At 46.9% G+C, this 57,671-nt stretch carries 53 protein-coding genes, 3 tRNA genes and 1 pseudogene (2 of these 57 cut by a window edge); 41 read left to right on the top strand and 16 right to left on the bottom strand.

From position 1 onward, the window contains the following. On the top strand, nucleotides 1-224 hold the 3' portion of the coding sequence (locus tag PPRES148_RS05965) for a group II intron maturase-specific domain-containing protein (protein WP_187820708.1). Its footprint begins 115 nt before the window's first position; only the last 224 of its 339 coding nucleotides appear in the window; the start codon falls outside the window, past its left edge; its stop codon occupies nucleotides 222-224. Between the two features lie 267 nt (nucleotides 225-491). Here PPRES148_RS05965 and PPRES148_RS05960 read toward each other — a convergent pair whose 3' ends face one another. Then, complete coding sequence (locus PPRES148_RS05960) at nucleotides 492-1,250, bottom strand: superoxide dismutase (RefSeq protein WP_223127979.1); 759 nt, start codon at nucleotides 1,248-1,250, stop codon at nucleotides 492-494. 741 nt (nucleotides 1,251-1,991) lie between these two features. Between PPRES148_RS05960 and PPRES148_RS12910 the strand changes: the two genes are divergently transcribed. The 3 genes from PPRES148_RS12910 to PPRES148_RS05955 all read left to right on the top strand — a co-directional run bounded on the left by PPRES148_RS12910 (nucleotide 1,992) and on the right by PPRES148_RS05955 (nucleotide 3,673). Next, complete coding sequence (locus tag PPRES148_RS12910; RefSeq protein WP_281289901.1) at nucleotides 1,992-2,126, top strand: hypothetical protein; 135 nt, start codon at nucleotides 1,992-1,994, stop codon at nucleotides 2,124-2,126. 733 nt (nucleotides 2,127-2,859) lie between these two features. Continuing rightward, nucleotides 2,860-3,033 (top strand): hypothetical protein, encoded by a 174-nt coding sequence (locus PPRES148_RS11345; RefSeq protein WP_187820525.1) that lies wholly within the window; start codon nucleotides 2,860-2,862, stop codon nucleotides 3,031-3,033. Nucleotides 3,034-3,382: 349 nt separating this feature from the next. Continuing rightward, on the top strand, nucleotides 3,383-3,673 hold the full coding sequence (locus PPRES148_RS05955; protein ID WP_149453666.1) for a hypothetical protein: 291 nt from the start codon (nucleotides 3,383-3,385) through the stop codon (nucleotides 3,671-3,673). A 1,509-nt stretch (nucleotides 3,674-5,182) separates the two neighbouring features. Here the strand turns inward: PPRES148_RS05955 and PPRES148_RS05950 are convergent. Next, nucleotides 5,183-5,446, bottom strand: coding sequence for a DUF2627 family protein (locus tag PPRES148_RS05950; protein ID WP_246142958.1), 264 nt, complete (start codon nucleotides 5,444-5,446; stop codon nucleotides 5,183-5,185). Nucleotides 5,447-5,642: 196 nt separating this feature from the next. Between PPRES148_RS05950 and PPRES148_RS05945 the strand changes: the two genes are divergently transcribed. Genes PPRES148_RS05945 through PPRES148_RS05930 form a run of 4 tightly spaced genes read left to right on the top strand, consistent with a single transcriptional unit; the run spans nucleotide 5,643 to nucleotide 10,461 of the window. Then, nucleotides 5,643-6,746 (top strand): Glu/Leu/Phe/Val family dehydrogenase, encoded by a 1,104-nt coding sequence (locus PPRES148_RS05945; protein ID WP_149454259.1) that lies wholly within the window; start codon nucleotides 5,643-5,645, stop codon nucleotides 6,744-6,746. A 27-nt stretch (nucleotides 6,747-6,773) separates the two neighbouring features. Then, on the top strand, nucleotides 6,774-7,808 hold the full coding sequence (locus PPRES148_RS05940) for a thiamine pyrophosphate-dependent dehydrogenase E1 component subunit alpha (protein ID WP_149453664.1): 1,035 nt from the start codon (nucleotides 6,774-6,776) through the stop codon (nucleotides 7,806-7,808). Continuing rightward, nucleotides 7,786-8,775: an alpha-ketoacid dehydrogenase subunit beta gene (locus tag PPRES148_RS05935; protein WP_149453663.1), complete on the top strand. Its 990-nt coding sequence runs from the start codon at nucleotides 7,786-7,788 to the stop codon at nucleotides 8,773-8,775. Before PPRES148_RS05940 ends, PPRES148_RS05935 begins: the two co-directional genes overlap by 23 nt. Before the next feature lie 30 nt (nucleotides 8,776-8,805). After that, nucleotides 8,806-10,461, top strand: coding sequence for a dihydrolipoamide acetyltransferase family protein (locus PPRES148_RS05930; protein WP_149453662.1), 1,656 nt, complete (start codon nucleotides 8,806-8,808; stop codon nucleotides 10,459-10,461). A 971-nt stretch (nucleotides 10,462-11,432) separates the two neighbouring features. On the opposite strand, the gene PPRES148_RS05925 is transcribed toward PPRES148_RS05930, so the two are convergent. After that, entirely contained in the window at nucleotides 11,433-11,642 is a 210-nt protein-coding gene (locus PPRES148_RS05925; RefSeq protein WP_149453661.1) for a hypothetical protein, read from the bottom strand. 447 nt (nucleotides 11,643-12,089) lie between these two features. Between PPRES148_RS05925 and PPRES148_RS05920 the strand changes: the two genes are divergently transcribed. The 3 genes from PPRES148_RS05920 to PPRES148_RS05915 all read left to right on the top strand — a co-directional run bounded on the left by PPRES148_RS05920 (nucleotide 12,090) and on the right by PPRES148_RS05915 (nucleotide 15,148). Next, nucleotides 12,090-13,208, top strand: coding sequence for a M20/M25/M40 family metallo-hydrolase (locus PPRES148_RS05920; RefSeq protein ID WP_149453660.1), 1,119 nt, complete (start codon nucleotides 12,090-12,092; stop codon nucleotides 13,206-13,208). A gap of 79 nt (nucleotides 13,209-13,287) precedes the next feature. Then, nucleotides 13,288-13,584 carry a hypothetical protein gene (locus PPRES148_RS12550; protein ID WP_246142913.1) on the top strand — a complete coding sequence of 99 codons (297 nt, stop codon included), beginning with the start codon at nucleotides 13,288-13,290 and terminating at the stop codon, nucleotides 13,582-13,584. A 7-nt stretch (nucleotides 13,585-13,591) separates the two neighbouring features. Further along, nucleotides 13,592-15,148: an APC family permease gene (locus tag PPRES148_RS05915; RefSeq protein WP_246142912.1), complete on the top strand. Its 1,557-nt coding sequence runs from the start codon at nucleotides 13,592-13,594 to the stop codon at nucleotides 15,146-15,148. 1,806 nt (nucleotides 15,149-16,954) lie between these two features. On the opposite strand, the gene PPRES148_RS05910 is transcribed toward PPRES148_RS05915, so the two are convergent. Continuing rightward, nucleotides 16,955-17,578 carry a hypothetical protein gene (locus PPRES148_RS05910; protein WP_149453659.1) on the bottom strand — a complete coding sequence of 208 codons (624 nt, stop codon included), beginning with the start codon at nucleotides 17,576-17,578 and terminating at the stop codon, nucleotides 16,955-16,957. 158 nt (nucleotides 17,579-17,736) lie between these two features. Here PPRES148_RS05910 and PPRES148_RS05905 point away from each other — a divergent pair, with 158 nt between their 5' ends. From PPRES148_RS05905 to PPRES148_RS05880, 6 genes are all read left to right on the top strand, one after another. After that, complete coding sequence (locus PPRES148_RS05905) at nucleotides 17,737-18,318, top strand: hypothetical protein (RefSeq protein ID WP_149453658.1); 582 nt, start codon at nucleotides 17,737-17,739, stop codon at nucleotides 18,316-18,318. A 487-nt stretch (nucleotides 18,319-18,805) separates the two neighbouring features. Next, entirely contained in the window at nucleotides 18,806-20,515 is a 1,710-nt protein-coding gene (locus PPRES148_RS05900) for a transposase (RefSeq protein WP_149453657.1), read from the top strand. Between the two features lie 1,101 nt (nucleotides 20,516-21,616). Then, nucleotides 21,617-22,888, top strand: coding sequence for a group II intron reverse transcriptase/maturase (gene ltrA / locus PPRES148_RS05895; protein WP_223127978.1), 1,272 nt, complete (start codon nucleotides 21,617-21,619; stop codon nucleotides 22,886-22,888). 44 nt (nucleotides 22,889-22,932) lie between these two features. After that, nucleotides 22,933-23,223: a hypothetical protein gene (locus PPRES148_RS05890; protein WP_149453656.1), complete on the top strand. Its 291-nt coding sequence runs from the start codon at nucleotides 22,933-22,935 to the stop codon at nucleotides 23,221-23,223. Between the two features lie 148 nt (nucleotides 23,224-23,371). Continuing rightward, nucleotides 23,372-23,566 (top strand): hypothetical protein, encoded by a 195-nt coding sequence (locus PPRES148_RS05885; RefSeq protein WP_149453655.1) that lies wholly within the window; start codon nucleotides 23,372-23,374, stop codon nucleotides 23,564-23,566. A gap of 169 nt (nucleotides 23,567-23,735) precedes the next feature. After that, entirely contained in the window at nucleotides 23,736-24,572 is an 837-nt protein-coding gene (locus PPRES148_RS05880; RefSeq protein ID WP_149453654.1) for a hypothetical protein, read from the top strand. Between the two features lie 159 nt (nucleotides 24,573-24,731). Here PPRES148_RS05880 and PPRES148_RS13310 read toward each other — a convergent pair whose 3' ends face one another. Further along, nucleotides 24,732-24,899 (bottom strand): RNA-dependent RNA polymerase family protein, encoded by a 168-nt coding sequence (locus PPRES148_RS13310; protein WP_425468240.1) that lies wholly within the window; start codon nucleotides 24,897-24,899, stop codon nucleotides 24,732-24,734. A 579-nt stretch (nucleotides 24,900-25,478) separates the two neighbouring features. Here PPRES148_RS13310 and PPRES148_RS05870 point away from each other — a divergent pair. The 3 genes from PPRES148_RS05870 (at nucleotide 25,479) to PPRES148_RS05860 (ending at nucleotide 29,400) form a co-directional block, all read left to right on the top strand. Further along, a complete protein-coding gene (locus PPRES148_RS05870) occupies nucleotides 25,479-26,231 on the top strand; it encodes a hypothetical protein (RefSeq protein ID WP_149453653.1) in 753 nt (250 codons plus the stop codon). A 924-nt stretch (nucleotides 26,232-27,155) separates the two neighbouring features. Then, nucleotides 27,156-28,277, top strand: a complete 1,122-nt coding sequence (locus tag PPRES148_RS05865; RefSeq protein WP_149453652.1) for a hypothetical protein — start codon at nucleotides 27,156-27,158, stop codon at nucleotides 28,275-28,277. Further along, nucleotides 28,252-29,400: an IS256 family transposase gene (locus PPRES148_RS05860; RefSeq protein ID WP_187820701.1), complete on the top strand. Its 1,149-nt coding sequence runs from the start codon at nucleotides 28,252-28,254 to the stop codon at nucleotides 29,398-29,400. The genes PPRES148_RS05865 and PPRES148_RS05860 overlap by 26 nt, the downstream gene beginning before the upstream one ends. On the opposite strand, the gene PPRES148_RS05855 is transcribed toward PPRES148_RS05860, so the two are convergent. Then, complete coding sequence (locus PPRES148_RS05855; RefSeq protein WP_149452698.1) at nucleotides 29,397-29,594, bottom strand: hypothetical protein; 198 nt, start codon at nucleotides 29,592-29,594, stop codon at nucleotides 29,397-29,399. The two genes, PPRES148_RS05860 and PPRES148_RS05855, sit on opposite strands and share 4 nt — an antisense overlap. 434 nt (nucleotides 29,595-30,028) lie before the next feature. Between PPRES148_RS05855 and PPRES148_RS11330 the strand changes: the two genes are divergently transcribed. The 17 genes from PPRES148_RS11330 to PPRES148_RS05770 all read left to right on the top strand — a co-directional run bounded on the left by PPRES148_RS11330 (nucleotide 30,029) and on the right by PPRES148_RS05770 (nucleotide 45,384). Beyond that, nucleotides 30,029-30,169, top strand: coding sequence for a hypothetical protein (locus tag PPRES148_RS11330; RefSeq protein WP_187820700.1), 141 nt, complete (start codon nucleotides 30,029-30,031; stop codon nucleotides 30,167-30,169). An 83-nt stretch (nucleotides 30,170-30,252) separates the two neighbouring features. Further along, nucleotides 30,253-31,002: a TerC family protein gene (locus tag PPRES148_RS05850; RefSeq protein ID WP_223127977.1), complete on the top strand. Its 750-nt coding sequence runs from the start codon at nucleotides 30,253-30,255 to the stop codon at nucleotides 31,000-31,002. 331 nt (nucleotides 31,003-31,333) lie between these two features. Further along, on the top strand, nucleotides 31,334-32,422 hold the full coding sequence (locus PPRES148_RS05845) for a GspE/PulE family protein (RefSeq protein WP_246142957.1): 1,089 nt from the start codon (nucleotides 31,334-31,336) through the stop codon (nucleotides 32,420-32,422). Then, a complete protein-coding gene (locus tag PPRES148_RS05840; RefSeq protein WP_149453648.1) occupies nucleotides 32,403-33,404 on the top strand; it encodes a type II secretion system F family protein in 1,002 nt (333 codons plus the stop codon). Before PPRES148_RS05845 ends, PPRES148_RS05840 begins: the two co-directional genes overlap by 20 nt. Before the next feature lie 21 nt (nucleotides 33,405-33,425). Further along, the gene (locus PPRES148_RS05835; RefSeq protein WP_149453647.1) at nucleotides 33,426-33,788 is read left to right on the top strand and encodes a competence type IV pilus major pilin ComGC; all 363 of its coding nucleotides are present in this window, start codon (nucleotides 33,426-33,428) and stop codon (nucleotides 33,786-33,788) included. 23 nt (nucleotides 33,789-33,811) lie between these two features. Then, entirely contained in the window at nucleotides 33,812-34,228 is a 417-nt protein-coding gene (locus PPRES148_RS05830) for a hypothetical protein (RefSeq protein WP_149453646.1), read from the top strand. A 283-nt stretch (nucleotides 34,229-34,511) separates the two neighbouring features. Then, nucleotides 34,512-35,081, top strand: coding sequence for a hypothetical protein (locus PPRES148_RS05820; protein WP_223127976.1), 570 nt, complete (start codon nucleotides 34,512-34,514; stop codon nucleotides 35,079-35,081). Beyond that, on the top strand, nucleotides 35,047-35,523 hold the full coding sequence (locus PPRES148_RS05815) for a hypothetical protein (RefSeq protein WP_149453643.1): 477 nt from the start codon (nucleotides 35,047-35,049) through the stop codon (nucleotides 35,521-35,523). The genes PPRES148_RS05820 and PPRES148_RS05815 overlap by 35 nt, the downstream gene beginning before the upstream one ends. After that, on the top strand, nucleotides 35,450-36,010 hold the full coding sequence (locus PPRES148_RS05810) for a shikimate kinase (protein WP_149453642.1): 561 nt from the start codon (nucleotides 35,450-35,452) through the stop codon (nucleotides 36,008-36,010). The genes PPRES148_RS05815 and PPRES148_RS05810 overlap by 74 nt, the downstream gene beginning before the upstream one ends. Nucleotides 36,011-37,405: 1,395 nt before the next feature. Continuing rightward, the gene (locus PPRES148_RS05805; RefSeq protein WP_149453641.1) at nucleotides 37,406-37,585 is read left to right on the top strand and encodes a hypothetical protein; all 180 of its coding nucleotides are present in this window, start codon (nucleotides 37,406-37,408) and stop codon (nucleotides 37,583-37,585) included. A 176-nt stretch (nucleotides 37,586-37,761) separates the two neighbouring features. After that, the gene (gene ispG / locus PPRES148_RS05800) at nucleotides 37,762-38,889 is read left to right on the top strand and encodes a flavodoxin-dependent (E)-4-hydroxy-3-methylbut-2-enyl-diphosphate synthase (RefSeq protein WP_149453640.1); all 1,128 of its coding nucleotides are present in this window, start codon (nucleotides 37,762-37,764) and stop codon (nucleotides 38,887-38,889) included. 437 nt (nucleotides 38,890-39,326) lie between these two features. Then, complete coding sequence (locus PPRES148_RS05795) at nucleotides 39,327-39,545, top strand: DUF378 domain-containing protein (RefSeq protein WP_149453639.1); 219 nt, start codon at nucleotides 39,327-39,329, stop codon at nucleotides 39,543-39,545. Nucleotides 39,546-41,076: 1,531 nt separating this feature from the next. Next, nucleotides 41,077-42,675: a 3D domain-containing protein gene (locus PPRES148_RS05790; protein ID WP_149453638.1), complete on the top strand. Its 1,599-nt coding sequence runs from the start codon at nucleotides 41,077-41,079 to the stop codon at nucleotides 42,673-42,675. 168 nt (nucleotides 42,676-42,843) lie between these two features. Then, the gene (locus PPRES148_RS05785; RefSeq protein ID WP_149453637.1) at nucleotides 42,844-43,077 is read left to right on the top strand and encodes a hypothetical protein; all 234 of its coding nucleotides are present in this window, start codon (nucleotides 42,844-42,846) and stop codon (nucleotides 43,075-43,077) included. 113 nt (nucleotides 43,078-43,190) lie between these two features. Further along, nucleotides 43,191-44,033 carry a PHP domain-containing protein gene (locus PPRES148_RS05780; RefSeq protein WP_149453636.1) on the top strand — a complete coding sequence of 281 codons (843 nt, stop codon included), beginning with the start codon at nucleotides 43,191-43,193 and terminating at the stop codon, nucleotides 44,031-44,033. A 317-nt stretch (nucleotides 44,034-44,350) separates the two neighbouring features. Then, nucleotides 44,351-45,199, top strand: coding sequence for a PHP domain-containing protein (locus PPRES148_RS05775; RefSeq protein WP_149453635.1), 849 nt, complete (start codon nucleotides 44,351-44,353; stop codon nucleotides 45,197-45,199). Next, on the top strand, nucleotides 45,190-45,384 hold the full coding sequence (locus PPRES148_RS05770) for a hypothetical protein (protein ID WP_149453634.1): 195 nt from the start codon (nucleotides 45,190-45,192) through the stop codon (nucleotides 45,382-45,384). Before PPRES148_RS05775 ends, PPRES148_RS05770 begins: the two co-directional genes overlap by 10 nt. Before the next feature lie 533 nt (nucleotides 45,385-45,917). Here PPRES148_RS05770 and PPRES148_RS05765 read toward each other — a convergent pair. The 4 genes from PPRES148_RS05765 to PPRES148_RS05750 all read right to left on the bottom strand — a co-directional run bounded on the left by PPRES148_RS05765 (nucleotide 45,918) and on the right by PPRES148_RS05750 (nucleotide 49,852). Then, nucleotides 45,918-46,100 carry a hypothetical protein gene (locus tag PPRES148_RS05765; RefSeq protein ID WP_149453633.1) on the bottom strand — a complete coding sequence of 61 codons (183 nt, stop codon included), beginning with the start codon at nucleotides 46,098-46,100 and terminating at the stop codon, nucleotides 45,918-45,920. Between the two features lie 91 nt (nucleotides 46,101-46,191). Further along, on the bottom strand, nucleotides 46,192-47,166 hold the full coding sequence (locus tag PPRES148_RS05760) for a transposase (protein WP_223127975.1): 975 nt from the start codon (nucleotides 47,164-47,166) through the stop codon (nucleotides 46,192-46,194). A 182-nt stretch (nucleotides 47,167-47,348) separates the two neighbouring features. Then, on the bottom strand, nucleotides 47,349-48,686 hold the full coding sequence (locus tag PPRES148_RS05755) for an IS256 family transposase (protein WP_149453264.1): 1,338 nt from the start codon (nucleotides 48,684-48,686) through the stop codon (nucleotides 47,349-47,351). Nucleotides 48,687-49,513: 827 nt separating this feature from the next. Further along, nucleotides 49,514-49,852, bottom strand: coding sequence for a transposase (locus PPRES148_RS05750; protein ID WP_149453631.1), 339 nt, complete (start codon nucleotides 49,850-49,852; stop codon nucleotides 49,514-49,516). Nucleotides 49,853-50,089: 237 nt separating this feature from the next. Between PPRES148_RS05750 and PPRES148_RS05745 the strand changes: the two genes are divergently transcribed. Beyond that, the gene (locus PPRES148_RS05745) at nucleotides 50,090-51,028 is read left to right on the top strand and encodes a hypothetical protein (RefSeq protein ID WP_149453630.1); all 939 of its coding nucleotides are present in this window, start codon (nucleotides 50,090-50,092) and stop codon (nucleotides 51,026-51,028) included. Between the two features lie 516 nt (nucleotides 51,029-51,544). Here PPRES148_RS05745 and PPRES148_RS11320 read toward each other — a convergent pair. Continuing rightward, nucleotides 51,545-51,709, bottom strand: a complete 165-nt coding sequence (locus PPRES148_RS11320) for a hypothetical protein (RefSeq protein WP_187820694.1) — start codon at nucleotides 51,707-51,709, stop codon at nucleotides 51,545-51,547. Nucleotides 51,710-51,860: 151 nt separating this feature from the next. On the opposite strand from PPRES148_RS11320, the pseudogene PPRES148_RS13305 reads away from it, so the two are divergent. Beyond that, nucleotides 51,861-52,747, top strand: a pseudogene (locus PPRES148_RS13305) (transposase); the annotation flags it as partial. A 136-nt stretch (nucleotides 52,748-52,883) separates the two neighbouring features. Here PPRES148_RS13305 and PPRES148_RS05720 read toward each other — a convergent pair. Continuing rightward, the gene (locus PPRES148_RS05720; protein WP_149453625.1) at nucleotides 52,884-53,558 is read right to left on the bottom strand and encodes a hypothetical protein; all 675 of its coding nucleotides are present in this window, start codon (nucleotides 53,556-53,558) and stop codon (nucleotides 52,884-52,886) included. Nucleotides 53,559-54,086: 528 nt separating this feature from the next. On the opposite strand from PPRES148_RS05720, the gene PPRES148_RS05715 reads away from it, so the two are divergent. After that, nucleotides 54,087-54,902, top strand: a complete 816-nt coding sequence (locus PPRES148_RS05715) for a L,D-transpeptidase (RefSeq protein ID WP_149453624.1) — start codon at nucleotides 54,087-54,089, stop codon at nucleotides 54,900-54,902. A 572-nt stretch (nucleotides 54,903-55,474) separates the two neighbouring features. Beyond that, nucleotides 55,475-57,022, top strand: a complete 1,548-nt coding sequence (locus PPRES148_RS05710; protein WP_149453623.1) for a hypothetical protein — start codon at nucleotides 55,475-55,477, stop codon at nucleotides 57,020-57,022. A 308-nt stretch (nucleotides 57,023-57,330) separates the two neighbouring features. Here the strand turns inward: PPRES148_RS05710 and PPRES148_RS05705 are convergent. The 4 genes from PPRES148_RS05705 to PPRES148_RS05690 form a co-directional block, all read right to left on the bottom strand. Further along, nucleotides 57,331-57,402 (bottom strand) — tRNA-Val (locus PPRES148_RS05705). A gap of 86 nt (nucleotides 57,403-57,488) precedes the next feature. Then, nucleotides 57,489-57,561: transfer RNA gene (locus tag PPRES148_RS05700), tRNA-Ile, on the bottom strand. 29 nt (nucleotides 57,562-57,590) lie between these two features. Beyond that, nucleotides 57,591-57,667, bottom strand: a tRNA-Asp gene (locus tag PPRES148_RS05695). Then, a protein-coding gene (locus PPRES148_RS05690) for a hypothetical protein (protein ID WP_149453622.1) crosses the window boundary here: on the bottom strand, nucleotides 57,645-57,671 show its final stretch. Its footprint extends 264 nt past the window's final position; only the last 27 of its 291 coding nucleotides appear in the window; the start codon falls outside the window, past its right edge; the stop codon is at nucleotides 57,645-57,647. The genes PPRES148_RS05695 and PPRES148_RS05690 overlap by 23 nt, the downstream gene beginning before the upstream one ends.

Genomic DNA, 57,671 nt, shown 5'->3' with positions numbered 1-57,671 from the left:
TCCATGCCAAACTCATGGGATGGCTTACCTATTATGGCGCCTTCTACCCTTCGGCCATTAGGAGTTTCTTGCGTGACCACATCGACCAAGTTCTGGCTCGATGGGCCACGAAGAAATACAAAAAGCTGAACAATTGGAAAAAGGCCCTGAGATGGGTTCGATATATACGGGGAAAGTACCGAAGGCTGTTTGTACACTGGCATCTGAATAGGACAAGATCCTAATGGGGCAATAAGAGCCGTATAATGGGAGACTATTAAGTACGGTTCTGTGAGAGGGTTGGCTGAAATGCCAGCCCTACTCGACTCAGACAGGATCCGAAAACATTTAGGGATTAGGTCTTTCCCACTTTTTACCTATTGAAATCCATAGGATTGATTGGGGAAATAGGAGGGCGGATCATTTTTGTAATGATCTGCCCCTACCCTTCCTCCAGGGGACAGGGGTTCATCATTCCCTATCCCCGGATGTTTTTTTCTTCGTATTTCATGCTAACAGGGTTCCCAGCGTACCTGGCGGGCGATGAGCCAGCGTCTCTCTACTTCTGTCCAGTTCACAACCGCCCACCAGTTCCTGATATAGTTCTGTTTTCGGTACGTATATTGCAAAAAGTAGGCGTGTTCTGCCATATCCAATGGGAGAAGGGGGATGGACTCCCATTGTGTTAGATTAGGATGTTTGTCTGTCATTAGGATCGCAGTGCGTTGGGAACGAGGGCACCAGGTCAGAATAGCCCACCCCGACATCTCCACTGCCAGGGCTGCCTCTTCAAACTGTTTTTTGAAGGCTGCGAGGCTACCGTAGTCGTCCTCCAATTGTTTTCTTAATCTGGCGGGGGGTATGGAGACCGCAAAAGGTCTCATCGTTTCCCAGAACAGGGTATGTAGATAATGTGCTGCGCCATAGTAGGCGGCATCACGTTCCAGACAACGAATGGATTCGTAATTGTTACTCTCACGGGCTTTCTTTAGGGCTAATTCCGTCTTATTGAGGGTTTTTACATAACCACAATGGAGTACCCTGTGGTGAATGATCATAATTCGCTCCACAATGTAGGGTTCTAGGGCATCATAGCGGTAGGCGAGGCGGGGTAGCTCGTGGCCCCCGATGGGGACGGGTTGCAGTGATTCCCTGTCCCTAGGTGGTGATGGATTTTCGTTTTGTGTGGGAGTTGGAATAGTAGGGTAGCTTGCCATCCAAGGATAAATATAAGGGGGAGGCATAAGGTAAAGTGGCCTTGGATTGTACATGGTGCTTTGGCTCCTCATCTGAAATGGTTGGGGGGAAAGTGTAGGGAATCGTGTGTCAAGGAGTCGTCCAAGGGAGGGAGATTGTTTGTCCTTTTATAATCGGTTGATAGGTAGAGAGGATTAAGAACCGTTTGGTGCCGATGGGGTTAAAGTTATTTTGGTTGTGAGCGATTGTAGGAAAAGGCAGGACTGGACCTTGTCAGGTAGGAATCAGGGGAGTCATCGACCAGCATCAGGATAGATCAAGGGGGATGATAGGACCCTATCTACTTACCATCCTGGCGGCATGATGTTAGGGGGGCATAATAGGTTGCGAGCGACTAAGGAAAAGGAGGACATGATCCCGCCTCATCAGGCCAGTGTTGATGAGAGGATTAGCGTGGGCGAACCGACCGATAGCGCATCATGTGTCAAGAAGTCGTTCAGGAGTTGAAGGTTGCTCGGCCCTTCGTAATCGGATGGTAGGTAGAAGGTTACAAACCGCCTAGTGCTGTGTGTCAAGAAGTCGTTCAAGAGATGAAGGTTGCTCGGCCCTTCGTAACCGGCTGGTAGGTAGCAGGTTACAAACCGCCTAGTGCTGCTGGGGTAAAGCGCCCTGGTAGTGAGCGATCTAGGAAAAGGCAGGGCATGACCCTGTCAGGTGGGAATCGGGGAGATCAGCGAAAGCGAACCGTTCGAAGACGCATCGAAAGGCGTAGTCCATGTCAAAACCGAGGTGGGGCACTAACGTCGGGATAAACCGTGGGGGACGACCTATCTTCTGCCCCGGTGGCATGCGGTGTACAGGCGGGATGTGTGTCAAGAAGTCGTTCAAGAGATGAAGGTTGCTCGGCCCTTCGTAACCGGCTGATAGGTAGCAGGTTACAAACCGCCTAGTGCTGTGTGTCAAGAAGTCGTTCAAGAGATGAAGGTTGCTCGGCCCTTCGTAACCGGCTGGTAGGTAGCAGGTTACAAACTGCCTAGTGCTGCTGGGGTAAAGTGCCCTGGTTGTGAGCGATCTAGGAAAAGGCAGGGCATGACCCTGTCAGGTGGGAATCGGGGAGATCAGCGAAAGCGAACCGTTCGAAGACGCATCGAAAGGCGTAGTCCATGTCAAAACCGAGGTGGGGCACTAACGTCGGGATAAACCGTGGGGGACGACCTATCTTCTGCCCCGGTGGCATGCGGTGTACAGGCGGGATGAACCCGATTTAGGCTCTTGGTCGGAACTTGAGAGATCGTCGTACGGCGTCCGGCTGTCGCCAGATGGAAAGACCGAGGATAAACCGAGGTTCCGTGCACGAAGTCGGATCAGCTCATAGTAGTGTGGAAGCTTCTGTAATGGGAGTGGAGCGAAGGGGCTGACTCATCCTGAGGAGGACAGTAAAATGAAACTTTAGTGGGAGATCCGCTGGAGGAGATCACTGGAACCTCGGAGCAACATCCCTATAATCGAAGTATGACCTAAAGGGTCTGAAGATTGGGATGGGATGAGAAGAGCTGGATGATGCGAGAGTATCACGTCCAGTTCTGTGAGGGACTCGGCTGAAATGCCGGGTCTACTCGACGCTGGTGTGGAAACACCCCGGTGGTGAGCGATCTAGGAAAAGGCAGGGCATGACCCTGTCAGGTGGGAATCGGGGAGATCAGCGAAAGCGAACCAGCCGAAGACGCATCGAAAGGTATAGTCCATGTCAAAACCGATGTGGGTCCCGAACGTCGGGATGAACCGTGGGGGATGACCTATCTACTGCCCCGGTGGCATGCGGTGTTCAGGCGGGATGAACCCGATGTAGGCTCTTGATCGGAACTTGAGAGATCGTCGTACGGCGTCTGGCTGTCGCCAGATGTATAAAGACCGAGGACAAACCGAGGTTCCGTGCACGAAGTCGGATCAGCTCATAGTAGTGAGGAAGCTTCTGTAATGGAAGTGGAGCGAAGGGGCTGACTCATCCTGCGGAGGACAGTTAGATGAGAACTTTAGCGGGAGATCCGCTGGAGGAGATCAAACGACAACTTTAGTGGAGATCCACTATAGGAGGTCACTGGAACCTCGGAGCAACATCCCCATAATCGAAGTAGGACCTAAAGGGTCTGAAGATTGGGATGGGATGAGAAGAGCCGGATGATGCGAGAGTATCATGTCCGGATCTGTGAGGGACTCGGCTGAAATGCCGGGTCTACTCGACGAAAGGGGCCGTTCATGTCAGAATCGGGGTATGGATCCCTTTATCCTTAGGACTAAAGCTATGGATATAGAGACCTATCATCCTAGCATTGTGCGGTGTACAGGCGGAATGAACCTTCAACACGTACTTTTCTGGGAATTGTTGTGCGGGTGCCTAGCGGCCGATCGTCGCCAGGTTGTAAAGATCAGGGGATATCGAGGGTCGTTCCTACATACAGATGCGGATTGGTTCGTAGTAGCGTATGAATCCATGTAATGGGAGGAGCAAAGGAACTGGGTTTCCCTGACTGGTTCCAGAAAGATCAAGTGGAAAAACGATGGATCATACCGGTCCTGTAGTCAACACAATAATCATATGGACATATATGTTGTGCGCCGTTGATTTGTATGGGGTGGGAGGGACCAGATAACGCGGAGGGTGTTGGAGTTCGTTTCCATGAAGGTCTCTGATGGAAATACCGGGCTTATTCGACGTTGTATGGTGAACCTGGTTGCTGTCCGATGTAAAATACCCTAGGTTGGATCGGGAGTCCGGTGTACAGGGTTGGACCAGCCTATGGTAGTGAGTAGGAGCTTTCTCAATCGAGGGGTAGGATCTGAATGGTTTGAAGATTGGGATGGAACGAAAGAGGACGGATCACGCGGGAGTGTTGGGTTCATTTTTGTGAGGGGATACTGATATGGAATACCGTGTTTATTTTTTTGCCCCCTTTCTTGGTGTTCCAGCAGGGGTAATCCTCCGTGTGGATGGGGTTTTCAGATGGATGAATGTGGGACTGTGGAATGGAAACGCCCCTTATTGGATTTATTTTATTTTTTATAAATAGTAAAAATTCACAAAGTTAACAATTTGTATTTTGTTTATGGGTTTTCCTTCCCCTGTATTTTATATGTGATGGATAAGAATTCATTTTTTATGGGGTAATAAAAGCTGCATAATGCGAGAGCATTACGCGTGGTGCTGTGAGAGGGTTGGCTGAGATGCCGGCCTCTACTCAATGATGTTCTGGGTAGGGTGGGAATTGTTGGATTGTTTCTTTCCGCGATAGAACCGGATTAAAAATTCCCCTGGAAGAATGGACACACCTGCTCGGATGTTGCCATCGAGTGTGTCCATTGGATGTAGCTTGGGGGATAAGTGAAAATAATTGGTTTGTGTTGGGATTGGTTTCCACTGTATATATTTTTCTATTTTGCGGCTCGGTTTTTCCGGTATGCCTTATCATTGTGAGGGGGGATTGTGGGCAGGATAGTATGATCCCGTGTATCGATAATCCTCTAATTTTCTGCAATCTATGGATTGGGGGGGTGTGTTACGGATCGGTTATCTCCGTTGGGGATCATCCATTCGTTCCCCATTTGCCATCGGACTGAAGGGGGTGGTTGGGCTGGATATGGCTCTTCCTTTCCCCACTTTATCGTTTTTTTGTTCATAATGTGATGATAGATATGCTTTATGAAGAAGAGCATGTCGTAGACAGATTTCCGTACCTGTTGTCTCTTTACCCCATTTTGTGGTACGCATAGGAACGGGTGGGGGGATACTATTTTTTCCGTTTTTTGCGTAATGTGGACGTAATGATGATCCCTTAGGGAAAATGATTTCCCCATGTGTGCTTCTATCGCATGGAGGGAATGAGGTTTTTATTCGATAGGGTTCCGCGCCCGATTCCCCACGTGGTATGCTTAGGGGGGAGAAGGAGCGTTTTTCCGCTATGATGGTGGTAATCGATTTGATAGATGATGGGTATGCAGTAACCGTTCTCTACGTGGCCCCCCTCTTCTGTCGACGTGCCCGGGTGGCCTTTCGCAGGCGAGCTGTAGTTTGGTAACGATAATAAAAGAGGCCAGAAATGGGGGCAAACCCGGCGAGGAAGGATAAGAGGTAGATTATGGTCTCTATCCATGAAAATTCCTGTCCACTGAGGATGGAGAAACAGAGGTCACGTAGTTGTGTCCATGCCCACACGGAGAAGATGACGGGCAAAGCTAGAATACAAAGTATCACAATCCGATAAAAACGATGCATGGTCACTGGCACCCCTTTTGTTTTTAGCGCCATTGTATCGCAGGGGAAATCTTATTCACAACAGATGGATCACCCCGTTGCATTTGGGGGCATCGCAATTTTATGATTTACGCTATTTCATATTTTCATCGGTTTGACTAGATTTGCGGTGGAGGGTGGTCCTAGAAGAAGAGCAAAAAGAGGGGTGTTGTTTCTCATGGTGCCGTTTCGTGAGATGGAGGACCATGGTTGTGAACAACTGGTATTTTGCCACGATCCCGCGACGCAGTTGCGGGCCATTATCGCTATCCATGATACCACCCTGGGTCCTGCCCTAGGGGGGTTGCGTATGCTGCCCTATGCCACTTCAGCGGAGGCGGTAAGGGATGTCGTTCGTCTTGCCCAGGGTATGACTTATAAGTCGGCTTTGGCAGGCCTTCCCTTGGGCGGGGGAAAGGCTGTTATCATTGGTGATTCCATGACGGATAAGACTCCTACCCTCATTCGCTCCTTTGCGCGAGCCGTGCAGCAGTTGCACGGTGTATACATTACGGCAGAGGATATGGGAACCACGGAACAGGATATGCAGGAGATTCGTGACGTCACCCCCTATGTTACGGGTTTCAGGAAGGAGGCGGGTGGATCAGGTGACCCGTCTTCCCTCACCGCCTATGGGGTTTTCCGTGGTATTCAGGCAGCCCTAGGGCACAAGGAGGGCAGTGATTCCCTGCGGGGGAAACACGTGGCGTTACAGGGGGCGGGGGCTACCTCTACCCATCTCTGCCGTTACTTGGCAAAAGCGGGTGCCGTACTCACTGTGGCTGACTACATTCCTGAGCGTGCGGCTTATGTGGCCCGGAACTACGGGGCTACGGTGGTAGATCCGGGGATTCTTCATAAGACAGCTTGCGATGTTTTTGCGCCCTGTGCCCGGGGGGGCATTCTGAACGATCAAACCATACCCCAACTTCGTTGTAGGGTAATAGCAGGTTCTGCTAACAATCAATTGGAGGATCCCCCCCGTCATGCTGCAGCTCTGGCGACTCGTAATATTTTGTATGTTCCCGATTATGGTATCAATGCGGGGGGATTGATTTGTGTAGCTGATACGATGTTACACGGTTATGATGAGGCTATGATACGAGAACGGGTACATACGATTTATGATACGATTCAGGTGCTATTGGATACAGCGCAGCGGAAGTTCGTTACGCCACTTGAGGTGGCTGATTGTATGGTAGAGGATCGTTTGCGGGGGGCCAGGGAACAGCGGAAGGACTGCCCCTCGGGGTTCTACGGTCCCGCAAGGGTGCGAAAGTGATGGGGGTGGTCTGGGGAGGAGGGGACGATGGGGGAGTCAGTGCACCGTATGCTTGGTATTTCCGATGCACAGTTATTTTCTATGTATCAAACGATGCGATTGGCCCGTACAGTGGATGAGAGGCTCTGGTTACTCAATCGGGCAGCCAAGATATCCTTTGTTGTTTCCTGCCAAGGTCATGAGGCTGTACAGGTGGGAAGCGTTGCTGCACTGACGCCGCGGGAGGATTGGTTTTGTCCTTATTACCGTGATCTTGGTATGATGCTTGCTTTGGGGCAGACCCCTCTAGATGCTATGTTAGCGGCTTTTGCTCGTCGTGATGATCCTAATAGTGGTGGGCGACAGATGTTGGCCCACTATAGTGATCGCAAACGGAGGGTTTTGAGTGGTTCTAGTCCCACGGCGACGCAGGTTTTGCATGCCGTTGGAATTGCCTATGCCATGCGTTTGCGCAAGGAGCGGGGGGTTGTTTTAGCCTCATGTGGTGAGGGTGCCACGAGTCAAGGGGAGTTTCACGAGGCCTGCAATTTCGCCGGTGTATACCACTTGCCCGTTATTTTTCTTGTGCAGAACAATCGTTATGCGATTTCTGTTCCCCTGACCCGGCAAGTGGCCGGGGGGAGTATTGCAAAACGAGCGGCGGGGTATGGTTTTTACGGTGTACATTTGGATGGGACGGATATCTTTCAGGTGTATAGGACAGTGCAAGAGGCCGTACAGCGTGCACGCGATGGGAGGGGTCCGACGTTGTTGGAGGCATGGGTGCCCCGATTGCGGCCCCACTCTAGTGATGATGATGATCGAGTTTATCGGACAGAGGTAGAACAAATGCAGGATCACCAACAGGACCCTTTGCCGCGTTTACGTCAATATTTATTTCAATTCCGTTTGGCGAGTGAGTCAGAGTTGAATCGTTGTGATCAACAGGCGGTAGAACAAGTGGATGAGGCAATTCGCCAGGCAGAGGCAGCGCCGTTCCCCAATCCTAGTACTCTAGGGCGATATGTTCGTGCTGGAGTTCACAGGGAGGGACCGGACGATGGCAGTTCTTTCCTATATTGAGGCGATTACTGCGGCTCTCCGAACGGAAATGGAACGTGATCCGAATGTTTTTCTCCTGGGTGAGGACATAGGGCAGCTTGGTGGGGTCTTTCGCGTCACAGCGGGACTTCAGGCGCAGTTTGGCGCTGATCGGGTTCTGGATACGCCCCTCTCAGAGGCAGCGATTGTGGGTGTAGGGATTGGTGCCGCCGCTTATGGGTTGCGTCCCGTAGCCGAGGTGCAATTTGCTGATTTTATCTATCCAGCTTGCAATCAAATCATCAGTGAGGCGTCCAAGTTACGTTATCGTTCCCATAATAGTTTTACTTGTCCCTTAGTCATCCGCGCCCCCTACGGTGGTGGTGTGCATGGCGGTTTGTATCATTCGCAATGTGTGGAGGCCTCTTTCACCCATGTTCCTGGTCTGACGATCGTTATGCCTTCTACACCCACGGACGCAAAGGGTTTGCTGCAGGCAGCTATTCGTAGTGAGGACCCTGTGTTGTTTTTTGAGCACAAGAAGATGTATCGTTGGCCCAGTTTGAGGGAGAAGGTTCCTGAAGGGGGGCGTCTACCGGAGTTAGGTAAGGCGCGTGTGCGGAGGGAAGGAACGGATGTGACTGTCATTGCATATGGGATGGCAGTTCATTGGGCTATGGAGGCGGCACGGCTGTTGACAGATGAAGGTTTCTCTGTGCATATCCTGGATCTGTGTACGTTGGTTCCCCTAGATAGGGAGGCCATTTATCGGGCAGTTGCCAGGACAGGTAGGGTATTGATTGTCCATGAAGATAATCGAACGGGGGGATTTGGTGGGGAGGTAGCAGCCTGCATTGCGGAGAATGCCTTTTGGGTGCTTGACGCTCCCATCCGTCGTGTAGCGGCTCCCGATGTACCTGCGGTTCCGTACAGCGATGTGTTAGAACAAGCCTTTTTGCCTAACGCCAAAACGGTGGCATATGCTCTGCGATCATTGATACAGGAGTAGGTTTTTGTGTAGAGTGTGGAGGGATAGTGAATGAGTATGATACGCATGCCGCAGTTGGGCGAGAGTGTGACGGAGGGGATGATTAGTTGTTGGTTGAAGAAGCCAGGAGATCCTGTAGCTCTCTACGAGCCCATTTGTGAGGTAGCAACGGACAAGGTAAATGCTGAGGTACCCTCCCCCTATACAGGGGTGATGGCGCGGATTTTTGCCCCGGCGGGCAGCACCATTGGTGTTGGTAAGCCTATATGTCAAATTGTGGCTGATCAGGCGGAATTTCAAGCATTGGCTTCCCAGTCCGCTGGGTTTCCCACAGCGTCGGTTTCGTCGGGGGGGGAAGGGAGCGGGGAGTCAGTAGTGGGTGGTCGCCATAGTGAGCCGGTGGAGATTTTGGAACCGGGGGAGCGTATGGAGGCCCGTTATCCGACGTTGTCCTCGTCCCAGGTTGAGGATTTAGTACCGCCATCGGAAATTGTGGATCGCCCCCCAACGGATCAACAGGGGGAAGAGGGGGGAGAATCCCCATCTGCAGCCCGACTACGAGGGAGAGTGGCTCCCGTTGTGGCCCGTTTGGCGGAGCAGTATAATGTTGATATCAGCGAGGTTCCGGGTACGGGTAGGGGTGGCCGTGTAACCCGTGACGATGTTTGGAAATGGATCCAGAAGCAGCAGAAAGAGGATGGAGAGGGGGGGATTAGGGATCGCAGGGTACCTGTTTCCACCAGTGGGGCCCATGCATTACCCGTTTGGGAGGGAGAGGGTGGTGCGGTTGTTGATGAGCCTGCCCTTTTCAGCCAGGAGAAGATGTCGAAGGAGGTAGAACCTGTTCTGTCCGTTGCGATGGAGGAGGGGGGGATCCCTGTGGTATCCGACCTTGTCGAGGAAGGGGTATTCACTGGGGAAAGAACGTCTCCCGCCGAATCAGTTTCCGATGCATCTGCCCCACCTTCGGTTCCCTCTTCTCCCTCTCCCCCTTCATCATCAGTTCCCGGTCGTGATTTGCCGTTGACACCGATGCGTAAGATAATTTCGCAGAGGATGGTGCAAAGTTGGCAGACAGCACCCCAGGCCTGGTTGATGATGGAGGCGGATGTTTCTGGATTGGTGGCACTCCGGAATCAGGAAAAGGATGCGTTTCAGCATCGCGAGGGCGTACCACTTACGTATCTGCCCTTTTTCTTGAAGGCCGCCGCGGAGGCCTTGCGGGAGTGTCCCTCGGTAAATGCCTCCTTTGTTTCCGAGGATGTAGGGATTCGGTCCTATCGTAACGTTCATATTGCTGTTGCTATCTCCCATGGTTCAGGTTTGTATACGCCCGTACTACGAGATGCAGATACGCTCAGTCTACATGGTCTGGCACAGGCTACACAGCGTTTGATTGATCGCACCCGTCAAGGGAAGCTATCACCTGAGGATTTGCAAGATGCGACGTTCACTCTCAATAACACGGGCGCGTTGGGATCGGTGGTTTCCCATTCTATCCTCAATCCACCCCAGGCGGCCATGTTGGCTTGTGAGGTTATTCGCCGTGTACCTGTTGTGGTGGATCATGATATGATCGCAATCCGTGATCGCATGAATTTATCCCTAACAATTGATCATCGCGTCTTAGATGGATCTGGGGCTGCTGCTTTCCTGCATGCGGTAAAGGAACGCCTGGAAGCCTATTCGCCTACACAGTCGATTTGAATTTGGGGTTCTTTTGTGGTGGGGACGCAAGAATGTTTCGGAATTTAGTCAAAAGAATAGGATTTTTGATATAGGGGCCTGCTCTGAGGAAAAGAGCTGGCTTTTTGGTGTTAGGAAGTTTATATAGTGAAAAAACGATAGGGATTATAGAATCTGTTCCAGGATAAGGGGTTTGGGTGTTCCCCGGGGGATATTTTGGGGGACAAATCTTAGAGAATGGAATTTGGGATCCAAAATAGGGAGACTCTTGAGTGGGGAATGTTCTCATACCATGGGGATGCGAATAACCCTCTCTCATTTACGTTTATTTACTTACGTATAGGAGTAATTACCACCCAAAATCTTGTTTTATTGATATGGAAAATTACTTATACAATATATAGAAATTAGGATATCCACAATCGATACCCTTGTTTTCATAAATATAATTTATGAAATTATAATAAAGGAGTAATTGTATATATAGGTTGATAATAATGCACATAGCGATCCGTTTGACGGGTACCTCAAGAGGGATTTTCTTTCCTAATCTTTCATAAACTGAAGATGATTACTTATGTAATTTCATGGGGGAAGGTCCCCAATTCTTTGGGATCGGAGGAAGCGACATTCTTGACATATAAATTCCTAATTTCACATACATTATGGAAATAATAAATATGAACAAAAATAAAATTTATAGATATAAGATATTATATAAAATTATTTAAATAAAAAAATGTCCTTTCTGTCGTTAGTCACCCCCAATGGGGTAAGTACAGTCCAACGAAGAAAGAACTGTGCAAGATCTCTGGTAGCCCTTCTACCGCATAGGGAAAGTTTCCTAGTCATGATAGTGTATCGGTAGGGTCTTTCTTGTATGGGTTGGGTTTGATACAATAGTCCCCGAGCAGAGTGTGATGGGACGATGCGGGAAGTATATGGGGCTCCTTTAGGATAGAGGGGTGTTCCCCTTTTGGGTTTCCGGGGGGTCATTGGGTGAAGGGGAGTGGAACATCAGGAAATAACCAGGTAAAAGTTGCCAAACCGGTTACTCCCATGATCCCTAGGGTCAACATTCCACCGAGAAAGGCCCCTGCACGGTTTCCTGTACGGATATTGTAGAGGGTACCCATGATGCTCAGTATGGTGACGATAATTAGAACCAGGGTTGTTCCTGTTTCCAGCATAGGTTGTACCAACGGAAGCACCTCCTTCCTTGTGGGAGAATGGAGTGGTAGCCAAAGGGTATGAGGGGGTAAAAAGGTGGATTTCTCCGGGTAGTAAGGGATACCGCGATGGGAAATTTCCGTGGCACTTCCCACTGTCCGTAGTGGATAGAAAACGCGGATTTGACGGAATGGATCCCAGCTAAACAGAACCGATGATCAAACATAATAACTAACCACAAGAACTAGGATTGTGAACCATACAATGATTTTGATTACACGGGGTGACACAATGGCAGACTCACCACCTTCGGGAAGAATAAAGGGGATGATGGATGGGATGCTCCCATTGTAACCCTTCTGAGGGTTTTTCTTCAACCGGATCGGGGATCTACATAAGGATAGTGTGGGGTGTGAATGGCTCCAAAATTCAACATGGTGTGCAATAGATCCGATATTCTGTCATAAAAAGGGGTCGGTATGATTAATCCGCAGCGTTTGTTGGATCAGTTTATTACCCTGGTTCAAATTGACAGTGAAACAGGACAAGAGCGGGCCATTTGCGATTACCTTCTACAACGTTGTGAGCAATTGGGACTCATAGCCCATGAGGATGATAGCATGGTTCGAACAGGACATGCGGCGGGTAATATCATCGCCCGTAGTAGGACGGAAGGTACACCTGTGCTTTTCAGTTGTCATATGGATACCGTAAAACCCGGTGTTGGTGTACAACCACGGGTGGGGAAGGATTATGTAACCTCCGATGGGACAACGGTTTTGGGTGCAGATGATAAGGCAGGTCTAGCAGCTCTTCTAGAGGGTTTGCAGGTTTGGCAGGAGAAGGGACGCACATTACCTCCTCTCGAAATCGTATTGACAGTAGGCGAGGAGGCAGGTTTGGTGGGTATGCGTAATATTGATTCCTCCTGCCTACGTTCCCCCTACGGTTTTGTGCTGGATTGTGATGGGGATGTGGGATCGATTGTGGTATCGGCTCCCGCGCAAGCAGTGCTACAGACAACAATTTATGGTCGTTCCGCTCATGCAGGTCTGATGCCTGAGAAGGGCATTAGTGCAATCCGAATCGCCAGCCGTGCCATTTCGCATATGCGGCTAGGCCGTATTGATGCGGAGACCACGGCCAATATCGGGCGCTTTCAAGGCGGCGTTGCTTCCAATATCATTCCCGATCATGTGGAAATTCTGGCGGAGGCACGTAGTTGCAATGAGGCTAAGCTTAACACGCAGGTGGATCATATGGAGAGGATTTTCGTTCGGACGGCAGCCACTTATGGTGGGGAGGTAGCTATTACCGTAGAAAGACCCTATGCCAGTTTCAACCGAACGAGGGAAGAACCTGTAGTGTTGCATGCTACCAGAGCTGTGCGCTGTATAGGTCGTACGCCAAAGTATGTACGTAGTGGTGGAGCTAGTGATGCTAATGTATTGACAAGCTACCGGATCCCGACGGTGAACTTAGGGATTGGGTACGAGGACGTGCATACTACCAAAGAGAGAATTTCCCTGCGGGAGTTGAATAAGGCTGCTGAATTGGTGGTGGCCCTATGGGAGACTTGCGAACACTACCAGGAGTAGGTGTGTTTTCCTGTATCCTGGTCCGTATGGTTGTATCTAACAGTGAAGCCCATAACATTTCGGTTGAAAGGGTGCAGACATGTTCTCCGGGTTAAAGCGTGTCTTGATCGGCAGGCCTTTGCGTACTACACAGCTTCAGGATGAGCGATTGCCGATCTGGAAGGCTTTACCGATCCTCGCATCGGACGCATTATCCTCCTTAGCTTATGGAACCCACGAACTGTTGCATATTCTCGCTCCCCTGGGTTTTATCGGTTTGAGCCTCTCCCCCTATTTGACGATTCCTATTGTTCTGTTATTGGCTTTGTTGATCCTTTCCTATCGACAGGTTGTGCATCAGTACCCTAATGGGGGGGGGGGCCTATGTCGTTGCTAAGGAGAATTTGGGTTGGAAGTCGGGTTTGGTGGCCGGTGCTGCCCTACAGATCGACTATATTCTTACTTGTGCGGTTAGTGTCACATCGGGTACGGATGCCATCATTGCAGCTCTGCAGCCCTATTTTGATCTACAGCCCTGTAGGGTTCCCATTGCCTCCTTCTTCATTCTGTTTGTGATGGTTCTCAACCTGCGTGGTTTACGTGAATCAGGTACGATTTTTGCCTTTCCCACATATTTCTTTGTCACCGCTATGGTGGTTATGGTTGGGTCAGGTTTCTGGCAGGCTATGGGTGATGGAGAGGGCGTGCTGCCTGTCCCTGCACCCCCTGATCCCCATTCAACAGGGGTGATCTGGTTCCTACTTCTCAGGGCCTTTGCTTCAGGTTGTTCTGCCCTTACGGGAATAGAGGCGGTGGCCAACGCGACATCTACTTTCCATCCCCCGCAGTCCAAGCGTGCTGCTAGGACGTTGGCCATTTTAGGATTATTGTTGGGTTCTTTGTTGCTGGGTATTTCTCTCCTCGTTTTTTCCTATAGAATTATACCAGAGAGCGGTGGGGAAACTACCCTACTTTCGCAGCTCAATGAGCGAATCTTTGGTCGTGGGGTCGTTTATTATAGTATCCAGGCTGCTACCGCTCTAATTTTGATTCTTGCCGCGAATACGGCTTTCTCTTCTTTTCCCGTGCTCTCAGGTATCATGGCTAAGGACGGCTTTATGCCAAGAATCTTTGCCCTACGGGGGGACCGTCTCAATTTCTCCAATGGGATCATTGTGTTGGCCCTTGCGGCCATTGCCTTAGTGGTTCTCTTTCGTGGGGATTTGCATAAGCTTGTTCCCCTCTATTCGATTGGCGTGTTTCTCTCATTTACGCTATCACAAATGGGTATGGTCAAACGTTGGTATTCCCTACGCCCCCGCGGTTGGTTGCCCCGGTGTTTTCTCAATGCTTTGGGGGGGATCGTGACATTTGTTGTCCTTTCCATTTGTGCAATTACCAAATTCGATCAAGGGGCTTGGCTTGTTCTCATTTTTCTTCCCCTGTTGACTCTAGCGTTTTACCGTGTTCGCTGCCATTATGATGATGTGGCTGAGCAGTTACGCCTGGGTCCTGGGGAGGATGCCATAAATCCGGATGAACATCTGATTATCATTCCCGTGAGCGGTATCAATCGTGTAGTGAGGAATACTATCGCCTATGTTCGAAGTTTGAGTGGGCAATTGGTAGCTGTTCATATTTCCTTTGATGAGGAGAAGGGGAGAGAATTAGAGAAGGAGTGGCAGAATCAGTATTCCGATATTCGGTTGGTAGTGATTCATTCCCGCTACCGTAGTATGATCAATCCCCTGCTTCGTTTTGTGGATCATGTAAGTCAGAGTGGGGGCAGAAATGAGGGTAGAAAGAGGAAACGGAGAATTACAGTTTTGGTTGCTGAATTCATTCCCGTGAAGTGGTGGCACCGCATTCTTCATAATCAATCGGCCCTGTTGCTCCGCTTTTTCCTACTCAGATATAAAGATGTTGTCATTACCACAGTTCCCTTTCGTCTCAAACGTTAGCTTTCTGGCATCATCTGAGCCTGTGTGTGTCCTCCGGGGGCTTTTGGTTCTTCGGGGGAACGTCCCCTTGCATTTTTCGGGGATAATAAAATATTATTATTATGAAATGAAAATATAGACCAGGCGTTTCCTATGATTGTTCAGAATATTCTAATATAATAGACCTGCCTCTTGCATGGCTTTTTCTCGGTGCTTTCTGTTGTATTTGCGGAGATGAATCGTAATCTGGACTCTTCCGAAACGTCCCCTCCCATGGTACGAGGCACAGAAGAGGGGTATTCATGATTCCCATGGTCGTCCTAGGATCCATCTCCTGGTTAAGGGCTTTCCAAATTTTTCTGCGAATTCTTTCTGATAGGAGGGCCCCATTTCATGATAAGGGGGGATGATCCTGCTCTAGAGCCGCCTTCTGTGGATTCCAGGGGATTTCGGGTCCCATGGGTTATAAATGTTATCCATCGGACAGAAGGGGGTACCCTCTTTGTGTGGCCTGTACGAGGTTGTCATGGGTATCCGTAGAACTAGGGAAGGGGTATTGTTATGTAAACCCGCGGTGAATGGGAGTTTCGAGAAATCTTTGCACTAGGTTCGAACGCATCCTGACTGACCGATTCTGTAGTACAAAATGTGTTGAATGCGAACACTGTTTCGGGAAATAGATCAGCACGGTGTTTCATAATGAACATTTTATTCAGATTATTATGTACCAACTAATGGGAATTACATTTTATTGGTTTGAAAACTGGTTAGGATATAATAGAAAATACATCCTCCATTGTTGTATAATTTCCTTATCAAAATAACAAAAATATAAGAAGATTACATAAATAGGTTCTTTCCTACATAGAGAATCGTGTGCTATAATTAGCATGTATTAATAATATTTAAATATTAATTTCGCGGAACAAGTCAATTTTCCATTTTTATTTTTAATTATAGAAATTTACAAGGAATTCTCTGTGGTTACCCATCCTGGTGCTATTCGTTATGGGCAATTCCATCTATGTATGGATTTCCGGGAACCTACTATCGCTAGTTTAATGTCCTACGTCCGTTGGGTTCCGTAATCTTCCGGGGCAGTCCGAACAGGAAATTTCCTACCGGAATTGCGGGCAAAAATGTAATCCTAATCTATTATAGGCAAGTTCGCGGGCCGACTCCTTCGGTAGTGCACAAGGAGAAAGAAGCCATCCAAGGTGGTAGGCCGCCAACCATTAGTGAGGCAATCTATCCCCTGTTTTCCCATGTACCCCGCATCTTCATCATCCACTCTTAGATACGGTGAACTGCCTCGCATGGGAATATAATAACCCCAAGTATCCGTCGGGAAAAACAATAATACCTTCTAAAAATATTGAGGGTGCTTAGAATAAAAACCGGGTGCTCCATCCGAGAGTTGCTTATACTTGTTGTCCCCCAGGGCTAGTTAGAATTCATTATTTTCTATTTGTAGGTTGGGAATAGGCGAGTAGTAGGTATGGCTATATAGATCAAATCCAATACTATATATTTTCTAAAGTTAGTATTATTAATAATAATAACATGCAATTAATAAAATATAAAATACAAAAAAATAAAAAAATATATACAATATCAGGGTGATGATAATGAGGAAAGAAATAAAGGCAGCATTTTTTGTAACCCCTCTTCTTTTTCCCCCTTTAGGGTGTTATTTGGGAATCCCTACGAGCTTAAACGCTGCGCCTTCTCATCATCAAAACAAGAGCAGCGCCACAACGAGGCCACAATACCCACACTTTTCTTCCCCTATACCTCCCCCGGACGAAAATCTTCTCAACGATATTCTTAATGACAATTGGGGTTCGATTCCATCAGGTCCAACAACACATGGAAACGTGGGCCATACAACTCCACCGCCGGTGCCGCCACACAAGGGCAGTGCCGCAATGAGGCCACAGTACCCAAACCCCTCTTCCCCTCTACCTCCTCTTCCCTCGAACTCTGTGGGCCATCATACAACTCCACCGCCGGTGCCGCCACACAAGGGCAGTGCCGCAATGAGGCCACAGTACCCAAACCCCTCTTCCCCTCTACCTCCTCTTCCCTCGAACTCTGTGGGCCATCATACAACTCCACCGCCGGTGCCGCCACACAAGGGCAGTGCCGCAATGAGGCCACAGTACCCAAACCCCTCTTCCCCTCTACCTTCCCTTCCCTCGAACTCTGTGGGCCATCATACAACTCCACCGCCGGTGCCGCCACACAAGGGCAGTGCCGCAATGAGGCCACAGTACCCAAACCCCTCTTCCCCTCTACCTCCTCTTCCCTCGAACTCTGTGGGCCATCATACAACTCCACCGCCGGTGCCTCCACACAAGGGCAGTGCTGCAATGAGGCCACAGTACCCAAACCCCTCTTCCCCTCTACCTCCTCTTCCCTCGAACTCTGTGGGCCATCATACAACTCCACCGCCGGTGCCTCCACACAAGGGTAGTGCTACAACAGGGCCACAATACCAGCATCCCTCCTCCTCCGCGCCTCTTTCCATGATGGATCATATTCTAAATCTAAAAAGAAGAGATATATTACAAACCCATTATGGACAACGGGAAAGGCTCAGGGAGGAAATGAAAAAAAATTCAGAGGACCAGGAACTCCGTAAAAATCCCCCATTGCATAAGGCCCGTTTACAGGATCTCGGATATCAAATGGAAAAGCTCAACAAATTTATAGGCAAGATCGAGGAAAAAGCAGGCGATAACCGAAAACCCCTCAATGATGGCGAAAGAAAGCTCCTCCAAAAGGGGATGCGGGGGGTAGAAGCCATCCACCAGCAGCATCCTGTGAAGGGGCCTATTAGGGAGCTAGATAAAGACCGACTAACAAGCTTATGGCTGGACCATGAAAAGGAAGTAGATAAAATTAAGGATCTAGAAGGAAAATACAAAACAGGGGAACTTGGGGGGGATAACTACCCCTTACAGAAATATCGTTTACTAGTACTCAACCAAATGAGAGAAAAACACGAGAGACAACAGCAAAAAATCGACCAGCAGATGGGGGGTCGAGAACAACCGAATAACATGCAAGCGATGGGTACACAAGCAGGAGATCAACGATCACAAGGGAATGAATCCACTGTAGCAACAAGTCGTCCACCATCAAAATTTAACAAAATGTACCAAAAAATAAGGGGATTACTTGAGTGAGGGGGTACGAATGAAGACGAAAAATTCTCACAATATTTTTTAAAAATTTAAATTTTTAGATTGATACCCTGTTACCCTCTCAAATTAACTTTGAATTCCTGATCCTTGCCCGCAAATCGCCCCGGGGGTGTTTTCCAATCGGTAATATTGTTTATTAAGAATGGTGCTACCGCAGAAAAGAACGATCCGACAAGTACCACCCAGAGCATTGGTTTCCAAAATTTGGTTCCCTCCCCGACCTATAATAAAATTTAATAAATATAGTAATGTTATTTGATAGTACTTGCTCTTTCATTCAATGCATCCCCAGGAAATGGATCAGCACGATATTTCATAATAAACAGTTTATTTATATTATTATGTATCAAACCATGGTAATTAAATCTTGTTAGTTAAAAAACATGGTAAGAGATATGGAAAAGCCATCTATCCTTGTTGTATAATCTTCCTTATCAAAATAAAAAAATATAAGGAGACTAGAGGACAGATGGCTTCCCAACGTTGTAACACAATACCCAATGACTACGAAACAGAGGAAATAGAACAAAGGGAAACTTACTTGCAGAATCGTCTATTATCCCTGGTGGGTACGAATCAACCTTCTGATATAGAATTTGTTTTCATCCTCCTTGGCCTGTTCTTCACCGAATATGCATCCTTATATAGGAAGAGATACAGTGGTTACCACAATACCATTGGGAGGCCATGCATACATATACTCATACCATTGATTTTCTACATAATCAAGGAGTTTTTACGGTGTAGCGACCGTATGCTGATCATTCAAATTCCACGCGAAGGCCCTCTCTTTAAGGCATTGGGTGGTAAAGAAGGTAGACCACTTATGGGTGAAAGAACACTATATGAGAGTCGAAATCGCCTCAATGTCTATGAGGAAACCGAAGGCTATAATGTGAAGGAACAGTTCTACTCCGACTTCACCCAATTTTTGATGGGGATCGTGGGCATGGATCCCAGTATTTATCGGATGGATTCAACCCTTATCGACAGCTGTATCAGGAAACTGAGCCGCAATATGTTGATTTTCTTGGTGATTAGGATTTCGGTTCGTACGATGGCCAAACTTGCCCTACCTCTTCCTTCCGAATGGGAGATCTTCTTGCAACCAGATTGCGGGATGGCCGATGTGAACGAAGCCCAGGCCCATTCTTATAGGTCCCTCCTCCTTCTACCAGCGAATCACCCAACGGACAAGATGAAACGGAGGGCAACACTGCTAGAGATTTGCCTAGCCCTCAAACACTTTGGGAACCAGTACAAGGAGTTTCAATCCGCCCCAGTCCATATACTGTTGCAAAGGGTGATAGGAGAGCAGACAGAGGGAGTTGAACAGGAAGGGCAAAAGAGACTCATGGTGCGTTCCACCTCGCCATCAGGCAGTCTGCAAAGCCCCTTTGATCCAGACGCCCAATGTCGTATCAAGGGTAAGCAATTGTGTAGAGGGTATGTTTGTAACCTTGTCGAGGCCCGTGATGAGGTGAAGAGATTGAGTATACTCACCCATGTGAATACCCAAGGGGCACTTCATTCCGATAAGGATTTTGGAGTTGACTATATATCCAACCATGCACCAGGGGACAACAAGACCTTGTATTTCGACGGAGGGTACAACTGCCATGAGGTAAGGGAGGCGGCTAAAGAACGTACTATCGATATACACCCAACCGATAGGATGGGAAGAAAGGAAAATCCCAGTAAAAAAAGGGTAAGCGGGTTCAAGAGGGGGAAGGATGGAAAGATCCATCAGTGTCCTGGTGGCAAGACCCCCGACTCATCCACGTACCAACCCGGAGAGAAGGGCAAGGGTAAGATAGTGGCCCGCTTCCATGAGGGGACCTGCGGGGGATGTAAATTTGCCGAGCAATGTGCAGCCAAACCTCTGAAGAGGGGGGAAAGAGTCCTGCGCACCACAGATCAGTCCTATTCAACGGCGGAACAACGAGACAAAATGGAGCAACCGGGGTACAAAGAGAAGGGGAATCGTCGTGCGGCTGTGGAGGGGGTTTGTTCTTCTATGAAGAACCGTTTTCAGGCGGCCAAAATGAAGGTGCGTGGTAAGACGAGGGTGGCACGGGCCATGATGGCAAAAGGATCTGCTTATAATTTATCCCAGGCCGTTCGTTATCTTCAAAAGAAGATCAGGAAGATAAGGATAAGATCACCCATAACTACATAGGGTTTAATATATAATACTATTTAAATAAAAAATAAAATTCGACTTTATGTCGGTTTCTTTGGTGTGCGCAAAAGGGGCGAGATAGGAACCGGATCCTATGATTCCACGGTGATTTCGGTGGTTCAACAAAAAATAACCGATTGCACGAAATTTTCAGGTGCAATCCCCCTAGAAAGGGGTACCTTTCCACCCCAAAGAACTTACGCCGGAAATACCCAAGCAGACTGTTTTTATATCCATTAACAATATAAACATTTACTGAACACATCATTTAATCTACAAAAATATTTTAATAAGTTTGATACCTTTTTCGCGGTAGCACCTATAAATGAATTTATGAATATATATTAAATCATACCCAATGAGGCCTGAAAGGTATAGAGAAAGATAGATACAAGGGTTCGGGTTGGATTCCCAATTAACATTTTTAAACAAATAAAACCCTGCTCCTTACTGGAGCGGGTTTTTGACGTATGGAGGTTCCGTACAGAAAGATCTGACCGTCCCCCACGTATTAGAAGCAAAGATGGGGCAATAAGAGCCGCATAATGCGAGAGTATTACGTGTGGTTCTGTGCGTCGTGTCGTGCTCTATGAGGGATGGGGGAGGGGCCCCCCGAAATCGGCTGGTGGTAGGCAGGTTTCAAACCACCCAGTGCTGCTGTTGTAAAGAGCAACGGTGGTGAGCGTTCTGGGAAAAGGCAGGACGAAAGAATCCTGTCAGGTGTGAATCAGGGAGATTAGTAAAGCGAACCATTGGGGGAAAGCACCGAAAGGCGCAGTCGATGTCGAAACAAGGGTATCGGAACCTATCCTTGGAACGAAGCCATGGAGGGCGAACCACCTACTGTCCTGGCGGCATCCGGTGCACAGATGGAATGAACCTGATTTAGGCCCTCATAGGGAACCACGAGAGACTGTCGCACGGACACCTGGCCTTAGCCAGGTGTAAAGGGCTAAGGATATACCAAGGCCTCCGTGAACAGAGTCGGATCAACTCATAGTAGTGAAGAAACCCTTGTAATGAGGGTGGAGCGAAGGGGTTGAATTGTCCAGCCTGAACCAGCCAACGCACAATCTGGAATAAGGAGATGATCGGAAGTTGGATCAGGCAACATCAGATCGTAACCCGTCCAGGGGCGATATCAGAAAGCAGGAGGTACTAGATGCATGGTTCCAGGTTAAGCACAATGGTGGAACATATGGGATAGATAAGGTATCTATTGCCAAATTTGAAACCAAGATAAAGCAAAACCTATACAAGATATGGAACCGAATGAATGCAGGGTCTTATTTCCCGCCCAAGGTCCGAAGGGTGGAAATCCCGAAGCCAGACGGTGGGAAGAGACCTCTCGGAATACCCACAATAGGAGATAGGATAGCCCAGACGGTAGTTAGGAACCGACTCGAACCCCTTCTGGAACCACGCTTTGTTTCCGATTCTTACGGATGTCGCCCGGGGAAATCTGCCTTGGAGGCGGTAGATAAGAATAGGAGACGCTGCTGGAAATATGCCTGGGGGATTGATCTTGACATAAAGGGATTCTTTGACAATATACCGCATGACCTGCTCATCAGAGCATTGGAGCATTGTGGCATTGATAAAAGAATGCTCCGTTATTGTGAGAGATGGCTAAAAGCCCCGGTGCAACTACCCGATGGAACTATCGAAGAAAGGACTAAGGGCACACCACAAGGGGGTGTAATAAGTCCCCTACTGGCCAATTTGTTCCTGCACTATGCCCTAGATCGATGGTTGCAGGAACATCATCCAGATATTGAGTTTGAAAGATATGTGGATGACGTGATCCTTCATTGTGAAAATCAAGCCCAAGCTGAAAATCTTCTGAAAGAATTGCAACAGAGAATGGCACAGTGTGGTTTGGAGCTGCATCCGAGAAAAACCAAAATCTTCTACTGCAAGGACGGCTGGAAGACGGGGAAGCACAAAGGAACATCCTTTGACTTCCTGGGGTTCACGTTTTGCCCGCGTCAGGCCGTAACCCGCGTGGGGAGAAGAAGGTTTCTGGGATACAATCCAGCCATCAGCCGAAAATCGAGGAAGAAGATAGCGAAACGGGGGAAGGAAATAAGAAAACACGTGAGGCCAGACATGGAATTGCATGAGGTGGCGGAAATGTCCAATCCCATATTGAGGGGCTGGGTGAACTACTATGGTGCCTTTTATCCCTCACATCTGAGGAAAGCTTTAGTACGGAGCTTCGATGACAACGTTTTGGCCTGGTGGGCCAGAAAGAAGTACAAGAAGCTCGGTAGCAGGCGAAAAGCTCGAAGGTGGATCCAGTATATACGAGGAAAGTACGGGGACCTGTTCGCCCACTGGCACGTATTAGAAGCAAAGATGGGGCAATAAGAGCCGCATAATGCGAGAGTATTACGTGTGGTTCTGTGAGAGGGTTGGCTGAGATGCCAGCCCTACTCGACGTGAGAGGGTTGGCTGAGATGCCAGCCCTACTCGACGTGAGAGGGTTGGCTGAGATGCCAGCCCTACTCGACGTGAGAGGGTTGGCTGAGATGCCAGCCCTACTCGACGTGAGAGGGTTGGCTGAGATGCCAGCCCTACTCGACGTGAGAGGGTTGGCTGAAATGCCAGCCCTACTCGACAGTAATTATATTAGGAATTGTTCATGGGGTAGGTTCCGTGTTCTCCCTATCTTTGTCTCCCCTTCTAGTTTGCACACTAGATAGTGGTGTGTTACAATGCGGAAATGTTGGACGGATTGGTTCCGGTCCGTCGGTATTCAGCCCCATATACATAACTACACCCCCGTTGCAAAATGTAGAGAGGTTAGTTACGCTACCTGGGATCAGGCTTGCTTTTGGGTAAACAAAAGGGATGTACGTTCGTTCCTTCCCATGCCTTTGTCAGGGTGCAATTGATCTCCAACAGGGCCATTCCTCCTTCCCCACATTGGCTCTTTCCCCCGAAGGGACGATCAATATAGGTAGGGGAGGGTTGGATAGAAACGGTCCAGTCCATAGGTCTATGGCTTTTGATCTCGATGGGGTTTCCCCCTTACGCATGGGGTAAAGTCAGTTACGGTAGGGTTGCGTTTACCCCATCCACAACGTGGAGGGGGGGTGATAGTGTTGCAGGAATATTTTTTTAATATTGACTTTATTTTTAATTTTCACACTTAATGAAATATTGTAAATAGGATGTGATAATGTTGTTTTTATTTATATACAAAAGTATAATATTGGTAACGGGTATTATAACGTTATCTACTGCATTCGAAATCCCCTCCCATGCTGAAATTATGGGGGAATTCACCAATAAAAACAAGGGTATTGGGGTAACAGACACAAACCCCATCCCCCTCACAAAATCAGAACCTGAAAATCCTGATTGTCTCTTTGGAAAACAATTCAATAAGATGTTTGAGTGGTTACGGATAGAGCAAATTTCTTTTCCCGATTCCCCCCTGGGTGAGGATATACGGAAATTGAATCATTATTTACAGAAGAGGGGAATAAAAGTTAGCGAGGATCGTAAGGATACCCAAAAAATCCGTATTTCTGTCAAAGAAACCGCACCGGAATCCTTCAAGGAGAGGATAAGGGAGCAAGGGGGGGAAACATCCCAAGATATTGAAATGCATCTCCTTTACAAAGATGGGGAACCCATTGGGGCCGTGAGCCAATTTTCCTCTGGGGTGTTTGGTGCTTCAGCAGTGGCTGAGATTTCCCATGGTGATGAGAAGGAAGAGAATATCATAATTCTTAAGTCAGATGGGATCATTGAACCCATAATTCCCAATAAAGAGGAAGGGGACAATAAGAGTCCCCGAACTAAACGGGATTGCTGGGAAATTTGTAAGGAAATGGTGGGCGAGATCTGCAGTGTTTTACCCACTTCAACCCTATTCTGGAAAAGGGCCGCGGAGATAGGGAAGCGTTGTATGTCTATGTGCTCCCGTCACCTTCGTTTTATCCGGCACCCTGGGGCCCTTGTTGGATGCAGCAGTCTCTGTGCGGGAGTGATGCTCTTTGGTTGCAAGTATGGGGTTAGACCTATATGCAATTTTGTTTGCTGAATTGTGATTCCTCGTTTTCATTTGATTTTTTTGTACACTTACTAGTACCGATGGGACGGACCCTTTGCTTCATTTCTATCCGGTGGCGCGAGCGAAACGTAAACCCAAGGGGGGACCAAGGGAGGTTTCCTTGTATTTTCTTGCGTTTTATGACTGTTCCTATAGATAGGGATTTTGGTTTTTCTTGGGTTGCAGCTTCAAACCACACTGGGCCATTTTTTGTTGTAATTCTTCCCAGGGATACCCAGCTTGGGCTTGATTTCCGCAATGGAGGATTATGTCATCCACATATTTTTCAACCTTGACATCCAGATGGTATTCCTGCAACCATCGATTCAGGATACGGCGCAGAAACCAATGGGCCAGTGGAGGGCTTATTCTATGATCGCCTCATTGTGATGCCTTCCTTCTATAGGTTCCAATGGATAGGATGAATGGCACCGTGTCTTTTAGCCATCTCTCATCCTAAGGGAACAATCCCACGTGGTTCCCTATTGTGATGCTTCCTTTTTGTGGAAGCCCAAAACAGTTCTCTTCCGCTGATTTATCCGATTCCCACCTACCCAACAGAGATGGGGGTGTAAAAATATTTTATATAATAAAATATTTAGCATGAAAAAAAGTTGCATAGAAAAAAAGTCATCCGCTACTGTGCATGCTGCAGCGTTATTGATTCTTCTCCTCCTCTTTCACCTTGTTATGTCGTTACACATTAGTCTATACTATATACATTCAAATTACGTAAATAATTTCCTGAATACGTCGATATGGTATATAAAATTGCCATTAAATTACCCAGTAACGTTTATAATAGATAGTTTAATATTTGTTTTATTAATATTTATATTCCGCTTCTTCCTCCTTGGGCCAAGGGATTTCAAAAAACATTGGCATGATACAGGTACCTTGTTCGCTGAACTACGTACACAGAGAAAACAATATTTGCAACTAGCTCAGCGGAAGGGTATTTCTCGATGGCGCTGGTACATACTTCTGTGGATAGGATTCACAATGTTTATATTTTCCATAGTACTCTTTGGAGTGGCTCTACCCTCCGTATATTTGTTGACCATCGGACTCACCGGATGGATCATCGCCCTTTGGTGGCAAATACAAAGGGAAAAGATTTGGTGCGAGGAATTGATGTCGAGAATTCCCGATAATGATCCCCAAGATGGGGAACTGGTACTATCCCTTGTCACTTATCTTATGTTCCTACACGGGGATAGCAACCTTTGGGGACATCTTCTCTCTGAGGAAGTACGGGGTTGTCTCCTATTCCTTTTCTATTTGTGGTGTTGGCTACTTTTTTTTCCCTCCCTCTTCCATGTGTTTTTGGGTAAACGAAATTCATGGATTGGTTTGCATTATAACTTTTTCCGTTGTCTATGGTTCCTTATTACTTTATGTTTCCTGCTCATTTACGGCCTATTATTGGACCCGTTACTCCGTAGGTTATTGGGTCGGTCCACCCTGGCTCATTTTCTTCCGACGGTAGGCTCACCCATAAATAGGGAAAGATGGGAGGTATATTTTGGATTTTATGATGAAATCGAAGTAAACCCTGCTATAAAAACGATAACTGAAAGGAGATTTTATCTTTCTTATTTTTTTACATTTCTACTATGGATCATCGCAAAATATTCAACAAATGTCTGAGTAAATATTCAATCCTTCGGGACCATGTAATTTCCTGTAGGGCATTTCCATAGAGGGGTAGGGGTGGCGGGTCCCCCCCCTCAAGAGTGAAGAAGGAGGGGTTCCCAGTGAGCGTATGGGAGGAACTAAAATACCATCTTCCATAATTTTCTAAAATCATGGAGAGGGGTTCTACCCTCAAGCCCATAGATAGCCCAGCTGGACAAAAAAATAAAAAATTTTTTGACAATTATCTGTAACTTTACTATATTTATATCTAGGGGGATCGGGATGAAAGTTTGGTTGATGTTTAAATTCTGAATCTAACTTTGAATTAAATTTTCAATATACATTTTGACAGTTAAAATCTTTATATTAATTGGTGCTACCGCGAAAAAAGATATCAAACTTATTAGAATATTTTTGTAGGTTAAATGATGTGTTTGGGAGATGTTTATATTGTTAATGAGTATAGAAGTAGTCTGTTTGAGTATTGGGACCGTGCAATTTCTTGTGGGGAATGCCCTATCTATGAATCTAGTCTCACCTTTTCGTAAAGCAATTGAGTAACATAATAACATTTTGTTATGACACTGTTCCTGTTTTGGTATCCCAGGGGTATTTATCTTATTTCATATGAATTTTTATAAAATTTTTACTAGGTCCTTGCGCGGAAGACGAACATTGTGTTGTAGTAAGATCCATTCTGTTTATGGTACGTACAAAAACAACAAAAAATCCGTAATGTTAACAACATTACGGATAGGATGGAACCTTGTTCCATTGCCATAGACAAAGCGATCCGATCAACAAATAGGGCACGATCGCGCTATCTACAGTGAAAAGGAATGAAGCATTATTATGTAAAAAGGGGATGACCCATGCCCCCTACTTCTGGTAGAATATTGATCAGCACAAAGACAATAAACCCAGAGGAGGGAAAACATGAGCACCCACATCCATGATACAACATTATCAGGAAAAATCAATATCCAGAAAGAAGAATCATGGATAGATAGAAGTTCGATGAGGATAGGCAACCTGTCCATCGACCTCCCGTATTATGGAAAAACACAGAAAAGTCCGTGTCCCTTCTGTCATAGCCATAATGTCTTAATAGATCAGAAATTGATTTTAACCGATAAGACCATAATGGCCATGGTGGACAGAAATCTGGCCTCAGCCAACCGGACAACGGCAATAGCGAACGAGAATATGGCCCTAGCCAACCGAACAACAGCAGTGGCAAACGAGAATATGGCCCTGGCTAATAAGACAATGGCAATGGCAGACGAGAAAATGGCCCTAGCCAACAAGACAATAGCAATGGCAGACGAGAAAATGGCCCTAGCCAACAAGACAATGGCAATGGCAGACGAGAAAATGGCCCTAGCCAACAAGACAATGGCAACGGCAAACGAGAAAATGGCCCTAGCCAACAAAACAACGGCAATGGAAGCAGGGAATAAGAACACAAAATGGGTTGCGGTAGCCGATGAGGTTGGGAAATTCCGTAGTACGAATCCGTCCCCTGCCTCCCAGGAAACGGAACCCAATCCACTGATCGATGGTTCCCCCTCCGTAACTTTGCATGACAGAAAAGATAAGGGTCCGAGAAATGCACGATCCGAAAGGGATGGATATCATCAGTTGCACGATCCAAAAGTTCGGGATCGATTCTTACGTGCTCAACGTTTCCTCGATGGTCTCAAGGAGGGGATTACCTTATGGGGTCCCAAGGAGTGGGAGGAATCTAGGCGTCTGATTGGGAAACTGTTATCGCTGTGTTGTCCATCGAACCACAAGGAAAAAACGAAGGATTTCCTTCCCCTGGACGATATTACTAGCCTCATGTTCCATCACGACGGTGGTAGTATTTTGGTGCGGGCGCTGATTGGACTGTTGAAAAACGCATGGATCCCAGAGATAGACTCCCTAACCGACCCAAAGAATTGGAAACCCATTGTTGAGGACCTATGTAACTTACGCATGCGTGTAGATCGAACCCTCCATTGTCTGAAATATCCCCAGGATGAGGGGAATGGGGTCTATCATCGCGGGATATAGCACACTGTTTGGGGAACTAGATCTAGAGGTTCCTAGGACAAGATGGGAATTTTCACCGTACTCGTTACCACGTTATCAGAGTGCAAAGAATACCCTCAAAGATTTCATTTATCGTCTTTATCTTCCGGGCCTCTCCTTGCGAAATAGTAGTAAACTACTGGAGGAAAGATTCAACCTTCGGACGCCCCCGGAAACGCTTTCGCAGTGGTTGCAACCTTATTACAACGATGCTATACAATATTTCGAAAGGGATCTGAGCACGACAGTATATACAGCCATAGGCATGGATACTCTCTTTGTTCCCATTCGGGAGGAGGGTCGTTATGTTTCGAAGGCGATCGCAGTCAGCACGGGTATCACGGCGGAGGGGAGGCGGGACATAGTAGGGATCACCCCCTCGCCTGATGAGAATGTGGAATCCTATGATCAGCACATAGGGAAACTAAAGGAACGGGGCTTGAATGTCAACGACATACGTATTGTCACCACAGATGGGCATAGGGCTTTTCCCTTAGTTGTACGCAAGCATTTTCCTCACCATACGGTTCACCAACGATGTTACGTTCACGCGATTCGTAACATCATGAATGCAGCCCCTAAAAGTATGAAGAAGGAAATGGCTAAGGACGCTTCTTACGTCTTACGGTCTGGGGATATGGGACAGGCACTAGAACGGTGGTCCGAGTGTGCAGGGAAGTATCGGTTTGGAAATAAGGCGACATGCGAAGCATGGGAAAGGCTCAGTCCTAAAAAAATCTCCTTGAGTTTGCAAGCGGCATCCATAACTCAAAACCCCATACTTCTGCCCTATATACTATCCACGAACTACACGGAATCGCTGAATGCTCTGTTTCGTGAGAGAACGAATAGCAAAAAAGGTGGATTCGTTAGTCTTGAGGTAGCGATGAAGGAATTGATGCTTACCGCTTTCTATTGGGTGGGGAAACAAAAAGAAAACCCCAACCCATTGCCTGTCGAGGATCTTCTTTCGATCCCTGCTGACTACGAGTCCGAAATTTCGAACGGAGAACCTCTCCCCACCACGGCTTATGACTTTCATCCCCTCTTATGCACGGAACAAGGGCGGGGTTGTATGGACGATGTCCATACCCTTGATTTCTAGCTAGCACCTTTTGGGGAAAATCCGTCTAAGGCGCCACGACGGTTTTTCCCCGGGAAACTCCCTCCATCCGACGAGTTCTTCCACGGAACGGAGGTACCATATTCCTTCTCAAGAATCCCACCGCCTAGTTCTGGGGGTAACCTATGTGGTACAATCCTTCCAGCATCAGACTGGGTATCCGCCGCCCATCTCAATATCCATTATACCCCTAAATCTCGCAACGGTCTGTCCAGCCCATCATTTTCTGAATTTACAATAAATTAGTGATTAAAGGAAACACCTTATAAATATAAGATAAATACCCCTGGGATATCAAAACAGGAACAGTGTCATAACAAAATGTTATTATGTTAATCAATTGCTTTACGAAAAGGTGAGACTAGATTCATAGATAGGGCATTCCCCACAAGAAACTGCACGGTCCCATATGGATCTCGTAAAAGAAGTTCCAAAGATGAGGGAAATCCCCCCTGAAAACCCCGTTTAGGAATTTGCACCTCCACCGGGATACTGCCTCATGTTTTCCGCATTTCGCAAACAAATAGGGGCCCTGTTCCTGAGAAGAGTTAGCGTTCGGGAAGTGTCGTACAAAAAAGTTGAGATGGTCTCTAGTGGGGGTCCTTTTTGGATGAAGTGTACAATACCGCACATCCTACAGGGTGGGTTCGTAATGGTTTGTCCCTTGGGGAGTGCGCGGGTAGGAAGCCAGAAGTATGGATTGCTGATGTGGGAAGCAGGGGTATGGTTGATTCCCAATGGTTTATGCTAAACTTTGGGGATGGGGACTGCATAGGTCCATGCTAATTCACTTTGATGGACCTGTTTTTTCTGGAAAAGGGAACGAGGTGGGGTATGTCTTTCGGATACGATGATAGTAGTTTTTTCTTTGGGCTCGTCAACGCTGTTTTTTTTGATCTCTTACTGGCGGGTGACAATGCGCTTGTCATTGGCATGGCTGCTAGAAAGTTGCCTCAACAGAAGAGACGTCGCGTTATTATGTGGGGGGTTGCCCTAGCCATCGTGTTGAGAACAGTTCTGTCCTTGTTGGCTATGGAATTGTTGGATCTACCCTGGCTTCGTCTGGCTGGGGGATTATTGTTGATTCTCATCGGAATCAAGTTGTTAGTGGAGAATCACAAGGACGACGTTAATTCCCTGAGTGAGGATAGGAAACAGAGTCAGGGGATGGGAGCAGCTGTTGGGACGATTTTGACGGCTGATGTCGTCATGAGTCTCGATAACGTTCTTGCAGTAGCGGCCTCGGCTAATGGCTGTTGGATGATCATTTTGATTGCCCTGATCGTCAGCATTCCCATTATGGTTTGGGGTAGCCAATTGGTATCACGTTGGGTTAACCGTTTTCCATGGCTTAACTATGTTGGTTCCGCCCTTCTAGCTGTTCTTGCCGTTAATCTTATAAAAGGGGAGCCCTCTGTGGATCGTTTTCTGCAATCCTTAGGGTCATGGTTTCTCTATGTTGTTTTATATCCCATGGCCATTATTTTTACGTTGGCGGCAGGATATGGTATCAATCTTTGGTGTAAAAGGCGATATGCACTCCAGCAACAAAAACGGAAGGCAGGAAGGGAATCTGCTTCATAGGCTAGGCTACTCTGAAGAAATTCTTTACTGAACGTATTTCACAAACTAGGTACCCTCCGAAATGGGGGCTGGGATGTCGTTTTGCGTGGGCTCATTCCCAATGATGATGGATTGGGGATTCGGTGTGTTATGGTAATCCCCCAGGTATTTTACCCCATCCCCGTGGCTGAATTTTTTTAGGATGGATTTTTCGGGGTTTGTAAGTCCCCGCTCGCCCCCTGTTTTGGATCAGTCCAAGGGGATAGCAGGGATCCTTATGATAGGCGTCGAATTGGAAGGATTTGAGGGGAGCTTTTCGGGCGGCCCCCGGGGGGGATAGACCCATTTGAACGTGGTAGGTTGGGTGAATCGTTTGCTCGCTGATGCTGTACAACGGGGGGCTAGTGATTTGCACATTGAATCCTTATCCGTGGGGGGAAGGGTTCGTTGGCGGGTTGATGGGGGTTTGTGGAGGGGGGAGGATATATCCTCCACCTGGATCCTTCCCGTGATTACTCGTTTGAAGGTTATGGGCCAGATGGACATTGGTCAACGGCGTTTACCACAGGACGGACGTTGTACCCTCCCTGTGGCGGACCGGGAGGTTTCCTTGCGCATTGCAAGCTTGCCGGTAGTCAATGGGGAAAGGATCACTATACGGATTTTGCCCTTGCATGTTTCGGGTTGGACGCTGTCCCGTTTGGGATTATGTACAGAACAGGAGAAACAGTTGTGTCAGTGGCTTTCGCAGGGCAGGGGTTTGTTGATCGTTACTGGCCCCACAGGAACGGGGAAAACGACGACGCTATATACCATGTTGCGGCAACTACAGGGGGAAGAGCGTAACCTGGTTACCTTAGAGGATCCTATCGAGCAACTCCTGCCTGGTGTCAATCAGGTGCAGGTGCATGTAAAATCTGGATTGACCTTTGCTATTGGTTTGCGAGCTATCCTTCGCCATGATCCTGATGCTGTGATGATCGGTGAGATCCGTGACCAGGAGACGGCGGATATAGCGATTAGGGCTGCTCTGGCAGGGAATCTGGTTCTCACTAGTTTGCATACCGTGGATGCTATAGGTGCGGTGGTACGTCTGTTGGACATGGGTGTAGCTGCTTATCGTGTCGCGGCTGCTTTGCAGGGTGTGATGGCCCAACGTCTCCTACGGCGCCTCTGTTCCCAGTGCCGTGGCCGCTGTTGTGTTGCTTGCCATTCCTCTGGATACCGGGGGAGATTGGGAGTTTTCGAAATGTTACCTATGGACCCTGTTTTGCGGGCCAAGATCAATCGTGGTGCATCCGTGTCCGTTTTACGTCAGCATATCCAATCCATGGGGATGAAGAGTCTGGCGTTGGCCATTCGTTCCCAGCAACAGCAGGGGTTTACCGATGAGCGTGAGGTAATGCGGGTGGTGAATTCCCTTGGCGCGCCTCTCCGCTGAGGACTGTGCCCGCCTGAGTACCTGTTTGGAACAATTACTCTCCAGTGGATTGCCCCTGCTTACAGCGTTAGAGCTTCTTGTTGAGCAACAAATCCTGCCTGCCTCGTTGGGAAGGTATACCTGCCGAAAAATAGCTCAGGGTGTTCCCTTAGCGGAGGTGTGGCGGCAGGGGGGGTTACCGAAGATGATGGTTGCTTGGTTGCGAGCCTCGGAGGAACAGGGTGATTATACAGCTGGTCTCCGGCAGAGCGTTCTTTTCTACCATGCCCAGTCCCGTTTCATTCGCCATTTCCGCCAAGCTTGTCGTTATCCCTGTTTGGTCTTGGTGATGACGGCTGTAGTGTTTCTCTTTCTCCTGATCACATTAGTCCCAAAATTTTCTGAACTTTATACCCTGTTGCATATGGATCCCCCTGTTTCTATCCATCTCATCATCTACTTCCTGGTGGTTTTGCAGGGTTTTTGTTGGTTTCTTCCCTTGTCCCTTTACGTAGGATGGCAATTCCTGCGCCGTGGTTATGGATGGGGGTGGATTCTGAGGATACCGGGTCTTCGTTTGGGTTTACGAACCTTTGCAACCCATTTTGTAGCCCAACAGCTTTCTGCTTCCCTTCGAGCCGGGATTCCACTGTTACGGGGACTGGAGTTGGCGGCTTCTACTGCTCCTTGGCCACAGTTGGGGGATTCCCTTCGCGATGTCAGGACTCGTGTTCAATGTGGTGTACCGTTGGCTGTGGCCTGGGAGGGGGAATCAACTTTTCTGCGTGCCCTGGCGTGTTTGACTGCCTTGGGTGAGGCGGGTGGGTGTTGTGAGGTCCTATGGGATCATCTGACGGTGAGCACAGAAAAGGCGTTTCAACAGCAGATGAAACGATTGTTGAGTTGGTTGGAGCCCTTGTTGTTGGGTGTTGTAGGTATAGGTGTGGCTGCATTGGTGCTTCTTTGGCTCCTGCCATTGCTTGCCCTGATGGAGGCCATTTGAGTTGTCAAAAAAGTACCTGAGGTGGGAAAGATCATCATAGGAGAGGTACCGAATAGGAGGCAAATTCCCCATCGCGAGGCGGGTTTTACGTTATTGGAGATGTTGGTGGTGCTGGTGATTATGGGTCTTCTTCTAGCCCTAGCTATCCCCAATTTTCGAACAGCAATGGAAAAGGCTCACCAGCGTGTGGATCAGGCGAATCGACAGCTGATTTCTGCGCAGGCAGAGCATTATTTGTTGGAACATGGTGAGGAGGCCCCTTCCATCGATGTATTGGTGCAGCAGGGGTATCTAAGGGATAAGCCCCGTTGTCCTGGCAAAAGGGGTGACTATAGGTTGATAGCCGGCAAGGTAAAACCGGAGGAGCGTGTAGTGTGTCCCTGAAAGGGCACCGGCGGACATGGGGGATGGTATATTTTGAGGTTGTTTTAGCCCTAGGGCTATTGGGAATCATTGGGGGCGGGATGTGGTGGTTGTCCCATCATATCCTGTGGCGGAGTGAGGCACGGCGGGCCCTACATGAGGTGGCTATCGCTTTACAAAATGCCCATTCAGAGGCGATAGCGAAACGTCGCTCGTTATGGCTTGCATTGGTACCCCCAGGTGAATTATGGGGGGGCAAGGGGTTATTACGGAGGTACCACTGGCCCATACGGTATCAATTGCGGAGTAATTATGAAAACCATCGTGTTTTGTGGACAGGACAGGGGACTGTGCGTGGTGGGAGGATTTGGGTTTTTGTGGATCATCGTTATGCGGGCAGCATTACTCTATCCGTAGCTACTGCCCAGGTCCGAACTTCCCCTGCCTGGGAGGAGGTATGAGGGCGCCTATAGGGCAGAAGGGGTTTTGGCTTCTGGATGTGATGGCGGGTTTGATTGTGGTTGGTGTGGGTTGGTTGGCCTGTTGGCGGGTGCAGGTATGGGTGCAACATCACCTGGTGACGCAGCAATTGCGTTTGGAGGTTGCCCTACAGTTGCAAGCCTGTCTCGAGGAAAGCCGTCATGCCCCTGTTGGGATCGATTCCTCTCACTTTTCTTTATCGAGTCGTTTGCATCCCACAGTGGTCTATCATGTTTCCCGTCGTATGGGGCCGATGGGGGTGAGGTGGTGGCGTACCGAGGCAAGGGCGGAGTGGATCGATCCTTCAGCAGGATCCCAGTCCCTCTCCCTCTCCCTCGATCGATGGGTTTCGAACGGGGATTCCTCTTCCTTGAGGCCCTTTACGCCCTCTTAATAGTCTCCCTCATTGTACCGGTTCTATTTTCCCTCTATCAGACAACAGCAGTGCATATTCTGCGCAGTGTGGATCAAGGTCAGTCCCTGTTAGGATCATTGGGTAGTTTTTCCCTCCTGCAGTCGGACATACAACAGAGTGAGGCGGTAGAGGTGAGGTCGTCGGGGGAACTACTTTGTAGGTTATCACGTCAGAGGCTAATTTTTTATACTTTGCGGGGTAGCCAATTGGTCCGTCGTGTTTCTGTGGCGGGTTCGTTGCCGGAGGGGTGGGGGATTGTGAGTTATGCTGTGAAGAGTTGGACTTTTATACCGATTCCGAAAGGTGTAAGGGTGCAGGCCACATGGTGGGATCGTTCGGTGAATGGGGGGGTGACATGGGAGGCGGCTTGGACGATAAGACCGGGTGTGGAGGAGAGGATATCTGCAACATCTACCTGATACACAACATGGTTTTCTGTTACCCTATGTTATGGTAGGATTGGGGGTCGTGCTGACGGGCTCGCTATTGTCTGTCAGCACGCTCTGGAGTACACAACGTTCAGTATGGTTTTATATCGAGGGTTTGCGTGCACAGTATGCAGCGGAGAGTGTACTTGCTAGGGCAGATGATGGTGGGGATTCGGGCCCACGTATTGTGGCGTTATTGGGTTGTCTGGTCCAACTGGAATTTTCCCATTCGTACAGGATCGCGAGGGCACGGGGACGAATGGGGGTAGAACGTGTTCTCCTACGGAGGCAAGAGGGGGATCATGGGGGAATTCAATCGGGTACTGGAAAAAAAGAGGGCATGGGGGGAATGAACGCTGGTGCCGAGGGAACAAGGAACACCCGCGCAGCAGAAACGACATCTAATTCTCATGGGGTTCATGGGGAGCGGTAAGAGTGTTGTTGCATTGCAAATTGCTAGGCGGTTGGTATCGTTGCCCTGGTTTGATACGGACCAGTTGTTAGTACGATCTTTTGGTTGTTCCATTCAGGTGTTTTTTCGTCGTTATGGAGAGCAGGCTTTCCGATGTCAGGAGAGGGAGATCGTCCATCGATTGTTGGAGGGTCCTACGGCCGTCTTGTCTATGGGCGGTGGAGTTGTGCTTTGCGGCCCGAATCGGAAGAAAATTATTGAGAATGGGTTTGTTGTTCATCTGCGCCTCCCCTGGCCCGCCACCCGTGAGCGGTTGGAGCGGTGCCGGGGGGAGCACCGGCCCCTATGGATTGGTTCCATGTTGGAGAGGGAGGCGCTCTTCTGGCGGAGAATGGCCGGTTACGCCGGTGCTGATTATGTGGTGGATAGTGGTAGTTCTCCTCCGGATAGGGTAGCCCGTGACATTGTTACCCGGTGGCAATCCTATCGTGGTTCACAGCGGGGTTAGGGATACGAATGGTTCTTTTTCCCCATTAAAATATTCTATGACTTATGCGCTAAGTTAGGTGCAGAAGTGATGGAAGTTGTGTTTGGTTCTACAGAATGGGTCGGTGGGGCTTCCCATTACCCTCATATTGCTTGCTCCTACTAGGGCCCTGAGGAAAGAGTGGGGGCGGTGAATGAGTCCTCCACCAATTTTAAAAAACTATTTGCAAAGTAAATCTCCCTTCCTCTCCCATTTATTGTATCGGATCATGCTGTATTTCTTCCTATTTTATAACGTATTCTCCATCTTTCTGAAATCTCCCATTTTAAATTATGTAGGATATACTGCCCTACCTTTATGGCATACCGGTTTATATTTATTAATAAGATATTAGTAAGTATAAATAAAATATAAACCGGAGACTTGGGATTATCATCTATACTGTGGTGTTACCGTGGAAAGGAACGATCCGACAATTCCCGATCAGAACATTTGTTCCTGCGATTTGGTTTCCTCTCTGATCTATAATTAAATTCAATAAATATAGTAAGGTTATTTAATAGTACTTACTCTTTCATCCAATGCCCCTTAGTAAATAGATAAGCACTATATTTCATAATATTTCATAATATTTCATAAATAAACATTTTATTTGTGCTATTCAAAGGATACTAGAGGATCGATGGCTTTCCAAACCGAATAACTATGGAACAGGGGAGATAGAAAAATGGAGGGGGAGGAACAGTTTCCCTCCCCGGATTTATTGTGCTGCTTCAGTCATTTCCTTTTTAGATTTTTCCAGTCTCTTTTCCAGTTCCTTTTCAATTTCTTTTTCGTTTTTATCCAACTTCATTTAGCAGTTCCTTTTGTCTTTCAAGATAGACATACTACTATTGAACACTTTGGGAACCAGTACAAGAAGTTTCGGTCCACCCCAGTCTATATACTGTTGCGAAGGGTGATAGGAGAGCAAACAGGGGGGTGAATTAGGAAGGGCAAAAGAAACTCGCGGTGCGCGTTCTATCTTGCCATCGGGCCGTCTGCAGAGCCCCTTTGATCCAGCCGCCCAAGGTAGTATCAAGGATGAGCCATTGTGTAGGGGAGAGGGTAGTTGGTAACCTTTTCGCGGTGGCACCAGTCCTAATCTATAGCAGGACTCCGAGCCAATCCTTCGGAATAGTACACAAAGAGAAAAACCATCCGGGAGGGTAGGGAGTGCCAGGAAACTGGATCGGGCGGGGGCACAGCCCCTCTCCTTTCCTGGTGATGTCCCAGAGGACATCCCTAGGGGATGGGGATAGTTTCTGGGGTTTGAACCCCCAATTTTTTAGGTTTTATGTGCATAACAAATCAAAGCACAGCCATAGCTTATGTTGTCAATCCCTTGGATACACTACAGGCAATGGGGGTGGTAATGTGCAATTCCAAGAGTGGTTGAGGTATCTGGCAGAAAATTCCGCTAGAAATCGTTCTGCTGGTAAACGGAAGGCATCCCCGGGGACCTGGTGGGAGCGCTGGTTTGGCGTTTTACCTGGGCTTTTGTTACGCTTACTAGCTCTCGTTCGTCGTTTTAGGCATGGTACAATGATCAAATGAACTCCCCCCAACCAGCCTGCTGTTGCCATGGGCCCTCGGGGCTGGTTGGGAGGATCCCCCGTTTTCCACCGGAATTATGGAAAAGTTGAAACGGTTCTGATATGCTTTATGGAGTTGGGTTGTAAGTGTAGGGTGACAGGACGACTTTTCTCTATAAAACAGGGGGATTTCTGTTCATGTTCAATCGAAAAAAAACTCGGCAGGTCCGTGTGGGCAACGTAGCCATTGGTGGTAATGATCGTGTGGTTTTACAAAGTATGTGTACCACGAAGACGGATGATGTGGAGAAAACGGTGGCTGAGATTCACCGTCTTGAGAAAGTGGGTTGTCAAATCGTCCGTTTGGCTATTCCCAATCAGGCTGCTGCAGACGCCATTCCAGCAATCAAGGAACGGGTGTCGATCCCCTTGGTGGCCGACATCCACTTTGATTATCGTTTAGCTTGTTTAGCCATTGAGAATGGGATTGATAAGGTCCGTATCAATCCTGGGAATATCGGACGTAGGGAAAAGACGGAAGCCGTGGTTTCTTTGGCTAAGGAGCGTGGTATTCCCATTCGGGTGGGCGTGAACGCAGGATCGTTGGAGAGGGGTATTCTCAGAAAATACGGTTACCCTACGGCTGCAGGTATGGTGGAAAGTGCTAAGTACCATGTAGGCATTCTAGAGGATCTTGGGTTTGAGGATATTATTCTTTCCCTGAAGGCGTCCGATGTTTCCTTAACCATTGAGGCTTATCGGGAGGCAGCTCAGGTGTTCCCGTACCCCCTCCACCTTGGGATTACAGAAGCAGGTACGCAGTTTTCAGGGACGGTCAAGAGTGCCGCTGGATTGGGTGTACTGTTGGCACAGGGAATAGGGTCGACGCTTCGTGTTTCCCTAGCGGCGGATCCGGTGGAGGAAATAAAGGTAGGACGCGAATTACTGAAGACATTTGGTTTGGCTGATAATGCACCCACACTCATTGCCTGTCCCACCTGTGGTCGGATTGCTATTGACCTCATTACTCTGGCTAATGAAGTCGAGGAGTATCTGAGTGATGTTCAGGCACCCATTAAGGTAGCGGTGTTGGGTTGTGCTGTCAATGGGCCGGGGGAGGCACGGGAGGCCGACATAGGAATAGCGGGTGCACGGGGGGAAGGTCTGCTGTTTTCCCGGGGGGAAATTGTTCGTAAGGTACCGGAGGATCAACTTTTATCTGAACTGAAGAAGGAGATTGATGTTTGGGTTGCCAATTATCATAGGAAGAAATGGAAGGAGGACGGGAAGGGGGAATCTCGTCGTATAGACGTAGCGGTGTCATAGAACAGGCAAAGGTTATTCGTTTTTTGTTGGGCAGGGGTGTTAGGAATGGTGCTGTTGTGGAAACGGAATTGTCCTTTATTTCATTTTCCTTTATACTACGGTATGAATTTTTTATATATGGTAGGCAAACCAGGAGGGGTACAACCGGCAACTGCGCGATCGTTGCTATGATGTGCTGGGACCTTGGGTTTTGTTCCTACGGATCCTAGTTTTTCGTTGTTCCCGTGCGTATTTCCATGTTCATTCCTTCCCATAGGATGAACGGTGGATGAACGGTTCTATTGCGTGAACTATCGGATAGAGAGTTTGCCGTCATTTATGAGTTTTGCGATCTTCCATGCGCCCCACCTCTGCATGTATAAGCAGGGGGTGAATGGTGCAATTTATCCTCTGGGGGATGGGATTTTACGATCCTAATCAACAGGGGGCGTTTATCCATGAAGAAGATGATACTTGGGTTAGTGATTTTTGGTGCCCTCAATTGGTTGTTGGTGGGTATATTTCAGTGGGACCTTATTTCAACCATTCTTGGTGGCGATTCTGTTCGAATTTCAACGACACTCAGTCGAATTCTTTATACATTGATAGGCATCGCCGGTGTTTATTCAATTGGTTATTTGGTTCCCAATCGTATGCGAATGTACAGTGAAGATTGACCCATGCGTTTGTTTTTGTTTCTCTGCGATCGAGGGGTTGTCCCCTTTTTACGTTTATTATTTACATTATATTTATTGTTTAAATAATAAAACTTTCGGGTCAATTCTTCTTTTTAGATGTTGGATCTTGGGGAATGGGTCCCCCCCATAACAGTGTGTAGGGATTATAGTGGAACAAGGGCGACGAAACGACCCTTGATATCCCCCAATAGGTTTATGCTCCACCGGTTCTGGTGACCTACTATCTACATCCTTAGGGGGAACTAGGGTTTTTGTCACCGGAGCAAGAAACGAGTTACTCAATTTATGGGAATAGTATACAAAAAATGGGCATCGATCCCGCTTCATATTTCTACGGGCGGGTGTCGAAATAGTGGACCCAAAGCCGAAGGGATTGGGTCGTTTTTTGATACGGACTACGGTTTTCGCTACTTTCCCTAGGGGTTCATTTTTGTTGATCTTCCCGGTTTCCACCCGACAGGATTCAGTCCTTGCCCTTCTCTGAATCGCCCACAATCGGGATATTTTTTCCAGCAGCATCCAGGTGTTTGTTTTGTAACCTGATATCCACCAGCTGATTACGGAGGAAACAAACCCCCTCCCATTTCCTGGGTGCCCTACTGGTACACGGTTTCTCTTGTTTTAGGCAGCCATGGGACGTTACGATGATCGTTCTCTGTTGATGTAGGACGAGGGATCCGAGTTCGTTTGTTGGGGGAGATCGTTGTATGAGTGGGATATACAGACCTCCGGATGGATCAATGCTTCACTAAGGGTTTCTGACGCGATGTGCGCGAATGTTTTGCAACGCGATCAAGGGGGATATCCTATCTCATCACTTGCCCGTAGAGCATATCCCTCCCCTCCCGTGGTACATGTTGATCCCCTGGGTTTCGTGAATGGAGGGATATTTTTTATCCTGTGGTGAGTATGGAATAGGAAAGAAGTATACCGGATGAATGTTGTAAATGGGTTGTTTTGGAAGGTATGTTGAAGAATTTCGAAAATATGGATAAGGGGACCCATCTCAAGGTGTGCGTGTTCTTAGTAAAAATTGTGGTTAGTTTTCCCATGATGGCGAGGGATTCGTTTCTGGGGTGATACGTTCAATAGGTGTTATCCTGCTGTAATTGAATATCAGGAGCGGGGGCCCTCGGGGGCTTGTATTGGGGGGGTTGACGGGAATGGGTGAGCTTGCCGCCGCATATGGGGGAAGTGGGTAGCCTGAATTGTCCCCTATAAGGGGGGGTAGTATTTTTATGGAGTATACGGTTTGGGACGGCGCGGGGAGGAATGTTATTCCTGTTCTTATATTGCTCCCGGTGTGGACAATGCAGTTCCATCCATGCTACTATTAAGAATAGCATATTGTTTATTTAAAATTGATTTGGATGTTTTCTAAAAATTGTTTAATAAACATATAAATGATAGATCCGGAAATGACAGGTTTAAGGGAACACCGTATGCTTGGACACGTAGAATTCGAGGGAGATGGGTAGTCTGCGGTTGGCGTACTAGGGGGTAGGTTTCCATGAGAGGGTTTTTGAAGGGGCGAGGTTACTGGCTATGGGAAAACACTGTGCTTGTGTTGTTTTCGGGGATACTATGGATTGGCTCTGTCTGCGTGGTTCCTTGGGACGGGGTGATCTATGCTGGAGCGGTAAGGGATGTTTCCCCTCAATCCGTTGGAAGGAACCTCATCCCCTTTTCCTTGGATATTCAGTCCCCCGAGGGGAAAGGTCAGGATGGTGATCGGGGAACTCACAAAACGGTGGAGACCGTTCCATCGGGAACAACGGTGATGAAAGCCCTGGCCAGTACTAAAGATTTTGTGAATTTGAAGGGTCCTCACCAGGTTTGTATGCGAAAAGGTTCCCTACCCTCTTCGGGATCCTATGGGTGTGGGGTGGTTGTTAGTCCCTCAGATTTACAACCGTCCCCATTGGGGGAAGATGCCTTTTCTGGGTATTTGGATGATTTTGTACAGGAAATCGAAGAGGGGGAGAAGAAAAATAGTGGTGTAGCCTTTATGTCGTTCCGTCCTTTGCCGGGAAGTTTCTATGAAGGTTTGCAGAGGGGTATGGAGATAACTGTGAGTCCCTTGCGGGCAGATATAAGTAGGGGTCTGGATCCTCGTAACAGGGATAAGATTGTGCAACAGACATTGTATAGGTCCCTCGATAGAGGGGATGTGTTAGGTGTTGTCGAGGTGAAGGTGGGGGAAAAGGATAAGCGCACAAGTTGGGAGGATTACTGTCCGGATTGGCTTGTGCCATACGTTGAAAAATTGTTGGATTACTTCCATGAGTCCGGGAAACCCATGAACGCAGAGGTGACTGCGTATCATGAACCTGTGGGTAAACGAACAGCCTCAGGAAAACCCGTAGATGTAGGTGTGGCAGCCGTTGACCCCAGTGTGATCCCCATGGGCAAGTGGATCTCTATGCCCTCGTACAAGTACAACGGTGGATGCCTGCAGGCGGCTGATACGGGGGGAAAGGTAAAGGGAAATATTATTGATGCTTTTGTAATGAGTGAGGAAGAGGCCGAAAAATGGGGCCGACGTAATGTGAAGGTGCGGATCTTTGATTCTAAGGATGCCTGTGTGAAAGCACATAGGGATAAGGGGGGAATGTCCGTCGTGGAAGATATCAGGGATCTTGTGATGGAGATGCAGGGATCTTTTTTTCACGCGGACACGGCGAACGTGACGGATGGGGGGAGAGATCCCTCCTCCCCCATGTCGTTGTCTGTAGGGGGATCCCAGCATCCATCAGCATCCCCTCAGCAGTCGACGCCGCAACCAGGATCCCAGCAGTCGACGCCACAACCAGGACCCCAGCAGTCGACGCCACAACCAGGACCCCAGCAGTCGACGCCACAACCAGGACCCCAGCAGTCGACGCCACAACCAGGACCCCAGCAGTCGACGCCACAACCAGGATCCCAGCAGTCGATGCCACAACCAGGATCCCAACAGCAGTCGACATCACAACCAGGATCCCAGCAGTCGGTACCGCAACCAGAGTCCCAACAACAGGCATCCCGGGAGAATTCTATTTCTTCTGATGGACGTGATAGGGCTTCCAAGGGTAAAGATGCTAAAAAAATGGGGACCCAAAAGGTTTAATACTCTATTCCGGCCCTATTTGGTTGGTTTTGGGATTGGGTGTGATGCGTGTGATCATGTTTCCTCCTTGGCTTGGCTTGTTCTCTCATTCTACCCATGGGGGTATAGGGTGGGGATGTATGAGGTAAGCTAGGCATGTGGCAACTCGAAGCAAGGAGGCGGTCCCCTATGTTTCTGGACCCAGGATGTTCCAAGTCCACCTGTGGGAATGGACAGGGTATGACAGCTAGTTCGAGGAAGGGTTCTGGCAACCAACAACAACAACAGAGGAAGGATGCGGTGGAAAAGTTAATGGAGGAGATAAGTGAAGAGTTGGGGGTGAACAGCGGGACCCGTTCTGTGGATGAGGCGCCGTCGACCTTCGCGAAGCGCCTCAAGAAAGCAATCCGTAAGCGTATTTGAGAATTTTTTCTATAGAAATCCATTTTCCCTGTGGTTATGATGATGCGTGAAGAGCGTCCCCTTTCGGGCATGGGGGCGCTCTTCGATATTTTTTCCATGAGGAGGATGGAAATATGGGTTGGGATTTTCATGTACATACACAGGCTTCCGATGGGTGTTTGAAGCCAGCGGAGGTAGTACAGCGTGCGTCTTCCCGGGGTCTGGATGGTATAGCGATTACAGACCATGATACTCTGTCTGGAATCCCAGAGGCGGAGAGGGAGGGGCGAAAGTGCGATGTCCGGGTTATCCCTGGTGTGGAGATTAGTACGTCTTGGAAAAAGGAGGATATTCATATTATTGGTCTTTTTATTGATCATAAGGATGTATCATTGCAATATCATTTAACAGAACAGCGTGGTTTGCGTCAACGGAGGAATGATTGTATATTGAGTATTCTGAATAATATGGGCCTATCCATTACCCGGGAAGAGGTCCACAAACAGGTCCCCCCAGGGGGACAGATGGGGCGGCCTCATATAGCTGCGGCATTAGTCGAGAGGGGTGTCGTGATTACCAGAAGGGAGGCTTTTGATCGCTATTTGGGCTCGCAGGGAAAGGCCTATGTAGGGATGGAACGGGCCCATCCTCGGCAGGCGATCGATTGGATTCACAAGGCAGGGGGAAAAGCGGTTCTCGCACATCCGGGTATTTATAAGGGGAATTGGCAACAGGCAGAGTGGTTAGAGGGTCTATGGGGTTTAGAGGTTCACCACCCGGATCATACCGTGGCGATTTGTGATGAGTGTTGTGACATTGCGGCCAAACGGGGGTTGTTTCCCACATCAGGTTCCGATTTTCACGGTATTGTAGATGGAAAAGCCTACCATGCAGAACTTGGGACTTGTGCTTTATCATCGGCCCAGGGGGAACGGTTATGGGAGAGAATGTATCATCGCAGGGATTCCTCATCCTGAACCGGAATATCGTCGGGTGGCTTTTGCTTGATTATGGGTTTAAAGGATGAAATTAGTATGGGGGATTATTTTTTCCTTATATATTAATATTCCCCCCTGTCGGGGGGAACCCCATTTCCCTAGTATACCTCGGGGATACAATGGGGGCATTCCAATCCAGGCGGATATGAACACGGGACCCTATTACGAAACATTCGGCCCACTGAACAAGTGGTTCAACCCTCGTTCCTAGGACTGAATCCCTAGGCCCGATATTCATTCAAGATCTCCCTGGGTTGGTTTAGGAGGTAAAACGAGTAAAGGGGATATGATGGATCATGGGTTGGGATTTCCATACGCATACCACAGCTTCTGATGGTGCCCTGACCCCCACTCAATTGGTGGAGAGGGCGTCATCATTGGGTTTGAGCGGAATCGCAATTACGGATCATAATACGGTGGCAGGAATCGAAGAGGCTCAGCGGGCGGGGGAGAAGTTGGGTGTTTGTATTATTGCAGGGGTGGAGGTAGGCGCACGGTGGAAAAAGGTGAGAATGCATGTTTTAGGGTTGGGTGTTTCCCACACAGACCACGTTTTTTTAGATCGTCTTGCAGGACAGCGTCGTATTCGTCAGCGGAAGAATGAGTTTCTGTTGCAATACCTCCGGGGATTGGGACATGGGATAACGGAGGAGGAGATCATTCTTCATGGGGGTAGATTGGGGGGGGAAATCAGTGAATTGCATGTGGCTACACTTCTTGTGAAACGAGGGATTGTTGGGAATCATCAGGCGGCCTTGGAACGTTACATTGAGCCAGCCTTGGAACGTTATGACCATTATGATGAAACAGGGCGAATTGAGCCTGTGGAGGCTAGTCGCTGGATCAAAGAGGCGGGTGGGAAGGCCGCTTTAGCGCATCCCGGTGTGTACAAGGTGGATTGCCTTGCTACGGATTGGATCATAAAGTTATGGGGTATTGAGGCAGATCATCCCAGTCATTCGCGGGGCCAACGGGAAAGGTACCGTTCCTTTGCCCAAAGGCACGGTTTGGTAGCTACAGCGGGTTCAGATTTTCATAGGGTGGAAAACCAGCAGGTCGTCCGCTCAGAAATAGGGTCATGTAGTCTGCCAGAAGGGGAGGGGAGGATGATTTATCGGGATCTTTATGGGGAAGATTGTCCCTAGGTGGATGGAATGAAAATGGAGGACGGGGGAAAGAGGGGATCGATGAACGGGACCAACGATTGTCCTTATGTATGAAATGTTCTGAACATCCAGGTTTTGAATCATACGTGATGGATACGGCTGCAGGTTCCAAGGCCACGAAGATACGTAGCATCCTTCTAAGAGAAGCTGCGGCATGTAGGTAACGTTGATTTCATGCCACTTATATGAGAATCATCACAGCGCCCCAACCGACGAAAAAGGGTGGGGGAGGCAGCATCCCAAAGGGTGTGTGCATTTTCTGGGGGATTTTTAGTCCTACTTTCTTTTCTCTTTGGGTGACCTTTTCCTGTATTTTTTAGTCATAATTATTTTATTAATTTGTACAGATAGAAAATTCATTCTTGTCCTTTTTTAAATTCACGCACCAGCACCATATCTGTATCCCCCTCTCCATATAAAATTTTCCGTTAGTGGATTGCCTCACCTAAATTTTCGAAGAACCCTCTGCTGCTAGGAGGATGGAAATTCTTAGATCGGATGGGTGAAGGCGTCCTTTTAGGGGTTCTCACAGAGACTGATAAAGCGGGGGTCTCCGCTGTTCATAGCGGGTGGATGAACAGAGGCTTTAGGGTATGAAATTATTGCATGAATCAGGCAGGCAGTATTATGGGGTAGCATATGGAGAACGGATGGTAAGCAAACAGATCGTTTGAGTTCACCGGGCTGCCCTATAACCCTAGTTGATAGGCTCTCTCCCCTTTTCATTATGGACAGCAGTTGCGACTAAGTACACGCCAAATCTAAGGGGTATGGTACCTTGGGGAAAGTCACGAAAGGAGAGAACCAACAACAGACCTGTCCTATACGTTCGAGCAGCATGCACAGTGTACAAGGGGGATGGGCCCAATGGGACGCTCACTGTGCAACATAGTACCTTAGTTTGGAATGCCGAAACGAACGGGATATCTCCCTCTCCCAACTGCCCATGTAGTTCTATATGTAAAAAATGATTATGGGGTCCAGGATCTAACACGGGAATATCGAGGTTTGTACTCGGTTTGGGTGCGAGGACGGTTGGATAACACAATCACTAGATTTTTGTAATTTTTATCATTCTTAATCCCGAAATATCGGCGCATGATGGACTTGACGAAACAATTTCTACCCTCTGCAACGCCATTGGTCATTCTACAGAGGTGGTAATTGGCGATATAATCCTCGCCGGATTCTAAGCTTTTTGCCGCGTTTTGAATGCCCACGCACTGGGATTGTAGTCTTGCTTCCATCAGAGCACGCAGAGCGTCTCGAGTCTCCCGGATCGTATAAAACTCATTGTCATACCAATGCCCCAGTGCAGTCACAAACCAGTAAGCTTTCTCCAAATAAGACCAAGAGGAAGTATACTCAAAAAACCTCTTTAGGAAGGCTCTCACTTGAGGATCCATGGTTTCCCAATAACGGTTCTTCAAGGCACCACGGATCGCCTGCTTTATTTTTAAAAAATAATTCTTTTTCTTGTTTTTGAGCATATTTTTGTATTCTGATATGAGGTGTTCATACATATCGAGAATATATGATATGCATTCATCAACATCATCCCTAGATAGCATAGATTGTTCATACTGTTCCCGAAAACGGGAGCGGGTTTTCTCTATTTTTCCGTATTGGAGTTTGAGGTCAGGAAAGTATTGGAGTAACTCCTGCAGTACCAGTTCATCCTGGGGTGTAAGTTGCTTATAAAGGCTTTTTTTGAGCAAATCCAGAAGCATTTGGTCAACGGAATCAACGAATTTTTTATTCTTGAAAAAGCCCGTTACAATCGGATGCAGGGCATGATCCCTTATGTTCATAATGATATGGAATCTGTCATGGATGATCACCGCATCACAATAGTTTTTTTCTATGAAATTACGGGTGATATCCCTTTTTCGGTTGTAATCTCCCCCTGATTGACTTTCTTGGGTTCCCCATCCTTCGGAAATCATATCATCGTAATGAATTATAACCATTGACATACATAATAAAAGTTAAAATTACACAATAATTTAAAAATTATAATAAAACATAAAAAATTACTGTAAATGGCAATTATGTAAAAAAATGGAAGCCATACCCATACTCAGGGTAGGTTGGTTTTCCTGAAAATAAATGTAAGAATATTATTTTTTTAGTGTGAAGATAGGGGATACATGGCAGGGATAGCGAATTCTCCCAGTCCCCATGCGGACACAGAGTGATTATCCATCCCACTAAGTTTCTTTGCCTGCTCTAAGTTGAAATTTTTATACACGGAATCAATCACCCTTTGGAATGAATCAAGGGTAGGATAACAGCTCACTCCATTCGTATAACGTCTGGCCTCCCTGTGATTTCTCTCTAAGGAACCCGTTGTACGATTTTGAACAGCATCCGCTAGGTCGTAATCGAGATACGTTGTCACATCATCAAAGGAAGCCCATAGACCTTCAACGAGCTTGGGCAACTTGGATTGATAGTCATCACTAAAGCGTATCAAGCCATGAAGGGCTTCTTTTTTGTCAAGAACATGAAAAATGTCTTGATAAATCCGGCTTCGGATGGGTTCCCACTTCACTCCTTTTTTTCTCGGTCTATCCTTTCTGAAGGCCTGGTAAAGATTCACCATTTTGTGGAATTGACACCCTTGAAAACCTGCTTCGGGATATACTTGGCTTAGCGCCTTTCTGATTCCCTTATGACCATCAGCAATAAAAAGGGTATCAGGACCCATCCGTAAACCACGGTCGTAAACATTTTGGAGGGCTTCATACCAAGTTTCAGCTGTTTCGGGGGGATTTACCAAACTTGATAAAACCTCATCTGTTTTTATCCCTGATGTATTTTTCCTACTCGCTTTTATGACATAGACAGCTACTTTCCCGAATCCACGAACGGGTTTGTAGTAAGCATCCACCTTTACGGTCCTAATTTCATGCGGGTTTCTTATGGGTTCCTCATTGAATCCTCTATTCTCTTCCTTTAGATGTCCCATAAGTAATCTTGACACAGTGGAGCGTGAGATTTTTGATCGCAGAATATCATTCGACAATTCGGATATTTTTTTTATGGACATACCGGCCTTACGTAAGGAGGAAAGAATATCTATACACGACTTCGTATATTTTTTGTAGGGTTTAGTAACCGCAGATCGGAAATGCCCTTTCCTTGGCTGGGGGTCATAGTAAACCACAATTCCTTTGCTGGTGCGTTTTTTACGTTTTTTATAACCATTTCGGTCTACTTTTGGGAAATCGGGACCCCTTTGGTGTTTCTCCCGGCCACCTAAAATTTGTTTTTTAAACTGATAATTGGCTATAAAAGTATAAGCCCTCCCCATGGGACCAGGAGCCCATTCAGAATCTTCCTCGATCTCTTCCACTACATGGGGGATGGATTCCTGAAGCGATAATCCTTTCTGTTCGTAATGTTGTATACGTTCTTCTATCCTTTTTTCCATTCTGTCTACATCCAAGTCAATTGGAATCATAAAACCAACCTTTCCTATATTAAGTTTTTCATTTCAGAAACCAAGCGGTTGTCCTCTATACATTTCCCCACTCTTGTCTTGTATTTCCCTTTTTTATCTCACCTAACCCTGTTGATCATCATGCATATCGCGGAGGATCCAGAAGGGATCATGGAACAGAGTTTTTGAGTAGAGGATCGACTGTTTCCCAAGGGCAATAGCGGGAATTGCGTATGTAAAAGTGAGAAGGACTATAGGGTCGCATAGGGCTACATAAGGGCAACGACAGTCATAGAAGAACCCCCCTTCCCCACAAGGGAGAGGGATAAAAGAAGGCCATGCAGCAGCGCCATTCTGGAGCCCCCACGATGGAGAAGCCAGGCGCCATTACACAATGGGCCAGGCCAACACAAACAACAATGGTGAGTTGGAGGGAGGAGGGGTAGGGGCGCGAAAACCCCCTGGCCTAGGCCAGGGGGCAAGGGGAAAAGAACAAAAACACAAGGGAATCAAAACAAAAGATCAAGGGACTAAAGGCAAAAACAGAGACCAAAAACAGGGGGAGGGAGAGCTTTAGGTTCTACTGAGATTCCCGTTTCGTGTAGGAGGGACGTTTTGCTGACCTATGGATTCCTCCAGAGGGAACCCCCTGATTAAAATAAAATTATTCTGAAGATATATCTAACCACGATTCCGAGAAAAAGCACCCCTATAACGCCTTTTGTGCTATTTACAATATGATTTAACAATAAATTTCTATCTATTTATTAAAAACATAAAAACAATTGTTAATCGAAAAGACGCAAATAGGGAATTTTTAGGGACCACAGACTACCCGCTCTTGAATCTTACAGCGGAAAGTGGGATATGACCAAATTACGATAGGACCTAGCGCCATCAATAATAACGGCAGCTGGTTTCAGCTCAAGCAATTCCGGGTGGAACTCCTTGATATTCTTTTCGAGTTCTTCTTGACTCCTCCCCTTGATCACGGCCAATACAGTCTTATGAATCGGATCATGAAAGAGGGTTACGTACTCATTTCCTTTACGTACAGCAGCGGTATCATCGATGTAAACGATACCATATGTACACAGGGCACAGAGCCGTTTCAGTTCCTGAGGGGATAACACTACACCCCTTCCTTCTCCATCGTACATAATGGTATTTTTCTGACTTCGATCCATCAGAGGGAGTTCGTCCGAACTATCAATTTTATCAAGATCTGTTGATTTTACTATATTTTTGTTCCCTGCACATACCCGTTTCGGATGCTTCCGGTTGACTTAAATTCATAAAGTAAGTTAGAATAGTGCGCATGGGTCATCCTTACCTGGAGAAGGGATAGGGCTTGACCTTGATCGACACTGAATTAGATTTTTTTGATTTGTTATATATATTTTAAAATTATGGAGTCGATTATAATGAATAAAATAAATAAGAGATATGCGTTCGCCATATTTTTTGTCATTCCTACATTATGGGGCCCTTACCATAAATCTGCAGCTTCCTCCCTACAGAGGTTAGCCAGGCCCGATATCCAGAATCTATCATCTTATGATGAGTCGGGGGCACAACAGAGGAGTAGTTCATGGTGGAAACAGCGTCTACAACAACTGGAACAAAAAATCAAACAACTGGAACAACAACCAGGGTACCACCAGAGGAAACAGGGGGTGAAACAACTGGAACAAAAAATCGATCAACTGCTACAAAACATAGATCCAATAGACGAACAACTGGAACAATCGGAACAACGACTGCGGAAACTATCACAGGAACAATTGGAACAACAACCGGAGTACCAACAACTGCTACAACTGCATCAAACAGTCGAACAAGCGAGCCAACTGCATCAAAAAATCGGACAACTGGAACAACAACCGGGGTACCAACAACGGAAACAATTGCGGAAACAACAGGAACAACTGGAACAACAACTACAGAACATCGGCCCAATGGACGAACAACTGGAACAACGACTGCGGAAACTACCACTGGAACGACTGCTACAACAACCAGAGTACCAACAACTGCTACAAGTGGAACAAAAAATCGGCCAATGGGAACAACTGCAGGAACAACTGCGGAAACAACAGAAACAACTGGAACAACAACCATGGTACCAACAACGGGAACAACTGCTACGACAACTGGACCAACTGGAACAACCACTGGTTAAACTAAAACTGGAACAACTGGAACGACCACGGTACCAACAGTGGAAACAAGAACTGGAACGACTGCTACAACAATTGGAACAAAAAATCAAACAACTGGAACAACAACCATGGTACCAACAACGGGAACAACTGCGGGAACAACGGCAACAACTGCTACGACAACGGCGGCAGCGGCAATAGCAACAACTGCTATGACAACGGCGGCAGCGGCAATAGCAAGCAACTGCTAACGACAACAACAACAGCAGCGGCAATAGCAACAACTGCTAACGACAACAACAACAGCAGCGGCAATAGCAACAACTGTCCAATCCCCCACCATTCTATGGATCGGTGGTATTTCCCCTCTGGGTGTTGGGTCAAAAGTATGAGAGATAGTACCAGCCGATCGTTTAGACACGTTCACTCCAGTTTTCATACTTGCTATCATACAATCATAGTATACTATTTACTAACAAATATATGTGATGGGTATTTCCATTAATAAATAAATACATTATATTTTAAAACATAGGATAGTTCCCAAAGACGGTTGCATCCCAAATTTGGTGTCAGGGCCCCGAGTGGGCCCTTTTTTGTCCTCCCCGCGTCATCTAATGACCCGTCTCTGAATATATTTTTTTATTAATTATTTCAATCTAATATATAATAAAATCTAAATTGACCCTAATTACCATATCTATCCATTCTCCCCCATTATTTTTCCCTCGCGTAGAACCCCTCTGTTGGACCTTTTTTAGTACTCCTGGTTGAAATCCTTTGCGAGGGGCAAATCTTTTCCTCCGGATCCTTGTTCCCCTCGCGCAGAGAGCCCCAACGGATCCCTCTTTCCCTGAAAAGGGCCCTTCGCCCCCCAACCATTACTTGTGTTTCCCCAAACTAGTGGTGATCCCAAGGTTCCCTACCTATCTTGTTTCTTATTGTGCGATCCCAAAAATATCATAGACAAAATTACTTGTACATATTACAACATCTATTATTAAATTTATAATAGATAGGGTGACATAACACCATGAGTTATCAAAATTCTGGCCCCGTTCACTGGACATGTGAAAAGGATATGCGCTCTTTCTTACGATACCGATTGAAATATCTACAAAAAAGCGGGAGTTCGTTAAAAGAAGCTATTTTGCATTTGGAGAGAGAGCTTTCCCAGAATTCCAATATTGGTTTACATGATTTTTCCAAGGCTTTTGAGTGGTTAGTCGATCATGAGTGCGATCATTATCGAAGATAGGAGCTGCGAGAGAGGAGTCCTGGCAGTTCCGGTAGGATGATTCGCAGAAACGGTTACAGGAAAAGAACCATACAGACAGGTTGCGGTTTCATCACGATTTTCTTTCCTATAGTACGGAAGGGAAGATTCGAATCCGTTCTTGTGGAGCGTTATCAGAGATATACCCACTGTTGGTTGGAGAAATTGTACCCCCTCCGTGCTGATTGTGTATCTCTGCAGGATTTGTCGAGACGATCCCCGTTGTTATGCAATAGTGATATCCTGCGCTCCACTCTTTTCTCGCCGGTTTAGACGCTATTATGATTCCCATCTAAGTGCATGGAATCAACGTTCCCTACAAGGTAACAGCTATAGCTTCGTCCAGGCAGATGCCACCTACACTTATGTTCGTGGTAGGGGATCCGTAGCCGTGTACATCGTCATGGGATTCAGCAATCGAAATGGTGTTCGCATTCAAGACATTTTGTACTATGGGATCGATCAACCAGAATGTGTTCAGACCTGGCGCAAAGTTTTTCAAAACCTCCCGTTCACGCGGTTTACATACTATACCCCTGATCACTACAGATGCCCATGACGGCCTCATACAGGCCATACAAGAGGAGTACCCCCTGTCCGATTGGCAACGTTGTATAGTTCATTGGACCCGAAATCTGCAAAAACTACGGTCCATATTCAGAATGGAACATATTCAATTTTAAATTCATTTATACTGAGCAAAACATTGCAGTATGGGTATGCTGATTCAATTCTCTCCGTTGTCTTTTTCACTATTAACCATAAAAAAATAGGACCGTCCTAGGTTCTCCTGGTTCCGTAACCATTAAAGTACGGAGACCCGGCATAGGCGCTTGTCAAGGGCAGATTGTATTGATTGGGGATCCTTTGTATTTTTAGGACAACGACACGGACTGCTTCTGTACAGGGTATTCCCCATAGCTGCATGATGGACAAGCTTTGTTTCAGATAGTCGATAAAGACCTCCTCTGTCTTAGGAAGATACCCAAACTGTTGTGGAATCCACATCCGGTCCATCAACCACAGGTAGTAGTTCCCAATGACACATCCTTGTGAAGGTTCTGCCTCCTCTAGAGCTTCCTTGAGTGTTCTGGCTATCCACTCAAAAATATCTATATCACTAAAGCCAAGATTCCGTAACTTCCCAATCACCGCTTCAAGCAATATCTTTGTGGTTATAAAATCCTTGGCCCAATAGGTGGTTTGCAATTTATTTTTGTTAGCAGACAAAAATTGAATGCTCTCTACGACGGACTCGGGATCCAAATCCTTGTTGGGGTTCATGTTCAGAAGAACCTCGGAAAGGTCCCGAACCCTACTCTGGAAAATGCGTTCACAGTGTTTGGGTACGTCCGATAAACCGACTTCAACATAAGATATTACGCTGTCTATACTGCCAAGGGGATTTGTGATAGAGTGGGGGTAGGTCATTAGCTCTAACACCTGCTTTTCCATAGGAATTTGAGGGTTCTCTATGGAGCATTATAGCAGAGGAGGGGCTAATGACCTAATTTTTTTGTTGTTTTCTTAAATAACTATCAAACTAGGGGACTATGATCCTTAATTTTACAGTCATCAGATAGGTGCTCTCTAGCAAGCATCTTATTCGTTTTCTAATACGTCACCTCATAAACATATTTGCCCACCCGATTCCTATAAAAAAATTCATGCTAAAGAGTCGTCGTTCATCTACCCGCTATGAACAGCGGAGACCCGAATGGGATAGATGGGGATAGGGTTTCCGGCCTATATTTGTCTATGCCTATAGTCGTATCCCTATTTAATATAATATTTTACTATATACATATATATATTTATATGTTTATATATAAATATAAAATAAATATAAAATAAATATAAATAAGTTATCATTAAATAAAAAAATATAAGTTGTTGTGTTCCATGAGGTGAAGGAATATCATTGGATTTGGGGTTGGTTTCGGGATCCATATATGCTAAAAATAGGATGGGGGTCATAAGTTTATGAATAAATTTTTGTTGTGTTTGGTTTCTTTGTCGTGCAGCTTTTCATTTTTATCGATTGCCTTCGCAGAAAGCAATTTCTATTCTAAAGGGACTCATATAGTAGTTGATCTTAAGGAAAATATATTGAAATTATATGAGGGAAAGAAACTACAGAGGGAATTCCCTGTGGTTACAGGAAAGGATAGCACTAAAACACCGGCGGGCGTGTTTAGTATATCGTATAAAGAGCGGTGCCATCCGTTCAGGGACAAGAGCACAAGAGAGATTTTGTATGAGGGTTGCGCAAAGGGTAATCCGTTTGGTTCTGTTTTCATGCCTTTGCAAGGTGGAGATGGGGTAGCTATTCACGGAACTAGTAGTCCGGATCTTGTTATGAAGCATGCTAAGGTGTCTCATGGTTGCATACGTATGTTGAATAGGGATGCGGAGGAATTGTACGGTAGGGTTTCTGAGGGTACATTGGTTCGTACTGTGCAGGGTAGTGAGAAGGATAGTGAGAACATGGGAGATCAGGATGAGAAAGGAGGCAGCAAGACAAAAGATAATGAGGGCAGCAAGGCAAAAGATAATGAGGGCAACAAGGCAAAAGATAATGAAGGCAGCAAGACAAAAGATAATGAGGGCAGCAAGGCAAAAGATAATGAAGGCAGCAAGGCGAAAGATAATGAGGGCAGCAAGGCGAAAGATAATGAAGGCAGCAAGACGAAAGATAATGAGGGCAGCAAGGCAAAAGATAATGAAGGCAGCAAGGCAAAAGATGATGGAGGCGGCAAGGCAAAAGATAATGGAGATGATGAAGGGGGGAACAAGTAGTAAGGAGGAAAACCATCATCTGAGAATGGTGTAGAGAGGGCTAAAAAGTGGATACCAGGGGGTATCCACTTTTTCTATAGAGGCCTGTGCCGGGGGGTCTTTCTTTGTGTATTTTAGGTTTAAATTAAAATTTTATGTAATTTACTATTAATATAATATGGTGATGGTTCGGTTAACAGGGTTCATAATTGTCCTCTGGGGTTCAAATAAAAATGGAAAGTGGGTTGCATCCCAAATTTGGTGTTGGAGTCCTGATACCAAATTTGGGATGCAACCCACCTTTTAATGTAAATAACTTACAAAATAATAAAAATTATAAAAAATGAATACTTTGAATAATAATATATATATATATGATATAATCATATTATTAAATATATTTTGAAAAGGGGGGTATATTGTTCATGAATAACAAAAATAAAAAAATAATATCAATATTCCTTGTTAGCTCATTATCTCTAAGTCTTGCAGTACCGGACAATACAAACGCATTTTTTTTCGGTTTGGGATCTTTGATGAGGGCGGGATTGAGGGGGGCAGTCGAAAGACCCAGAGTAACAGAAAGGGCACGCATGGCGCCACGAGAAAAAACAGGCGAATCAACACAAACACATGCAACTCGGGACGATGCCCCCCTATCACAACCATCAACAGGACATAAATCGAAAACAGAAACCACCCGGAATGATAACAAAACCTCACCGCAACAAACGGCAGAAGAGGGCATACCGGGAACAAAAAAAACCGGGGACGAAAATTCCCTACCACAACGGATAGGAAAGGGTGACAGTGGGAAACCTGCCCTTACAAAGATTTTTGAATCCGAGGAATACAAAAGGACAGCCAAAACTCTGAACCCTGAGGAATTGACAAAACTAAGAGAAAACTTAATTAGCAAGACCGCAGGTAGAATGGTCCAGAAAAACAAGCAACGTAATCCCGGTCGATGGGTGAAAAAGAACCTCTTTCCCATATCGGCAGTGGGAAGCACCGCGATAGCCCTTTATGTGGCAATACACAACAAGAACAAAGACTTTCAGGATTTAAAAATTAAGCAACAAGAATTGGAATTGAAAGTGAGGGACCTCAAAAAAAAATTAACGTCCAATGCCCAAAATGATGAGGACGAAATGAAAATCAAAAAATCACTGATCGAAGATGAGAAAAATAATGATCCTAACTACACAGGATTCATGACAAAAATGGATGAATTATATAAAAAATATGATTTCAACACGGAACTAACAGATAGCGAGGGGCGCGAAATTCTCAGGAATGGGATTCAAACATTGGGCATAAACAAAAACGGAGGTAGCAATATGAAGGATAATGGCGATAGTGAGAAAAAAGAATCAAATAAACCAGCGGATAAACAAGGACAAGGCTTACAGAAACAGACCGAGGAAATAGATTCAAAAATGAAAGAAGAAGCGGAGAAGTTTTCGGGGGGGAAATTCAAAACAGCGTACGTAAGCGAAGACGGGAAGCGCATAGATGTCCGAACGGAATTGAGTGACGGGGGAATTGTGAATGTACCTTTCGAAGATAATCAATTGAAAACAGACCAAGCCGTGAAGACAGCATCTGGGTCTAATCAATGGGAGTCTTTCAAGGATATAGGAAATACAGAAAAACCCATAAAGGAAGAGGGGTCAAAATCAGGCATAAACAAAAACGGAAGTAGCAATATGAAAGACAATAGTGGTAGTAAGGAAGAGGGGTCAGAATCAGGCATAAACAAAAACGAAAGCAGCAATACGGAAAACAATGGCGATAGTGAGAAAAATAAAACGAACTATGGTAGTAATTCGGGCAACGCTATTACAAGATGGGTAAACAACCTTTCTGAAGAGGGGGAATGGGAGAAATTAAAGGAGGGTATGAACAGGGATCCTGGTGGGAACCTTGTAGGTGCAACAGTAGATGTACCCATAAGTGCCTTCAACAACGGATACCGGTCGATCGCGGATTTTGGACAGGATACAGAGTACAAAAAACAAAAGATGAAAAGATTTGATTCTGGGCCTTTGAGTTTTCTCACAGAACTTCTTGGACCTTATCCTGATGTCATTGATTATGGTGTGAGGAAATTGAAAAATCTATTCGGGAACAAATCATAAATTCCACAGCAAAATAACAATGATCAAAACTGAATCCAATATCAACAATCACCATAAGGAGAGATTACCCTGTTCAATCCAACCTCAATGATCCCAGATCATGTCCTGGGTAATAAAAGTAAACTGCTGAATGACAAACACAGAGAAACCTGATGCTGTCTGATACTACAGAATCGTGACAGCATCAGGGGCTACAAAATTATCCCCGGAATCCCCTATTTCGAAAAAACTACATAACCTAAGAGACCCATGGCGAATCAAACAGAACCCAACCCACAACAAACTGAAAATAACCAAAAATACAGAAATGGACAGTATAGGAATCGAACCTACGACCTCTTCCGTGTCAGGGAAGCGCTCTCCCCCTGAGCTAACTGTCCTAGAAAGGAAAACACACAACCCCGAACACGACAAAACGCGCTTAAGGAACAACTTCATTCCCTGAACGCATACAAAACAGTGGCCATGGGCCCAACAGGACTCGAACCTGTGACCTATCGGTTATGAGCCGACTGCTCTACCGACTGAGCTATGGGCCCACATACCCCTATGGAACACAGCCAAGAAATGGCGGAGCTGACGGGATTCGAACCCGCGATCTCCTGCGTGACAGGCAGGCATGTTAGGCCTCTACACCACAGCTCCATCT

The sequence above is a fragment of the Pasteuria penetrans genome (genome assembly GCF_900538055.1).
Taxonomy (GTDB): domain Bacteria; phylum Bacillota; class Bacilli; order Thermoactinomycetales; family Thermoactinomycetaceae; genus Pasteuria; species Pasteuria penetrans.
Note: the sequence above shows the minus strand (reverse complement) of the source record. Positions and strands in the feature narration are given on the sequence as shown.

Excerpts from the sequence above, each read along its gene's own strand:
- PPRES148_RS05775 (WP_149453635.1), top strand. The coding sequence starts at position 44,351 with ATGGGTTGGGATTTCCATACGCATACCACAGCTTCTGATGGTGCCCTG.
- PPRES148_RS11330 (WP_187820700.1), top strand. The coding sequence starts at position 30,029 with ATGAAGTGTACAATACCGCACATCCTACAGGGTGGGTTCGTAATGGTT.
- PPRES148_RS05795 (WP_149453639.1), top strand. The coding sequence starts at position 39,327 with ATGAAGAAGATGATACTTGGGTTAGTGATTTTTGGTGCCCTCAATTGG.
- PPRES148_RS12550 (WP_246142913.1), top strand. The coding sequence starts at position 13,288 with ATGTTCTCCGGGTTAAAGCGTGTCTTGATCGGCAGGCCTTTGCGTACT.
- PPRES148_RS05710 (WP_149453623.1), top strand. The coding sequence starts at position 55,475 with ATGGCGCCACGAGAAAAAACAGGCGAATCAACACAAACACATGCAACT.
- PPRES148_RS05785 (WP_149453637.1), top strand. The coding sequence starts at position 42,844 with ATGTTTCTGGACCCAGGATGTTCCAAGTCCACCTGTGGGAATGGACAG.
- PPRES148_RS05920 (WP_149453660.1), top strand. The coding sequence starts at position 12,090 with ATGATTAATCCGCAGCGTTTGTTGGATCAGTTTATTACCCTGGTTCAA.
- PPRES148_RS11320 (WP_187820694.1), bottom strand. The coding sequence starts at position 51,709 with ATGGTTGGGGGGCGAAGGGCCCTTTTCAGGGAAAGAGGGATCCGTTGG.
- PPRES148_RS05930 (WP_149453662.1), top strand. The coding sequence starts at position 8,806 with ATGAGTATGATACGCATGCCGCAGTTGGGCGAGAGTGTGACGGAGGGG.
- PPRES148_RS05860 (WP_187820701.1), top strand. The coding sequence starts at position 28,252 with ATGGGGTCTATCATCGCGGGATATAGCACACTGTTTGGGGAACTAGAT.
- PPRES148_RS05715 (WP_149453624.1), top strand. The coding sequence starts at position 54,087 with ATGAATAAATTTTTGTTGTGTTTGGTTTCTTTGTCGTGCAGCTTTTCA.
- PPRES148_RS05950 (WP_246142958.1), bottom strand. The coding sequence starts at position 5,446 with ATGCATCGTTTTTATCGGATTGTGATACTTTGTATTCTAGCTTTGCCC.
- PPRES148_RS05790 (WP_149453638.1), top strand. The coding sequence starts at position 41,077 with ATGAGAGGGTTTTTGAAGGGGCGAGGTTACTGGCTATGGGAAAACACT.
- PPRES148_RS05830 (WP_149453646.1), top strand. The coding sequence starts at position 33,812 with ATGGTATATTTTGAGGTTGTTTTAGCCCTAGGGCTATTGGGAATCATT.
- PPRES148_RS05850 (WP_223127977.1), top strand. The coding sequence starts at position 30,253 with ATGTCTTTCGGATACGATGATAGTAGTTTTTTCTTTGGGCTCGTCAAC.
- PPRES148_RS05960 (WP_223127979.1), bottom strand. The coding sequence starts at position 1,250 with ATGTACAATCCAAGGCCACTTTACCTTATGCCTCCCCCTTATATTTAT.
- PPRES148_RS05945 (WP_149454259.1), top strand. The coding sequence starts at position 5,643 with ATGGTGCCGTTTCGTGAGATGGAGGACCATGGTTGTGAACAACTGGTA.
- PPRES148_RS05865 (WP_149453652.1), top strand. The coding sequence starts at position 27,156 with ATGAGCACCCACATCCATGATACAACATTATCAGGAAAAATCAATATC.
- PPRES148_RS05745 (WP_149453630.1), top strand. The coding sequence starts at position 50,090 with ATGAATAAAATAAATAAGAGATATGCGTTCGCCATATTTTTTGTCATT.
- ispG (WP_149453640.1), top strand. The coding sequence starts at position 37,762 with ATGTTCAATCGAAAAAAAACTCGGCAGGTCCGTGTGGGCAACGTAGCC.
- PPRES148_RS05935 (WP_149453663.1), top strand. The coding sequence starts at position 7,786 with ATGGCAGTTCTTTCCTATATTGAGGCGATTACTGCGGCTCTCCGAACG.
- PPRES148_RS05720 (WP_149453625.1), bottom strand. The coding sequence starts at position 53,558 with ATGGAAAAGCAGGTGTTAGAGCTAATGACCTACCCCCACTCTATCACA.
- PPRES148_RS05885 (WP_149453655.1), top strand. The coding sequence starts at position 23,372 with ATGTACGTTCGTTCCTTCCCATGCCTTTGTCAGGGTGCAATTGATCTC.
- PPRES148_RS05760 (WP_223127975.1), bottom strand. The coding sequence starts at position 47,166 with ATGATTTCCGAAGGATGGGGAACCCAAGAAAGTCAATCAGGGGGAGAT.
- PPRES148_RS05780 (WP_149453636.1), top strand. The coding sequence starts at position 43,191 with ATGGGTTGGGATTTTCATGTACATACACAGGCTTCCGATGGGTGTTTG.
- PPRES148_RS05900 (WP_149453657.1), top strand. The coding sequence starts at position 18,806 with ATGGCTTCCCAACGTTGTAACACAATACCCAATGACTACGAAACAGAG.
- PPRES148_RS05750 (WP_149453631.1), bottom strand. The coding sequence starts at position 49,852 with ATGGATCGAAGTCAGAAAAATACCATTATGTACGATGGAGAAGGAAGG.
- PPRES148_RS05940 (WP_149453664.1), top strand. The coding sequence starts at position 6,774 with ATGGGGGAGTCAGTGCACCGTATGCTTGGTATTTCCGATGCACAGTTA.
- PPRES148_RS05905 (WP_149453658.1), top strand. The coding sequence starts at position 17,737 with ATGAAAAAAAATTCAGAGGACCAGGAACTCCGTAAAAATCCCCCATTG.
- PPRES148_RS05755 (WP_149453264.1), bottom strand. The coding sequence starts at position 48,686 with ATGATTCCAATTGACTTGGATGTAGACAGAATGGAAAAAAGGATAGAA.